This window comes from Rhodopila globiformis, from assembly GCF_002937115.1.
Taxonomy (GTDB): Bacteria; Pseudomonadota; Alphaproteobacteria; order Acetobacterales; family Acetobacteraceae; genus Rhodopila; species Rhodopila globiformis.
Map to the genome: position 1 here is coordinate 1 of NZ_NHRY01000076.1, position 57,671 is coordinate 57,671.

Below are 57,671 nucleotides of genomic sequence, written 5' to 3' on the forward strand. Positions count from 1 at the left end.
ATCGGGGCGGCAGTCAGACGGGGCATGAAGGCTCCGGTGAATCAGGGCGAGGCGTGAGCCTGTGGCCTGCCATATTCAGGCCGCTCCTGACTCGCCAGAACGGCTCCTGACGGCGGCTGGTCACGGCGATTGCCGCCAGACTGTGGCAAACCAGACTCACCCGCGCCGGGCCACCCATCAACGGAGTCGCCACTTCCGGCGAGGTGTACTAGCTGCATTCGTGACGGTTGCCATACCCGTCATGAATGCACCAGAGCCCTTATGTGTCTTGAGGCCAAATTCTTGCGAAGGCTGAACTGGCCGCCCCCTCCCGGAGGCGGCGCCACCCGTCCCCTACTTCAACCCCTCCGCCAGATACCGCTCCTTACTCCGCCCCTCCTGCACCTTAAACTGCCCAAACCGCGGCAAAAACTTATCCCAGTCAATCAGATGCGCATCGATCTCCGGCCCGTCGATGCACGCATGCTTCCGCACCATCTTCCCATCGATCACCACCGGCACCATGCACGCCCCGCACATCCCCGTGGCGTCCACCATGATCGAGTTCAAGCTCGCCACCGTCTTCACGCCATACGGCCGGGTCAAATCCGCCACCGCCCGCATCATCAGCGGCGGGCCGATCGTCACCACCTCGGCGATCCTGCGGCCCTTGCTGGTCTTGTTCGCCTCCAGCATCTCCTGCAGCGGATGCGTCACGAACCCCTTGACGCCGAACGTGCCGTCATTGCTGGTGTAGATCACGTCCAGCAGCGTCGGGAACTCCCGCCGCAACTGCTCGACGCACTCGTCCTCGCCGACCCAGAACACCAGGGACGCGGACCGGAAGCCGGCGATCAGCGTCACATGGTTCCCCATGCGCAGGTGCTCGCGCATGATCGGGTAAACCGGCGGCAGCCCCAGGCCGCCGGCGGTGAACACTACCGTCTCGTCCGGGCCGTACCGATGCAGCTCGCTCGGCAGCCCCAGCGGCCCGGCGATGCCGGCGAACGCCTGGCCGATCTTCATGGCGTTGATCGCCAGGGAGCTGGTGCCCATCGCCTGCACCACCAGGGTGATCGTCCCGGCTTTCGTGTCCCAGTCCGCCAGCGTCAGCGGGATCAGCTCGCCCTTCTCCCACGCCAGCACGCGCACGAACTGCCCCGCCTTGGAAGCCGCGGCGATCAGCGGCGCGTTCACCACGAACTCCTCGATGCCCTCGCCCAGGTGCACCTTCTTCACGATCGCCTGTGGCGCCTGGCCCAGCCGGGTGTACTTCTCCGCCTTGGCCACCAGTTCCCGGATCTCGGCCGGCGTGAAATTGTTCTCCCCGACGATCTCCCGCGCCGCCGCCTGGCCGTCACCCGCCGCGCGGATCGCGGTCGAGCCGCCGCGCGCCGCGTCGCCGCCCGAGAACACGCCCTCGATCGAGGTCTGCTGCGACCCGCGCTGCACGTCGATCGTGCCCCACTTGGTCGTCTTCAGCTCGGGCTCGGCGTCCTTGACGATCGGGTTCGGCGTGTTGCCCAGCGCCATGATCACCAGGTCGATCGGCATGTGCTCTTTCTTGCCGGTCACCACCGGGCTGCGGCGGCCGGAGGCATCCGGCGCGCCCAGCTCGATCACGTCCAGGATCGCCGCCGTCACCTGGTGGTCATCGTTGCCGATGAACTCGCATGGCGCGCGCAGCACCTTCAGGGCGATGCCTTCCTCCAGCGCGTGGTGCAGTTCCTCGACGCGCACCGGCATTTCCGCCTGGGTGCGGCGATACACGATGGTCACGTTGCCGCCCAGCCGCTTGGCGGTGCGGGCGGCGTCCATCGCCGTGTTGCCGCCGCCGATGACCATCACATCCTTGCCGCGTGTCATCGGCAGCGGGGTTTCATGGTCCTCCAACTGCCCCTGCATCAGGTTGACGCGGGTCAGGAACTCGTTGGCCGACATCACGTTCAGGAAGTGCTCGCCGGGCACGTTCATGAAGCGCGGCAGGCCGGCGCCGGTGCCGACGAAGATGCGCCAGAACCCGGCCTGCTTCAGCTGCTCCAGCGTCGCCGTCTTGCCGACGACGAAGTTGCGCACGAAGCGCCCGCCCAGCCTGGTGATCTTGCCGACGACGTCGTCGATCAGCTCGTTCGGCAGGCGGAACTCCGGAATGCCGTAGCGCAGCACGCCGCCGAGTTCATGGAACGCCTCGAACACCGTCACCGGGTGGCCTTCCGCGGCCAGCAGATAGGCGTTGATCAGCCCGGCGGGGCCGGAGCCGACAACGGCAATCGGCGGCTTTTCCGCGATCGTCCACGGATCGACCAGATCGGCGAGGGTGTCGTTCGTCAGAGGCAGGCCCAGCGCCTTGGCGCGCTGCGGCAGGAACCACTCGATCTGCCCGATTTCAATCGGCTTGTTGGTGTGGGCGCAGACGCCCTGGCACTGCAGTTCCTGCGGGCAGACGCGGCCGGTGACGTTGGGCAGCGGGTTGCAGCCCTCGATCAGTTCCAGCGCCTCGCGGAATTTGCCCTTACCCAGCAGGTCCAGCATCTCGGGGATGTGGATCTTCACCGGGCAGCCGCCCTTGTTCTCCTTGCCGGCGATCTTCAGGCCGATTTCGCAGGGGCGCTCCTCGCACTGCTTGTCGCGCAGCACTTCCAGCCAGACCAGCAGGTCCACCTCGCGGGCCGAGAAGCCCTGGCCCATGTAGCCCAGGTAGCCCTGGTTCACCAGGCCGAAGTCCTGCGCCCGTTCCTCGGCCGGGCGCATGTACGGCGGGATCATGTTGTTCATCGGCCAGCCGTCCGACAGGCCCTTGAACATCGGGTAGCGGTCCGACAGGTGCTGGTCGATCGCCTTGATGAACTTCCGCTTGTACTTCAGCGGGATCGCCCAGATGAAGCGCAGCAGGATGGTGCTCATGTCGTCGTCGCGGACCAGCAGGTCCCACAGCGTCCGGGTGAACCGGCCGCCGAGTTCCTCCTGCTGGAACTCCCACGCCACCGCCTGCATGCCGTCGGTGATGAACATCTGGCGGAACGCATTCGGTTCCGCCAGCAGCCGCCGGCGCAGCAGTTCGAGCTGTTTCTGGAACAGCTCGACCTCGTCGGTCTGCGACAGGGTTTCCAGTTCGCTGCGGGTCGCCTCGAACTGGTTGCTGGCGTGCATGAAGCGCTCCAGCTGTCCGTTACCGGAGACGTGCGTGCTCAATGGATGATCTCCGCGTCACAGTTGGCCGATACTTTGGCGATGCGCGCCTTCAACTCCGGCGTCACCGCCACATGGTCGAGCGCGCCCGGGATCAGCCGCCCGACTTCCTTGGTCTGGCCGTCGACGACGATCTTGGTCTTCTCGAACAGTTCGCCCAGGTCCTGGTAGCAGGTCTTGCAGTTCGTGCACTTGGCCTGGTCTGCCTCGGCCAGGGTCACGACCGCATCGCCCGCCCCGTTCGGCTTCGCCGCCGCAGCCGCAGCCGGCGCCGCCGCCGGAGCCGCCGCGAACATCGTGCCGCCGAAGCCCCCGGACGCCGGCGCGTTGGACGACGCCGCCAGTTCCGACATTGCCTTGGCGATCTGGTCCAGCGAGCCCTCCCGGTCGCGCATGGCTTCCGTGTAGCGCTGCTGCATCTCCGCCAGCACCGCCTTGTGCTCGGCTTCGCTCTGCTGCACCGGCAGGCCGGCCAGGTGCTGCAAGGTCCGCCAGTACTTCCGCCGTTCCTCCACCAGGTGGATGATCGGCGTATCGACCTCCAGCTTCACCAGCCGCGCCTTCTGGTCGGTGGACAGCACATACGCCACCTTGCCTTCCCGCGCGGCGGGCGGCAGCGTGACGTATTCATGCACCGGCACGCCGTCGGCGTCGGCCGGCAGCTTGCGGAAGTGCTTCTTGAACCGCGCCTCGCCCAGGGCGAAGTCGGCCGGCGTGAACGGCACGGTCAGCAGCTTGGTCAGGCCGTCGCCGTCGACATACTCCATCGACTGCGTCGTCCAGTCCTTGTCCTGGTCGGGGTTGCCCTCCAGCGAGAACCACTGGCTCAGCCTGTCGCCCCGCCGCGGATCGTGCACGAACACCGGGTTCATGCGGCTTTCCACCGCCATCCGGGCGTGCTCCGCCGCCTGCGCGTCGCCGATGCCGTGCTCGGCCTGGCACGGCGTATAGACGTCCATCACCGCCGGCGAGTCCGAGTAGTTCAGGAACGCCAGCATGTTCTTCATGAAGTGGCCCTGCAGCGCCGTCGCCGTCTGCACCACGAACACGTTCGGGTGGAACGCCGCGATCAGCGCCAGTTCCTTGCGGTCCTCCTGCTTGCCGGCCTGCGCCGCGCCGAACCGGGTCAGGTCGGAGTCCTGCGCCGAGAAGCTCGCCGTGGACGCCTGCCCACCCGTGTTCGAGTAAACCCCCGAGTTCAGCACCACCATTTTGATCGGCGAGTCCTGCACCAGCACCCGCGACACCGCGCCGAAGCCGATGTCGTAGGTCGCCCCGTCACCGCCGATGGTGAGAACCGTCGGCAGCAGCGCCAGCTCGTCCTTGGTGAACTGGCTCCACCGGAAGAACTTGAAGTAGGCGTCGTGCGTCACCGGGTCATAGGCGTCCTGGATCTCCAGCCGCGCCGTCCGCAGCGCCCGGAAATCGGTCGCCGCCTCGGCGCTCAGCCCCTCGAAGATGCCCTTCGCGACCGGCGCCGAATCCTGGAACAGGCTGTTCACCCACGGGTCGTTGTACGGGTTGAACGGGAAGGTCGAGGCGAACACGCTGCTGCAACCCGTGGCGTTGGCGATCACTGCGTTCGCCGGGCCGTTGCCGCTCGGGCCGCTTTCGTACAGGTACAGCCGCTTCTCCAGCGTGCCGATGACGTTGCGGATACGCTCCGCCCGCGCCGTATCGGTCACGGTGGGAAGCTTGTCCGTCAGCCGCTCGATCAGGCTTTCCAGCTCGCGCATATGCGCCTTCCGCCGCGGCTCATGCAGCGCGCGGTTGGCCGCGACCACCAGGCGGATCGCCGTCACCTCGCCGCAGCCGCGGCAGGCGCCGTGGCCGCCGGTCATGGCATAGTAGTTGTCGCGGTCCAGCAGCATCCGCTTGGCATCGCCGTCGCTGCCCACCGCGCCCTCGATGAAGCGGGACGGCGAGTTCGGCGTGCGGCTGAGGAACTCGAAGCGGGTCTGCAAGGTGTCCAGCAGTTCCGCATCCTGCTGCCGCTCGACCAGAGCGCCGGGGCCGCAGACCTCGATGCACTCCAGGCAGCCGCTGCACTTCCACGGATCGACCGCGGCCGAGAACAGCCCGCCGCTGCCGGCGGTCGCCTTCTCCATGGCGTCGAAGAACGGACGGGTGCGCGCCACCGGGAACGAAGCCAGCGCCTCGGCCACGCGGCCCAGGTTGCGCTTCAGCACGGCGTTGTCGATTTCCATCGTCTCGACCGCCTTGGCCACCAGCGTGTGCAGCGCCGGCGTGTCCTTGGTCTGGCGATAGGCTTCGCGGACGGACTCGGCCAGGGCGAACACCTTGTCGCGCATCGCCGCCCGCTGCGCCTCGGCCACGTCCATGTGCTTGATCGCGGTCAGCAGCAGGTCGTGGATCTCATGCACGGTGTTCGGGATCGCCGCGTCCGGGCAGACCACGGCGCATTCCATGCACCCGGTGCACTTGGATGCGTCGAACTCCGGAACGTTCAGCCGGAACAGGCCCTTGTCCTTCCACGCCGCGCTGCCCGCCGGCATGAACAGGCCAGTGCCCGGCAGCACCGCCGCCTCCGCAACCGTGCCGTCGCGGAAGTGGCTGGCCACGACGTCGTCGTAGTACTCGGCGTCGAGGAACGCCGTCGCCGAGGCCGGCATCAGCGCCTTGCACATCGAGGCCGAGATCGACACGTTGCGCGTCGGCTTGTTCGCCACCGTCTGCTCGGCTTCGAGGAACTCCGGCGCGGTGTAATCGACATGCGTGGTGGCCTCCAGGCCCTCGCGCATCACCGCCATGTTGCTCTCGACGATCGCGCCGCCCTTGGCGCCGAACTTCTTGCTGATCTGCTGGCGGATCTTCTCCAGCATCGCCTCCTGCGAGGCATCCGCGACGATACGGTCCACATGCCCGCACACCGCGCCGATGAAGGCGATGCCCATCATGCGGGTCTGCAGGTCCGCCGTCGGCGCATGCTTGCGCGCCACCGCGAACGCGTCGATCACGTAGAAGCGGATCTTCTTGTCACGGATGGTCTGCCGCGCATGCGGCGGCAACTCGCGCCACACCTCCAGCGGCGGCAGGTTGCTCTGCAGGATGAAGCTGCCGCCCTCGGTCAGCCCGCGCAGCGGGTTGGTGTGGGCGAACACCTTGTGGTCGGGGGAGACGACGATCTCGATCTCCTCCAGCTCGGCGTTGGCGATCTTCACCGTCTCCGGGCTGAGGGTGATGTAGTAGTTCGTCGGCGCGCCGCTCTTTTCCGAGCCGTACTTCGGCGCCGCCTGCGAATGCATGTCCAGCGCGCCGGCCAGGATGTCGGTCAGCAGCTTGCCGGTGGCGATGGTGCCGTAGCCGCCCACCGAGTGGAAGCGGATGCGGAACGCGCTGGCCGGCAGCAGATGCGGGTTCGGTTCCGTCGGCAGCCCCATCATCTCCGTTTCCGGATAGGCGGCCTTCATCTTCTCCTGCAGCGCCTGGATGCGCGGCGACTTCGTCTCGGTGAAGAACTGCGAGCCCAGGTACACCAGCGGCGCGCTGTCCACACGCTCCATGTTCTTGAACGCCGCGACCATGTGGCGCGGCTGCAAATCATGCGCACCGAGGCCGAAGATCGCCGTGGTCAGGCGCGGCAGCTTGTCGATCGCCGGGATGCCGGCATGGCGGACGCCATCAGCATTCTCCCGCGCGCGGAACAGCGCCTGGGTGACGAAGCCGGTCAGCGCCGTGACGTCGGAGCGTTCCAGCACCGTCACGGCGGTCTTGCCGCGCAGCGCCTCGATCAGCTCGGCCTCGGGGAACGGCTGCAGCAACTTGACAGAAATGACGCCGACTTTCTTGCCCTGCTTGCGCAGGTGCTCGGCCACCGCCTGGGCGTCGTCGGTGACCGAGCCCAGGCCGATCACCACATGCTCGGCGTCGTCGCACATGTACGTATGGATGGGCTTGTAGACGCGGCCGGTCAGCGCGGCGTATTCGTCCATCGCCTGGCGCACGAAGCCCGGCACCGCGGCGACGAAGTGGGTGCGATGGTCCGCGGCGCCTGCCTGGAAGTCCGGCTGGTTCTGCACGCCGCCGGTCAGGCCCGGGTTGTGCACGTCGACCAGCGCCGGCACACGCGGACGGGTGCCCTTCTGGAAGGCGTTGACCCATTGGCGCTTCCACTGGCTGTGCAGCTCTTCCGGCACCCAGCCCAGGGTATTGGCGACCAGCTTGCCGTCATTGTCAGCCTCGACGTCGGCCGCGTTCGCCGTCAGGTAGGCGCGCAGCTCGCCCAGGTCGGTCGGCACGAAGTCGCCTTCGTGGCGGGCCAGGTACTGGCGCAGCTGGAACACGCGCCCCTTGGCGCCGAACAGCATGTCCTGCGCCACGGTGGGGCAGGGGATGCGCCCGGCCGGGTCACCGAGGTATTCCCGCAGCAGCTCCGGCTCCGGCAACTGCGCCTCGCACAGCATGTGGCTGGTGGCGAAGCCGTCCATCGCGTTGGCCACCGGGATCAGCGACAGCGCGCTGGCCTTGTAGGAGATCGCCGCCAGGTCCGCCGCTTCCTGGGGATTGCTGCCGAACAGGATGGTGTAGCCGGAGGACAGCAGCGCATACACGTCGTCATGGCCCGCCATGACGTTCAGCGAATGCTTGGAGACGACACGCGCCGCCACCTGCAGCACGAAGCCGCCGACCTTCTTGCCGACGGTGACGTAGTGCGATTCGAGCCCGTACAGGATGCCCTGGCTGGACGAGGCATTGGAAACGTACTTGCCGCCGGTCAGCGCCGCGCCGAGCGCGCCGCTCTGGGCGGAATGCTCGCCCTCGGGTTGGACGAAAAACGGATGCTGGCCCCACACGTTAACGCCGCCGCCGGCGCGAAAGGCTTCATAGAGCTCGGAAATTTCTGTCGAGGGCGTGATCGGATAGCCAATAACCCCGCCGCAGACCTGCTGCATGACATGGGCGACGGCTCCGTTGCCATGAATGACGACCGGAGTACCAGGGTACTTGAAACTCATCGACTATATGCCCCGTTATCTGTCTGAGCCGCATCGTACACGCGTGGACGGCCCGCAGCATTGCGCAAGATCAAAGGCATTACCCGGGTCCGGGGAAGGTCGGCCAGACGATTCAATGCCAGAATTGTGCATGGCTGCCTCCCATCTGTTGCGGATCGTTCTTCCTGTGGCCGATTTGCGCAATTAACGGAAAGTCTGAAAATCTTGTAAATCTATGTAAAGACATGACACAAATATTGGGGTCGTCAGCAATGAAATGACGGCATCATTTACTGGCACGTTATGGTCTGGACACGGGGTCCACCGCTAAGAGCCTGTTTGAGTCAGTTATTTCAATAACTTGAGCCACAACTGTAGTATCCATCCTGCCGTCGTTGGTGGTTCTGAGCCGGAAGGTGCCGGTTTGGCGCTCGCCCAATGGTTGCTTGCACAGGGGCGATGGGCCCCTCCCAACCGGCCTTTGGCCTTTCGGCCTTTCCTGCCAACCCGTTGAAATTGCTTACTCAATCAGGCTCTAATTTGACTGTGTCAAAAACTGAGAGATAGTCAATATTATCAATGGGTTACGGGGGCACCTAGTTTGCGAGAAAACGTCGTAATTTCAATGTGTTAGGCGGAAACTGGCACAGTCAAACTAAGGGCCCGCCCGGGAATAACCGAGCGGATTGAGGGGGATTCCTGCTCGGACGCTGAAGTTGTAGTGTTCCGTGATGATCGACCAAGAGCAGATCCATGGGCGTTTCACGGCGATAGCACCGCATCTCGACGAGCGATCCCGCCGCTTGTTGGCAGCAACCGAAGCGCGTGCGGCGGGCTACGGTGGCATCACCGCGGTATCGCAGGCCACCGGGGTTGCGCCGAGCACGATTGTGCGCGGCCTGCGGGACCTGACGGTGGAGCCCCCGCTGGCGCCAGGCCGGGTGCGCCGGCGAGGCGGCGGGCGCAAGCCGCTGGCGGACAACGATCCGACGCTGCGGGCTGATCTGCTGAAGCTGGTGGAGCCCGAGGCGCGCGGCGATCCGATGTCGCCGTTGCGCTGGACCTGCAAGAGCCTGCGCCGGCTGGCGGACGAACTGACGGAGCTTGGCCACCAGGTCAGCCGCACCGTCATCGGCACGATACTGAAGGCGGAGAAGTTCAGCCTGCAAGGCAACCGCAAGACCCGCGAGGGGGCAAGCATCCCGACCACGATGCGCAATTTGGCCACGTCAACACCAGCGTGACGACGGCGCTGGCCGCGGGCCAGCCGGTGATCTCGGTGGACACCAAGAAGAAGGAGTTGGTTGGCGATTTCAAGAATGCGGGCCGGACATGGCGGCCACGGGGCGATCCCGAGGAGGTGCAGGTCTACGACTTCCTCAACGACGCGCTCGGTCGGGCGATCCCGTATGGCATTTACGATCTGGCGGCGAACACAGGTTGGGTCAGCGTCGGCATCAACGACGACACCGCCGCCTTTGCGGTGCAGACGATCCGCCGCTGGTGGCAGGACGTCGGCCGCCAGCGCTATCCGAAGGCGCATCGCCTGGTGATCACTGCCGATGGCGGTGGCAGCAACGGCGTGCGCGTGCGGCTGTGGAAACGCGAACTGCAACGCCTGGTCAACGAACTGGGCATTGCCATTGAAGTCCATCACCTGCCACCCGGCACCAGCAAGTGGAACAAGATCGAGCATCGCCTGTTCTCCTCCATCAGCATGAACTGGCGCGCCACGCCACTGGTCAGCTACCGCGTCATCATCGATCTGATCAGCGCCACCACCACCAAGACCGGGCTGAGCGTGCGCTGCGAACCCGATCCGGCTGACTATCCGCGGGGCACTGCGGTTTCGGAGGAGGAGATGGATGCCCTCAACATCGTCCGCGACAGCTTCCATGGCGAGTGGAACTACACGATACGGCCGCAGACCGTATCAGATCGCGCGGTTATTCCCTGACAGGCCCTAAGGCCCGCATTGGCGTTACCAAGGAGACGGCCATCCCCGATCGTCATGCCGGGCGAAGCAGGCTGCTCCTTCCCGTCATGGCGGCTACCCGGGACAAGCCTGGGCACAGGCTCCGGGCCGCCATCCACGCCTTTCTGCCGCTTCAACACCGACAGGCGTGGATGCCGGGCCTGCGGCCGCCATGACGGGATAGCAACGACAGCCGCTATTTTAACGCCTATCGGGCGGAGGCCCACCATCCACGTCTTCTGGTGATATTCGGCACCGCCAGGCGTGGATGGTCCGCCTTCATGGACCATGACGCGGAGCGGCCGGTGCTCCGCGCCCAGTGACGCGGTGATCCCATCACGGACCGCAAGGCTCCGCATCATCCCGTTCGACGTCCGCGTCCTGGCGTTCCTTGCCCCGGCGTTCCTTGGGGCGTCGTGCCGCCGCAATCGCGCGGCGGCTTTCGTTTCGTCGTCAGCGCGTGAAAACCCCGGCGCGCCTCAACGCTTGTGGAAGTCCATGGTGTCGCCTTCCGAGGTCAGCTTCAGCACCCGGCCGTTGGCGGCGAGTTCGTACTGGTCGGTTTCCGGTTTCACGGTTCCGGTCTTGACCTTGGACTGCGTCGGCGTGAACACAATTGTTCCGGTGCCGTGTTCAGCGGGCGTCTGCGTATAGGTGCCCTTCATCTCCCGCACCACCTTGTTGTGTTGCAGCGTCCGGCTGCTCCAGGCGCCGTCCGGCGAGACCGTCATGTCGATCGTTACGCCGCTGCCGAGCGTGGCGTGCCAGCGACCCGCCACGCTGGCGTCGGCCAGCACGGCGGTGGTCATTGCGATTGAAAACAGAGCGGCAAGAACCGGTATGCGCATCGTATCCTCCTGAATGAACGTAATTGGCGCGCGGGCAGCGGGACCTCGGCGAGGACCGGGCAGGGGAACGCGGCCTGTTCCGTCCGGTTGCCTGTCCGGACCGGCCGGCCGGAACCCGGACGGACGGTGAGAAGTTGGTGATGCCGGCCGCAAGGGGATTACAGCCGGCATTCAGCCGTTACAGTAATCCGGGCCACCACGGAAGGGCGCGGCGACGGCCGTGCCGCAAAACAGCAAAAGGTTGAAAAGGATGAACATGCGTCTTCCGTTCGTGCTGCTGACCGTCGCCGGCCTCGGCGTCGGCTATACCGCCCCCGCCAATGCCATCGGCTGCATCAGCGGCGGCGTCGCCGGCGCCGTGGCCGGCCACATGGCCCATCACGGAGTCTTGGGCGCCATCGGCGGTTGCGTCGCCGGACACGAGTACCACAAGCACCACAAGCAGGCCGCCCAGCAGCAGAACGTTCAGCAGCAGAACACGACGGGCGCCCCGGAATCCGCCAGCCAGGGCACCCAGCCGGAGCGAACCCAGTAGCGCCATGGCGCACCATGGACCCGACCGGATCACACGGTGATCCGGCCGGGCCGACCGGGCCCTAACCGCCCGGCAGGGCGTTCAACGCCGACCTGACCATCTGCGTGTTGTCGCCATCCGCCGGCAGCTTGCCCAGCAAGCGGCTCCAGTAGCGCCTGGCCTCCTCCGGCCGGCCGTCATGGGCCGCGACCATGCCCAGGTACCATAGCACCTCAGGCTCGTCCGGAGCGACCTGCTCGACCTGCTTCAGCAGGGCGACAGCGCGCGGCGGCAGCGCGTCGGCCGGCTTCAGACCGCTCAGCAGGCCCTCGATCGCCTGCAGGCGCAGCGCCAGGCCGTCCGGCTTCAGCGCCAGCGCACGATCGTACGCCTCCGCCGCCCGCTCGCGGTCATGCATCACCACGTAGGCATAGCCGAGGCGCATCCAGCCGTCGGCGTCATCCGGCTCGATCTCCAGCCGGGCTGCCAGCTTGGCGGCCATGGCGGCCACCATGGTCTTCTGTTCACTTTCCGGCACGATCGCGACGGCATCCGTGCTGTCGGCCTCGGCTACGGCCGTGGCGGGCGGCAATCCCCGGGCGAGCACCGGCAACGGCACGCCGGCGGCCTTCGCGGCCTGGGCGATGCGCTTGGCAATCTCCTCGCGCAGCGGTGAATCGTCCGGGATATCGGCCAGCAGGGCCTGCATCTGCCGGATGGTGCCGGCCGGCTCGCCGGCCTGTCCGGCGGCCAGCGCCAGGTAGTAGCGGGCGACCTCGTTCCGCGGATCGTCTTCCAGCGCCGCGGTGAAGGCGTCGTGCGCCGCCGGCGTCACGATCCCGTCCGCCTGCATCACCAGCATCTCGCCAAGGCCCACCTGGACGTCGGGACTGACCAGGTTCAGCGCCAGGGCATGGCGATAGGCGTCCACCGCGATGGTCCAGCGGCGCAGGCTGCCGGAGGCCCGGGCATACAGCACCCAGCGCTCGGCGTCGTCCGGATCGGCCTCCAGCTTCGCCGCCAGGCGGGCCGCGGTGCGCGCCAGCTCGGCGTGCTCCAGCACCGGCGTCGGCATGTCCCCGGCGAGCGGCGGGCGTGCGACGAACACGATGCCCGGCGGCTCGGGCGCGCCGAGCAGCGCATACAGGCCGACGGTGCCGCCGACGAGGAACACCGCCACCAGCGTCGCCATGATCGGGCTGCGGTCGTGCCATCCCGGCGCCGGGCGCAGCGGGATCGTATCGGTGGTAAGCACGCGGCGCTGGATTTCCACCCGCGCCTCGGCGACGTCCGCCTCGCTCAGCAGGCCGCGCGCCACGTCGCGGTCCAGCTCTCGCAACTGGTCGCGGTACACCATGCGATCGTAATAGCCACGCCCCCGCACGGTTTCCGGTTGCCGCAGCATCGGCAGCACCAGCGGCAGCAGCGCGACCAGCAGCAGGAGGGTGAAGAGCAGCGACAGAAACATCCGTTTTCCCCCGGAGGAGCCGCCTGCCACGGTTGACGCGTCACCGCCTGAGGTTGGTCCCCCGGTGCTGTTCTGCTCACCCCGGCCGGCCGCTTCATTGACCTGGATCAAGGCGGGGCCTGACCGCCGCCGTAACCTTTACGGCGGCAAGGGGGTCTCGTTTTGACAGTCCACCGCGCACCGACAGCGTCCCGCGCAGCAAGCCGGCCCGCCGGCCCGGGCCGATCGGCCCGCCGATGATTATACCGGTCAGGCTGCTGCGCGACAGGCCGTTGCAGCAGCAGCTGTATGAGCAGGTGCGGGCCTTGATCCTGTCCTCCCGGCTGCCCGCCGGCATGCGCATGCCCTCCACCCGCATGCTGGCCGGGCAGTGCGCGGTGTCACGGATCACCGTGCTGCTGGTGTATGAGCGGCTGATCGCCGAGGGCTACCTGCGGACGGTCCCCGCCAAGGGCACCTTCGTGCACGGCCTCGGCACCGATGGCCAGGCCGCCGCGCCGGACGATGCCGCGCATCCGGCCGGCGCGGCCGAGGCGCCTGTGGGCCGATCGGATGGGCGGTTGTTCCCGGCGGCGCGGTGGCGCGCGCTGGTGCGCGGGGCGCTGGATCACCTGGACCGGCTGGCGGACGGCGCGGACCGGGGCGAGCCGGTGCTGCGCCGGGCGATCGCGCGCTGGCTGTCGAACGCGCGCGGGATGGCGGTCGAGGCCGAGCAGGTCGTCCTGGCGCATGGCCGCCGGCACGCGCTGCATATCGCCGCGCACCTGCTGCTGCGGCCCGGCAGCCGGGCGGTGGTCGAAACCCCGGGCGACGCGGACGCCGCGCTGCTGCTGGCCGGCACCGGCGCCACGCTGGTGGCGGTGCCGGTGGACGCGGACGGCTTGCGGACCGGCCAACTGCCCGCCGGGCCGGTTGCCCTGGCGCTGCTCACCCCCGAGCACCAGCAGCCCCTGGGCGCGGTCATGAGCCTGGATCGGCGGCAGGCCCTGCTGGCCTGGGCCACGACCGCCGGCGCCGTGGTGGTTGCCGACGAGTGCGCCGCCGAACTGCGCTACCAGGAGGCGGATGTGCCGCCGCTGATGCAGCTCGACCGGGACGGGGTAGTGATCCAGGTGGGCGATTTCGCGGCCTCGCTCGGGCCGGCGGTGACTCTGGGCTACCTGGTGGTGCCGCCGCGCCTGGCCAGTGTTGCCCATGAAGCCAGCCGGGTTATGGGACCCTATGAGGGGCGGCTGGAGGCGGCGGCGCTGGCGGGCCTGCTGGACAGCGGGTTCTACGCCCGGCACCTGCATCAGGTGCGGCAGATCTACCTGCGCCGGCGCGACGCGCTGGTCCGCGCGCTGCGGCGGCAGTTCGGCGAGGACACCGGCATCGCCGGCCTGGCGGCAGGGCTGCACCTGGCCTGGACGCCGCCGTCGGCGCTGGGTGGCGCGGATGCGGTCGCCGCCGCGGCCCGGCGGACAGGGCTGGACGCGGGCTGCGTCGAGGACCGGGTGGTGCTGCTTGGATTCGGCGCCGGGTCTGAGCGGCAGCTGGAGGCCAGTGTCGAGGCGATGGCGGGCATCCTGGCCGCGCCAGGGACGCAGGTATGCGGCGGGCTCGCGGCGCCGGATCGCCGCCCGGGGGATCGTCCGCCGGCGGATGGCGGTATGATGTCGTAACGGACCGGGACAGGGATGTGGCGGGAGGCTCTGGTTGCTGTGCCTGGTCGTCGTGCCGCTGGTTGCGTCCGCCTGCATGGCGCCTGCGGCCTGGCGGCTGTGCTTCGTCGTCAATGGTCCACCCGGGGCGTATTGAGGGGGGATGATGTCGCAATCGTCGCCGTCGCGCAGCCGGTGGGCGTGGCTGACCCGGAGCAGTTGGTAGCGGACCGCCCTGCGGCCGCCATAACGGGCTCAGGCGTCCGGAAGCGCATTTTCATGAAAGAGGACGAGGAATCCGCGGGCCACGAAGATGTCCGAGGACAGAGCGTAGCTTGCCTGACGCGCAAGACGAAGCGGTTTGCCGACGAAACGAGAAGGCCGGTTGCCGGCCCCGAACCGCCTCCCGGCCGGTAGCCCGGGGTCGGCCAGCCGTCTTCTACATCGCCAGGAATCCGCCATCGACATAAAGTTCCGCGCCCGTGACGTACGACGCCTCGTCGGAGGCCAGGAACAGCACGGCGTTGGCGACCTCGTCCACCTCGCCGGCACGGCCGAGCGGCACCGCCTTCAGCATCCGCGCGCGCACCTCCGGATCCGCCGTGGCGCCGGATGTGCGCATCGGCGGCATCAGTCCGGGATGCACGGAATTGCAACGAATCCGGTCCTTGCCGAACTGCACCGCGGTCGATTTCGTCATCGTCCGCACCGCGCCTTTCGAGGCATTGTAGCTCATGTGCACGAAAGCCTGGCCGACGACGCCGGAGATCGATGACAGGTTGACGATGGAGCCGCCGCCGTTCTTCTGCATCTGCGGCACCACCGCGGCGATGCCCAGGAACACGCCGGTGGCGTTCACCGCCATCACCCGCTCCCAAAGCCCGGAATCCAGCATGTCGTTGGTGGCGCTGCCGCTGATGCCGGCGTTGTTGACCAGGATGTCCAGCCGCCCGAAGGCGCGGACCGTTTCCGCAACAATCCGCTTCCAGCCGGCTTCATCGGTGACGTTCAGCGCCATGAACAGCGCCTTGCCTCCGCCGGCGTTGATGCCATCGGCCACGGCGCGGCCTTCGTCCTCCAGCATGTCGGCGACGACGACGGCGGCGCCCTCCTTGCCGAAGCGGCGGGCGGTCGCCGCGCCCATGCCGGACGCCGCGCCGGTGATGATGGCGACCTTGTTCGCGAGCCTCATGACCGTTCCCCTTCTTGCTTGTGGAGGGGACTGTGCCACCGGCAGTTCGGCTTGGCTACCGGTTGGTACCGTGACGTGATGAGCGCCCGTTCAGGACCGATGGCCGTCCGCTTCGCTATGGCTCACCGCAGGCCTGCTCCCCGGGCGTGACGCGCATCAGGTTTTGTGCTGCCTCCGGAATATCGGCCTGCGGCGACCGCGCGGCCAGCAGGTGCAGCATGCAGAGATCGTTGTAGTATTCCGTCTGGGCATCCTGGATCTGCTGCCGCGTCCCGCCGGGCACATGCAGCGCCTTGCCGGCCTCGGCCAACCGCTCGGCCAGCGCAACGGCCTCGCCGGCATGGCGATCGACGAACGCGCCGACAACGATGGTATGGACCGGCGGCGAGGAAGCCGGCTGGGTAGCGGCGACCGGGGCAAATTCCGTCCGGACGTGTCCCTCGGCGGCCAGTTGCCGCATCCCCAGGCCGAAGACAATGAAGATTCCGGTGCAGAACAGGAAACAGAGAAGGCTTTGCAGGGGGCGCACGATCGCTCCTTCAGGTTCGAGAGCCCGTTTCCTGCCTGTCACACTATTGTCTGGATGAACCCATTGCCTGGGTTGCGCTCCATTACCACAGCAACGGAAGAAACGAAACCAAATTCGTCACCACAGGCGCAGGTTCCATGGCGTGCCGCGGCCTGACCCTGGGCATCTGCCTCACCCGTTCCGTCGCCCGGGTGAGGGCAGACGCTTCAAAATCCAGGGCAGTGGGCCTGCTCACAGATCGGGGCGGCGCGCGGGGCTAGGGTCCGCAGGCGAACCCGCACCCGAGAGGAACGATTCGATGCAGATCGACTTGAAGTTCCACAGGATACCGAGACGGGCAAGTCCCGGAGGCGATCAGGTCCAGGCCCGGCCGGCCGCCAGCTTGCCCCACGCTCATGTCGCCGCCGGGCGCCCACCGATCGGCGTCCCATCCGTTACGGGACGGCGCGCCGGCCCGGTGCGACTGCCTTGGGTTCGCCGGGGATTGCGGCCGATCGTCGTCGTGGCGGTCCTGGGCGCTCTCGGCGCGTGCGGCAACCATGCGACGCACGATGCAGGCACCGCGTGCTATCGGGCCCACGAGTATGCGCCCCCTGGTCCACCCGGTGATCCGTGGGGGCCCTATGTTCGCGAGGCGTCCGCTCGTTTCGGGGTGCCCGAGCCATTGATCCGGCAGGTCATACGGAAGGAGTCGGGCGGCCAGGCGACCGTCGTTTCCCGCGCCGGCGCTGGCGGCCTGATGCAACTGATGCCTGCCACCTACGATGCGTTGCGGGCACGCTACAGCCTGGGCTGCGACCGGTTTGATCCGCATGACAACATCCTGGCCGGGACCGCATACCTGCGCGAAATGAAGGACCGCTTCGGCGAGGCGAATTTCCTTGCCGCCTACAACGCCGGTCCCAATCGCCTGGACCAGCACCTGAAGTCCGGCGCTGCGCTGCCCGACGAGACGGATCGCTACACCGCGTCGAACGCTCTGCCGCTGCATCCCGCTGCATCGTTGCCGCGCCCGGTTCCCCTGCCAACAGGGTCCCGGCCAGGGCCGGATGACGGGCGCCCGGGACAACCCGCGGCGGACCGCCGCCCACCGCGCAAGGCTCCGGCCCTGGAAGACATCTAGCTATTACCTGACAGAACTGAAAACGCCAGGTACCGGTCGCCTGCGGCACGTCGCCGCTGCCGTGCGCAGGTCTCGATGCCCCTGCCGCTTGCCAAACGGCAGGGTCGCGACGATCCTGCGTGCATCCAGGCGCGCGAGACAGGACAGCCCCGTCCGGCGCACATCTGCCTCCGCCCTGGCGCAGGCCGACGTGTGCCGTTTCCCGTGCCGCCTGCCGTGAAACGAAGGGGGAACCATGTTGACCATCTACGGCGTCTACCGCTCCCGCGCTTCCCGCCCGGTCTGGCTGGCGTACGAGATCGGCCTGCCGTTCCAGCACGTGCCGGTGATCCAGGCCTACCGGCTGAGCGCGCCGGATGCGGCGGATGCGCCGCTGAACACCCGCTCGCCGGCGTTCCTGCGGGTCAACCCCAACGGCCACATCCCGACGATCGACGACGACGGCCTGGTGCTGCATGAATCCCTGGCGATCAACCTGTACCTGGCGAAGCGCTACGGCGGGGCGCTGGGGCCGGCCAGCGTCGCAGAGGATGGCCAGATGGGCATGTGGGCGCTGTGGGCCGCGACCGAGGTCGAGCCGCATTCGCTGCAGATCCAGTATCACCGCATGAGCTATCCGCCCGCCGAGCGGGACCCGAAGGTCGCCGAGGCCGCTGTGGCGGCGCTGCGCAAGCCGTTCGCCGTGCTGGACCAGAAGCTGGCCGGGTCCGGCTTCCTCGTCGGTGGGCGTTTCACCGTGGCCGACATCAACGTCGCCGAGGTGGTGCGTTACGCAATCGCCGCACCGGAACTGTTCAAGCCCACGCCGGCACTGCGCGGATGGCTGGAGGCCTGCCATGCCCGCCCGGCCTACAAGCGGATGATGACCGAGCGGGAGCGCGAGCCGGCATAGGCACGCCGGTATCGCTGACGTCCGCCCGCTGCCGTGCCGGCTCCGACGGGGCCGGCCGATGGGCTTGCGGGCATCGGGCGCTGTGCAGGGGGCGCAGCGACTGCAACGCGCCGCCACGCTGCAGCGGACCACAAGCAGGTTGCGGGCGTCGCTCCGGGAGGCTGGCCGCCCGGATCGTCATGGCCGGGACAAGCCGGGCGATGACGGGAAGAAGACGAAGGTCGGGTACCGCGTCACCCGGCCGGTTGTAAGCCAGCCGGGTCCACGTTACGCCAGGGTCAGGCGGCCTGGCGCAGCCCCTGGATCTGCGGCGCCTGGGGGGCGCCGATTGGCAGGATGGTGCGGCCATGCGTCTCGTTGATCACCTCGGCCGACGCCAGGTAGAACGCCAGCACTGCAGTGATCAGGCCGCCATAGCCGCCGTACATCTTCAGGTTGGCCATGCCGAACAGATCGCTGGCGGCCAGCAGGAAGAAGGTGATCCACAGCGCGAGGAACACCATCTGCAGCACGCGGTTGGCGGCCATGCTGCCGAACCACATCATCAAGCTGAACACGCCCCACGCGGCCAGCCACCAGCCGACGAACTGCGCCGGCACGCCGGTGTGGAAGAACTGCACGAACAGCGCGAAGGCCCACCAGAACGCGCCGTAAGCGCAGAACGCGACGAAGCCGAAGGTGTTGCCGCGCGGCATTTCCATCAGGCCCGCGGCAAACTGTGCGGTGCCGCCGAAGGCGAACGCGGTGGCCAGCACCATCGGCACGGCTGCACCGCCGAACCAGCCGGCATTGACCATGCTGAGCATCCAGGTGGTCAACGCGAACCCGGTCAGGCCGAGTGGCGCGGGATTGGCTAGTTTCATCCCGAAGGGTCTCCTCAATCTTGAGTTGTAGGTGTCTACCGAGCTTACCACAGCATTGCCAACTCATGACAATGTTTCGTCCGGTCTGTCTTTGATTCAGATCATTGACGACTTCGGCGTTTTCCGCCTGTCGCCATTCCAGCTTGATGTTTGGCAAATACACTGCGGATGCGCCGGCGAAATCGCCACCGCCGACAGGCGCCACCGTCACACCGGCCCGGTGCCACAAAACGCCCGTCGCAGGACCCCGCCCGGCTCCGGTCAACGATCCCAGCGGCCCCGCCGAACGAAAACGCCTGGCGGCAGGCCGGGACGACGCGCGCCCAACACGTGAAAGAAACGAACCGGCCGCGTCCCGCCGAACCCAGCGGGACGCGGTCCGTTCCGCTACGCCTTCAAAATCTTCGCCACCCGGTTCGGCCGCAGCCGGAACGCATCCGGCAGCCCCTTGCCCAGCAGCGGACGCAGGTACAGCCGAAAGGCGTCGGTCACGTCGGTGCCGTTCGGCGCAATGAACTCATCCGGCATCGTCCGCGTCTTGCCGGCCACCGACTCCAGCGGCACCAGCTTGTAGTCGACTGAGTAATAGCCGGTCCGCTCGATCGTGACCGAGCCGTTGGAGTCGCCATACATCGCGTACTGCACCGCCTTCTCGCCGACTTCCCGCGCCTCGCGCTGGTCGACGTCGGAAACGCAGCCGATGAACGAGCGCTGCAGGTAGCCGAAGGTGTCGCCGCGCACGCGGCTGATGCCCAGCTTGGTCTTGACCGCGTCGGTCAGCAGTTCCGCCAGCGCGCCGGTGCCGGAAAGCTGCACGTTGCCATGCGCGTCGCGCTCGATCTCCTTCGCCAGCCTGGTGACAACCGGCTGGCCGGATTCGTCGTGGATGCCTTCCGACACGGCGACGACGCAACGGCCGTACCGATCCATGGCGTTCTTGACGTCGGAGAGGAAGCTTTCCACCCGGAAGGTGCGCTCCGGCAGGTAGATCATGTGCGGCCCGTCGTCGGGGAACTTCTTGCCCAGCGCCGCGGCGGCGGTCAGGAACCCGGCGTGGCGGCCCATGACGACGCCGATATAGACTCCGGGCAGCGAGCGGTTGTCCAGGTTGGCCCCCAGCACCGCCTGCACCACGAACCGCGCCGCCGAGGGGAAGCCCGGCGTATGGTCGTTCAGCACCACGTCGTTGTCGATCGTCTTCGGGATATGCACCACCCGGATCGGGTGATCGGCCTTTCGCGCCTCCTCGGCGACGATGCGCACGGTGTCCGACGAATCATTGCCGCCGATATAGAAGAAATACCGGATGTCGTGCGCCTTCAGGACCTTGAAGATCTCCTGGCAATACTTCAGGTCCGGCTTGTCGCGGGTCGAGCCCAGCGCCGAGGACGGGGTGTCGCCCACCATCTCCAGGTTGTGGGTGGTCTCCTGCGTCAGGTCGACGAAGTCCTCGTCGACGATGCCGCGCACGCCGTGCAGCGCGCCGTAGACCAGGTTGACGTTTCGATGCTTGCGCCCTTCCAGCACGACGCCGACGAGCGACTGGTTGATGACCGCGGTGGGGCCACCGCCTTGAGCCACCAGAACTTTTCCTTGCAGCACAGCATTTGCTCCGCTGATGAGAGGACGTGAAATCGGTTCGGTTCCGCACGGCACTATGCGCACCAACGGTGCAGTCCGTAAAGCCGTCAATGCAACCGCCGGACAGGAAGATCTCAGTCCAGCAATGATTGCCGGGCCGACAGGAACTCCTCCACCGCTGCGACCAGCGCATCGCACGCGGCATCGTCGATGGGCAGCGACAGGGTCATCATGCCCCGGCGCGCCAGCCAGATGCCCTGCGCCAGCATGTCGAAGAAGAACAGTTCCTTCAGTTTCGGATTCGCCGCCGCCGCGGCCTCGGGCGTGGTGACCGGGTCGGGCGTGGCGTGCACCGCCAGCATCGAGCCCAGGCCGGTGAACTGCAGCGGCGCATCGGCGGCGCGGCAGGCGGCGTTCAGCCGGTCCCGCAGCGCGTCGCCGCTTGCGTTCAGCGCCAGGGCCGCCTCTGGCGTATAGACCTCGGTCAGGCCCGCCAGCCCCGCCGCCATGGTCAGCACGTTGTTGTTGAACGTCCCGGCATGCGGCAGCGCGTCACGGCGCCTGGGGTCGAAGCGGTCCATGATCTCGCCGCGGCCGCCGAACGCGCCGAACGACATCCCGCCGCCGACATATTTCCCCAGTGTCGTCAGGTCGGGCTTCACCCCCACGGCCGATTGCAGCCCGCCGGGAGCGAGGCGGGACGTCATCACCTCGTCGAACACCAGCAGCGCGCCGACGCGGGCGGTTTCCTGCCGCAGCATCGCCAGGAAGTCCGGCCGCGCGGGGATGCAGCCGCCGCTGCCGATCATCGGTTCGACGATCACCAGGGCGAGGTCTTCGGTGATCAGGGCGCGGGTCCGCTCACTCTCATTATAGGGTGCCAGCACCGTCTCGATCGGCAGGTTCATCGGCGATCCGCCGCCGGCGAAGCCGAACACCGCGCCGTGGTAGGCGCCGTTGAACGCCATCACCTTGCTTCGGCGGGTGAAAATCCGCCCGAGCGAGATCGCCAGCAGGTTCGCCTCGGTGCCGGAGTTGGTGAAGCGCACCCGCTGCAGGCCGAACCGCTCGCAGACCGCGCGGGCGAAGCGGGCTTCATCCATATTGGAGGCGCCCAGGCTGATGCCCCCCTCCAGCGCCCGGTCGATCGCGGCGCGGATCACCGGATGCGCGTGGCCGTACAGACCGGCGGTGTAGTCGCCCAGGAAATCGACATACTCGTGCCCGTCGGCGTCCCATAGCCGGCAGCCCTCGGCACGCGCCATCGCCAGCGGGAAGGGGGCGTAGTGCAGCACAGTGCGGGTGTTGCCGCCCGGCATGACCGTGACCGCCTCCAGCCAGCGGGCCAGGCTGAGCGGGTTGCGGGCGAGGTAGCGTTCCCTGGCCTCGTCCAGGGCCGCGTCGATCGCGGCGTTGCGCAGACGGGGGTCGCTCATGGCTTCCAGTCTGCTGAATCGGCGGTCCTGTGGCAACCAGGGGCTGGCGAGGCGGCAAGGCCCGCTTTATAGGGTGCGCCGCACTGACTGAAGGACCCGGGCTGATGGACCTGAAAGACCATATCCGCGGGATTCCGGATTTTCCCAAGCCCGGCATCCTGTTCTACGACATCTCCACGCTGCTGCGGGAGGCTGATGCCTGGCAGGTGGCGATGGGCCGCATGGCCCGGGCGGTGCGGGCCTACATGCCGGATTTAGTGGCGGGGATGGAAAGCCGCGGCTTCCTGGTCGCCGCGCCGCTGGCGCTGAAGCTGGGCTGCGGCTTCATCATGATCCGCAAGCGCGGCAAGCTGCCGGGCGACACCATCGGCTACAACTACGCCCTGGAATACGGCGAGGACCGTGTCGAAATCCAGGCCGACGCGGTGCAGCCCGGGCAGCGCGTGGTGGTGGTGGACGACCTGCTGGCGACCGGCGGCACCATGGCGGCCGGCATTGCGCTGCTGCGCCAGGTGGGCGCGGTGGTGCCCGCCGCCGCGACGCTGATCGAGCTGGCGGCGCTGAACGGCCGCGCCAAGCTGGACGTGCCCTGCGAGGCGCTGGTCACCTACGCCGACTAATCCGCGGGACCGCCCCCATCGGCCGGCATTGCCGCCGGCCGTTGCTTCCGCGCCTCCGCCGGGCGCGCGGGACGGCCTGGGTTGGCGGCATCGTTGCAATATCGATCGCACCCCGCGGAAACGCATCGCGACGATCACCGTGCGCGGTCGGCGGAGATTGCGCCGGCCGCGAGCGCTATGCCAATACTGGTGCGGGTTCGAGGCAACCGATCCAGGCCGCCGCCGCGCCGTTTGCCCGCAGCGGCCACAAACAGGGATGACAGACATGGCCAATGACAAGATGCTGGCGCAGATGTCCACCAAGGGCGGCTTCATCGCCGCACTGGACCAGAGCGGCGGCTCGACGCCGGGCGCGCTGCGCCTCTACGGCATACAGGACAGCGCCTACAGCGGCGACGCCGAGATGTTCCGGCTGATGCACGAAATGCGGGTGCGCATCGTCTCCGCCCCCGCCTTCACCGGCGAGAAGGTCATCGGCGCGATCCTGTTCGAACGCACGATGGACGGGGAGGCGCATGGCAAGCAGGTGCCAACGTTCCTCTGGGAAGATCGTGGCGTCGTGCCGTTCCTGAAGGTGGACAAGGGGCTGGAGGCCGAGACCGACGGCGTCAGCCTGATGAAGCCGATTTCCGGCCTGGACGCGCTGCTGGAGCGGGCGGTGAAGCTGGGCGTGTTCGGCACCAAGATGCGCTCGGTCATCAACCTGCCGTCGAAATCGGGCATCGCCGCCATCGTGAAACAGCAGTTCGAGATCGCCGAGCAGATCGGCCGCCACGGGCTGGTGCCGATCATCGAGCCGGAGGTGTCAATCAAGAGCCCGGACAAGAAGGGGGCCGAGGCGATCCTGAAGGACCAGCTGACCCGGCACCTGGACGCCCTGCCGGACAGCCGCAAGGTGATGCTGAAGCTGACGATTCCGACGGAGACCGACCTCTATCTCGGGCTGACGAAACATCCGCGCGTGGTGCGGGTCGTTGCGCTGTCGGGCGGCTATTCACGGGCCGAGGCCTGCAGGCTGCTGGCAAGCAACCACCGCATGATCGCGAGCTTCTCGCGGGCGCTGACCGAGGGGCTGAAGGTGTCGATGAGCGACGCGGAATTCGATGCCGCGCTTGGCGAGTCGATCGACGAGATCTACCGGGCCTCCATCAACAAGGTCTGAGGCGCGGCCGTGACCGCATGAGCCCGGCGCCTGCCGGGCCGTGCGCGGCCGTGACAGGAAGGGCGCGGCGCCGTCGTGGCGGCGCGCCTGATTTCATTCTGGTTTTTTACATGTCCGAGGTTTCGTTTCGTATCAGACCGGCTCGGTCGATTGCTGACATTGAAGCGGCGGTGCGCCTGTTCGAGGCTTATGCCGCCTCACTGGGGATCGATCTCGGTTATCAGGATTTCACCGCTGAGCTGGCGAGCCTGCCCGGGAAATACACCCCGCCGGCCGGCGAGCTTCTGCTGGCGCGGGACCATCATGGCAAGCCGCTGGGATGCGTTGGGCTGCGGCCGCTGGCGCCGGCGGGATGCTGCGAGATGAAGCGGCTCTACGTCGCGCCCCATGCCCGCGGCCATGGCCTGGGCCAGGCGCTGGTTGACGCGATCGTCGCGGCGGCGCTGCGCATCGGCTATCGCGAGATGCGGCTGGATACGCTGCCCACCATGACCGAGGCGATCGCGCTTTACCGCAAGGCGGGGTTTGCGCCGATCGAGCCGTATTACGACACGCCAGTGGCGGGCACGGTGTTCCTGGCGCGGCCGCTCGCCGGCTGAGCGGAGGCTGTGCCGCGGCTTGCTGCTGCGCATTTCCGCGAACCCTTGCCGTTACCCGCGCTCCGCCGCGCCCGGTTGCCGGCCGGGTCACGGCCACGCGGGTTCGTGACGCAGCAACGGCCAGTCAGGCCGATGCCGGAACAGCGCAAAAACTTCGTGTCCCGGGAACGAATACAGTGGGCACACGTTGCCCTCGCACGCTTGCCTGGCAGCCAACAGCATAGGAAATGACAATGGTAACGACTGTAGGAACTGAAACGACTTACCAGGATCTGGTGGAAAACCTTCTGCTGCTCGAGCACGATGCGATCGCCGCCTATGACCAGACGATCGAGCGGCTGACAAACGCGGCCTACAAGCAGAAGGTCGTGTCCTTCAAGGCTGATCACGACCGCCACGTGCAGGAACTGACGCAGCTTGCCACGGCCGCCGGGGCGACAGCGCACCGGGAAGGCGATGTTAAGCAGTTGTTGACGACGGGCAAGGTCGCGCTGGCCAGCATCATGGGCGACGGCGCCATCCTGACTGCCATGCGCACCAACGAAGAGGATACCGTGACGGCGTACGAACGGGCCTCTCGCCACGCAGAAGCACCGCAGGATGCGCGGCGGATTTTTGAGCGGGCGCATGCCGACGAACTGCGCCACCGCGAGTGGATGTCGAACCCGGCATAGGCATCCCGGCGCAACCTGCCGTAGTCCGGCGGGCCCGGCCCCAGCCAGGCCGCCGCGATCGGATTTTATGATGGGGGCAACGACTGGTTCGGTGTCAGCTGGTTCCGGCTGGGTGACCCGTTCATCGTCCGGGACTGCCGAAGGAAGCCATCGGGATGTAACCGGACAATAAACGCTGCGGCACGGCCCTGCCGGTCCGAACTGCGTGCATCTATGCTGCGACGTGCAACGCCTGTTCGCTGAGGAAACGGACTGGCACACGTCGCGTGTCCTGCTGCCCGCGCTGCGCATGGCCTGCGCGCACCCGGCGCAGACGATCTGTACCCGGTTCATCCCGGCCGCCCGCGCTGGTGAGGGCCACGGCAGCTGGCGCCGCCGGCCGAGGTGATCGACAAGTACGTCTACTCGCCCTGGGTCGAGACCACATTGCAGGATCGGCTTCGGCAGCGGGGCACCTTGTCGGCGCCGCGATGGTGGCGCCGGGTGCCGATCACATGGCGCATCTGCTTGCCTGGGCGATCGAGCAGGGACAGACGGCGCGCGACCTGTTGCGCCTGCCGTTCTATCACCCGACGCCGGAGGAGGGACTGAAACCGGCGCTGCGCGACATCTGCCGCCAGGTTCATGCCGAGACTCCGGCTGACCAGGGCGAAGGATTTCCGCCCGGCGCGTGACACCCGCGCGGGCGGATGGAGCTGTCCGTTCCGAATTCAATATTATGGCCGGCGTTGCCGAAACGGCATAGTGCGCCGCCGCGTTCGCTTCGATCATCCGGCCATGCGAGGAACCAGTACAGCATGATGCCGCGCCCGCTTCCGGCCGCCCCCGCCAGCGCCGTCCGGCGGCCTGCGCGCCGGGCCTCCGTCGCCCTGGCGATCCTGCTGCTGGCCGGATGCAGCGGGCCCGTTCGCATCGTCAAACTGGACCAGCAGGACGCTTATAACTGGCTGAACCGCAGCGCGCTGACCGGCGACCGCTTGAGCGAGACGACGCGGACCGTGCTGCGGCGGCACAACCTGTCGCAGAGTTATGCCTATTACCCATCAGAAACCATCGCCGTGCTGCACGCCGAAGTCGTTGGCCATCCGGACGCCTGGAGCGACCTGTTCGCGCTGGCTGAACTCAGCTACGCGACCGCGGAGAAGGAGCAGTCGCCGGCACGCTATCTGGCCGCGGCGATCTATGCCTATGCGTTTCTGTTCCCTGAACCCGGCGGCGAACGGCCGAATCCGTACGATCCCCGGTTCCGCCAGGCCTGCGACCTGTACAACATGGCACTGACGATGGCGCTGTCGCCTCCGGGCGGCGGCGAGGTGTCCGCCCGGCCGGGGGGTTACCACCTGCCGTTCGGAACGATCGACATCGCCATGGACCAGGACAGGCTGGAATGGGGCGGACGGAAACTGGGTGGTTTCATACCGACCGGAACGACCAAGGTGATCGGCCTGCGGAACCAGTATCACAGGCCCGGCATCGGCGCCGCGGTGGCCGCGCAGGTCATTCGCTCCGATTCAGCGGTGCGCGGCATGCAGGTCGCGCCCCGGCTGCGGATTCCGGCAAGCTTCGTGCTGACGATTCCCGCGCCGCGCCGGCAGCTTGCGAGCGGGTCATTGCACGGGACGCTGGCGGTCTATGACATTTTCGATTCCGCTTCCGTTGCGATCGACAACCAGCCGGTGCCGATCGAGTATGACCAGACCGCGGCCCGGGTGATCAGCCTGGGCCAGACGCCGATCCTGCGCAACGAAATCAACGCCTTCCTTTACGGCGACCTGCTGAACACCAGCCCGCGGCTGGTCGGCCTGGAGCCGCACCGCAAGGGCCGCATGCCGGTTGTCCTGATCCACGGCACCGCCTCCAGCAACGTGCGGTGGGCGGACATGATCAATGATCTGCTGGAGGATCCGCAGATCCGCGCGCATTACGAGTTCTGGGCGTTCACCTATGCCAGCGGCGCGCCGATCCCGTATTCGGCGCTGACGCTGCGCGACACTTTGCGGCAGGCGCTGGCGGCGCTGGGCGGCAAGGCCAGCGATCCGGCGCTCGGGCACATGGTGCTGATCGGGCATAGCCAGGGCGGGCTGCTGGCGAAGATGCTGGTCATCGATCCCGGAGACGCATTGTTCCGCAAACTCAGCAAGCGTCCGCTCGACCAGTTGAAGCTGGACGAGGAGTCCCGGACGCTGCTGCGGCGCGGACTGTTCCCGACGCCGATGCCGGAAGTCGAGCGGGTGATTTTCATCGCGACACCGCAACGGGGAAGCTACGTGGCCGCGTTTTCGGCGGCGCGTCTGGTGGCGCGGCTGGTGACGCTGCCGCTGGCGGTGACCAAGGCGGGCGCCAGCATCGTAACCGGCAACGCCGACGCGCTGACATTCGATCCATCCAGGTTCCGCGTCGGCAGCATCTACGGGATGTCGCCGGGCAACCCGTTCATCAAGGCGCTGGCGGATACGCCGGTGGCGCCCGGGATACATGCCCACTCGATCATTGCGGTCCAGGGCAACGGGCCGGCGGAGTCCGGCGACGACGGCGTGGTGAAGTACAAGAGCGCCCATATCGGCGGGGTGGATTCCGAGCTGGTCGTCCGCTCGGGGCATTCCACTCAGTCGAATCCGGTCACGATCGCCGAGGTGCGGCGGATTCTGCTGGTGCAACTGGCGGCTGACTGCCCGGCGCTGGGGTGCGCCGGTGCCGTGACTGTGGCGCAATGAAGCGGCCGATGCGGCGTGGGTTGAACGCGGTCCTTGCCGCGCTGGCCGTCGCCGGGGGGGTGTGGGGCGCGTTGGCGCTGTATTTCGGGTTGCGCGCCCCGCCGCCGGTCCCGGACGTGCTGGCCGCCGGATTCGCGCTGACCATGGCGGCGTGCCTGCTGGGCCTGCCGGGCTGGCGCCGGTGGGCCGCCGCCGCGGGCCTGTTCGCCCTTGTGCTGGCATGGTGGGCCAGCCTGACGCCATCGAACGACCGCGTTTGGGAGCCGGAATACAGCCGGACCGCGTCGGCGAGCCGCGACGGCGATACGATCCGGCTCCATAACATCAGGAACGCGGCGTGGTTGCCGGACGGCACGCTCCGGCCGCACTATCATGACGCGGATTTCCGGTTGAGCCAGCTGAATGAGGTCGATCTGGTCTGTTCCTACTGGGCCGGCGACGCCATCGCCCACGTCTTCCTGTCGTTTGGCTTCCGCGATGGCCAACATCTGGCGGTTTCGGTCGAAACCAGGCGCGAGCGTGGCAAGCCCTGGTCCGCCCTGGCCGGCTTCTTCCGTCGCTACGAGCTGATCTACGTCGTCGCCGATGAGCGGGACCTGATCGGCGCGCGCACCGACGCCAGGCGCGAGCGGGTGTACCTGTACCGCCTGCGGGCCACGCCGGCCGAACAGCGCGCCCTGTTCCTGAGCTACGTCGACCGCATCCATACGCTCGCGGAAAGGCCCGAATTCTACAACACGTTGCTGAACAACTGCACGACCAACGTGGTGGACCGCGCCAACGCAGCGGCGCGGGTCATCCCGTATAGCTGGATGCTCCTGTTCAGCGGCCATGCAGACCGTTACGCTTACGACTTGGGGCGGATGGACAGCGATCTGCCATTCGATGCCCTGAAACGCGCCAGCCTGATCCATCGCCCGGACGATGCGGTGCAGGACGCCGATTTCTCCCGCGAAATCCGCCGCGGATTGCCATGAGCGGATCGTGTCTTCTGCCCGATAGTTGAACCGATCGCGAGGCGTGGCGGCCAAACCACGCGCGCCGCGCCGCGTTCCGCCTGCGAGCGAAAGGCGGGCGCAATGAAACGCGTGGAAGGAACAGTGCTGTTCACCCAGGAAAGCCGGTTCATGCTGGAGACGGACGCCGGCGAGCGGCATCTGTTCATCCTGTCGCACAAGGCCTCGGCCGAGGCGCAGCAACTGCCGCCGTTGCAGCATCGGCAGGCGCGCGTGCGCGTCACTTATGACAACGATCCGGCCATCATCGGCTACGCCGCCCATGCCATCGATGTGCTGCCGGAACAGCGTCGCGGCCAGGGGGCGCGGCAATGGGCGCGGCAATGATCGCCGGCCTGCCGCTGAGCAACCGGGTCCGGGACTATCCGGAATCGGAATTCCGCCATCCGCTGCCGCATGAAGCGGAACTGACCGCCGGCGTTCGTATCGAGCCCGGAAGGTCGTACGGGTTCTTCACCGACACCACGGTCTGCATCGGCTGCAAGGCCTGCGAGGTGGCCTGCAAGGAATGGAACAACCTGCCCGCCGACAACCTGGGACTGACCGGCGACAGCTACGACAACACCGGCCATCTTTCGGCCAACACCTGGCGTCACGTCGCGTTCATCGAGCAGATGGCCGACAGGCCGACGGAGATGCGCCCGTTCCAGAGCAACTGGTTGATGATGAGCGATGTTTGCAAGCATTGCCACAACCCGCCCTGCATGGAGGCATGCCCGACCGGCGCGCTGTTCAAGACCGAATTCGATACGGTGGTCGTGCAGCAGGATATCTGCAACGGCTGCGGCTATTGCGTGCCGGCGTGTCCGTTCGGGGTGGTGGACCTCAATCCACTCGACGGCAAGGCGCATAAATGCACGTTGTGCTACGATCGCCTGAAGGGCGGCCTGGAGCCGGCTTGTGCCAAGTCCTGTCCCACCGATTCGATTCAGTTCGGTGAGGTCGCGGATCTGCAGCAGCGCGCGGCGAAACGCCTGGAGCATCTGCATGCGGTAGGCGTTCCGTCAGCGTATCTGTATGGCGCGCCGGACGGACCGGGCGCGACAGGCGGGCTGAAGTATCTCAACGCCTTCTTCCTGCTGACCGACCGGCCGGAGGTTTACAACTTGCCGGAAGCGCCAACGCGTCCGTCGGACCGCGTCGCGCCGAGCCTTTTGAGCGGCCTTGCCGCCGTTGCAGGCCTGGCTGTTGCCGCTGTAGCGCTGTTTTCCCGACGCGATTGAGCCCTGGGGAGCGAGACCCGCATGAACTTCATTCCCTTGCCTTCGCCTAGCGCTGCCCGGCCGGTGTCGGACGCCTATGACGGCACGACGTATTACGGACGGCCGGCCCTGAAGCCGGCGCCGTTCGAGAATTCAGTGGTGGGAAGCTACATTTTTCTTGCCGGGTTGTGCGGCGTGGCGCAGGTGATTGCAACCGTTGCCGATGTGGCCAGGGCGCCGCGGCGCGAGGGGCTGGTGCGCCGTGGACGCTTGCTGTCGATGCTGGCGCCGACGCTTGGCTCGGTCCTGTTGGTCTATGACCTGCACACGCCAAAACGTTTCTACAACATGCTGCGGATCGCCAGGCCGACGTCGCCGATGTCGATCGGTACGTGGATTCTGATGGGATTTTCCATCTTCAGCGGTGCAACCGCCGCAGCGCAGGTCGCGGCCGATTGGGTGAGGCCGGGCTGGGCGCGGCTGCTGCATGGGATCGCCCGGACTACCCAGGTTCCTGCCGCGGTGGCCGGCGCGGGACTGGGCACCTATACCGCTTCGCTGCTGTCGTCCACCAGCACGCCGCTTTGGGCGGCCGCGCCGAAATCCCTGGCCGTGCAGTTCGGCAGTTCATCCATGGCATCCGGTGCCGCCGCGCTGGCGATGGCGGAACGGCACGCCGGCAGCAGGAGCCTGGCGCGCAAGCTGGATACGCTGGCACTGGCGGCGCTGGCGGTGGAACTGGGCGCGTCGGTGGTTTCCGAGGCAACGTACCGGACCCGGGGGATCTCGGCGGCGGAGGATGCCGCGGCGGATACCCGGACGATCGCGCAGATCGGCACGATCGCGCCGTTTGCGCTGCAAATGCTCGCGGGAAAAGGCAAGCGCAGCGCGGGAATATTGAGTGACCTGGCTTCGCTGGCGATCCTCGCCGGCAGCTTCTGCCTGCGCACGGGAGTGATGGAAGCCGGCGACGAATCCGCCCGGCGGCCACAAGACTATTTCCGTTTCGCCAAGCCGGGCAACCTGCCGAAGTAAGTTTGCCGGGATATGGTCTGGGCACCGGCGGGAGGCGATGCCCGCCGCTTGCACTCGCTCAGTCCTCCGCTATCAGCGAGGCGAAACGTTCGCGCGCCTTTTCCAGCGGCTCCCATTTCGGTCCGCCGATGGGATAGTGCGTGCCGTACACGACGCTGATGACACTGTTGAGCTGGTTCATGCGCTCGACGTCCTTCTGTGCAGGCGCGGCATTTCCCGTCTGGTGGAGCAGCGCACCGCGATAGGCGCACAACGCGATCGTAGCGGCTGAGAAATCATGTCCGATGCGATCGGGCTTGTCCGCAAGCAGCTTGTCGATTCGCCGCAGCACCTCCTGTCCCGACGGCGCCTTGACCGGTGGGGTCTTCGGCATGGGCTGACTTGCGGAGCCACCCAGCCGCCCTTTGCGCAGATTGCAGGTCAGCGCCTTGGTGCTGTGGATGCTGGTGTTGGCGTCGCCGAAAATCGCCAGAAGCACGTTGGCGATATCGCCCCGGGCATAGCCTTCCCAGCCGAACACCCAGGGCATGCCGATCTGATAGACCGTGCGGCCATCAATGGTGAACGGGCGCAGGCGGTCAGTGATCATCGCCTTCACCTCGATCTCGCCCCGCAACGTGGACAGCACCACCCAGTCGAGCTGCGCGACCCCTTTTTCCTGCGCCAGTTCCGGCGGAACTTCCACGAAGGCCTCCGGCTGCAGCTCAGCCGTGTGCGGCATTGCCCGCGTGGAGAGGCCGCCGCAATGCAGTTCCGTCAGCCGATAGGTGGTGAACACATAAGGAAACCGAGGGTCCGCCGGTGCATGGTATTCGTTGCCGGGCCGCGGCCACGTCTTCGTTGCCGGATCGACCTGGCGCTTGTACAGCGGATTGGCGATCGGGCTTTCCATCGGCTCGTAATGAACCGGCAGCGGACCGTCTTTCAGGCCCGACGGCACGAAGATCTGTGACCGGCCATGCGGCACCATAATGAACGGATCCGTCCCAGCCAGAGCCTCCATTCCCTGCGGGTTCTTCGACCAGTCCGGCCGGTACCCGGGGGGCTTGGTTTCGACGAAGTCCGGGACATCATTGCCGTCCCACTTGCCCTCGGCGTCGTTCCACCAGACCAGCCGCTTGGCCTCCGACCATGGACGACCTTCGGGATCCGCCGAGGCGCGGTTGTACATCTCCCGCCTGTTCGACGGCCAGGCGAAACCCCAACCCCGGTGGTTCGTTTCCATGCCGATAGCGTCTGGCTGACGTGCCCGCGCCTGGTTATGGTCGGCGCTTGGCGTGATGCCGGCATATAGCCATCCGCCGCAGGCGGTGGACCCGTCGTCCTTCAGTTCCTGAAAGCTGGCGACAAGCTTTTTGTCCGCCCACGTGCAGCCGTTGATTTCCTGCAGCACCTGCAGCGCATCCGGCTCCTGCTGCTTGCCTCTCAGCCGATAATCCCAGGTCAGCGCCTGGATCGGCCTGTCCCTCGCTTCGGTGCTGTCGGCGTACAGCTGTTTCAGCCGGTTGCCCAGATGCACCATGAACCAAAGGTCGGAGCGGTTGTCGCCCACTGGTTCCAGGATCTTGTCGTGCCACTGCACCAGGCGGCCGGTGTTGGTCAGCGTGCCGTCCTTTTCGGCCGGCGCGCAGGCCGGCAGCAGGAATATTTCGGTACTGATGTCCTCTGGACGCAGTTCACCACGCTGCACCAGACGCCCCTTCTTCCAGAAGCTTGCTGTTTCCGTCTCGAAGCTGTCGCGCACGACCAGCCACTCCAGCTTCGCAAGGCCGCGTTCTATCAGGTCGGAATTGACCGAGCCCACCACCGGATTCTGCCCGAACACGAACATGCCGCGCGTGACCCCGTCACAGGTAGCCAGGGAAATCGGCAATTGCGAATGATCGCCTGTCAGTTTCGGTAAGTATGAGAAGCAGAATTCGTTATCCGGCGTGGCATTGTCGCCGTACCAGGCTTTCAGCAGGCTGACGAAGTATTTCGGGAAATTGTGCCACCAGCCGGTCGGAACTGTTTCGGCTTCCAGCAGGTCCTTCAGGCTGTGATGCGGTTTGTGCGCATTCGGCTGTGGCAGATACGTCGGCAGCATGTTGTACAGTGTCGGGATATCCGTGCTGCCCTGGATGCTGCAATGGCCGCGCAGCGCCATGATCCCGCCACCCGGCCGCCCCATGTTGCCCAGCAGGGACTGTATGATGCAGCAGGCGCGGATGATCTGCACGCCGGTTTCATGATGTGTCCAGCCGACAGCGTAACAGAACGAGCTCGTTCTGTCACGGCCTGAATTGCTCGTCAGCGCCTCGCAGACTCGCAGGAATGTATCCCTGGGGCAGCCGGTGATCCGCTCGACGGCCTCGGGCGTGTAGCGCTCATAGTGGCGCTTCAGGATCTGATAGACGCAGTTCGGATCGTGGAGAGTCGGATCCTCCGGCGGTGGATGATGGCTCTTGCGCGCGCCGAACAACGTTTCGGTGGTGCTGGTATGATGCCCGGCATGGTGTTCGGCCAGAGGCGAGGGCTCCGGCTCGCCGGCCGGCTGCCAATTTTCTACGTTGTAGCATCCGTCCTTGTCCCGGAAGCCGGAGAAATAGCCTTCCAGGTCCTCGGGTCCCTTGTACTTGTAAGTGATGACCGCCGCGATGTTGGTGTACGCCATCACCCACTCACGGAACCATAGGTCGTCGGCCAGAATGTACCGTATGATACCACCCAGGAAAGCGATATCAGTCCCCGACCGGATCGGCGCGTAAGTGTCCGATAACGCCGAGGTGCGCGTGAACCGCGGATCGACATGGATAATCGTCGCGCCACGCTGCTTGGCCTGCGTAACGAACCGGAACCCGACCGGATGGTTCTCCGCCATGTTGGAGCCCATGATGACGATGCAGTCCGCATGCGCCAGGCTCCAGAGCTGCATTGTCGCCGCACCGCGTCCAAAGGAGGCACCCAGACTGGGGACCGACGCGGAGTGTCAAATTCGCGCCTGGTTCTCGATCCCCACCATCCCCAGGCCGCCGCCGAAGAATTTCTTGATGAGGTAGTTCTCTTCGTTATCCATCGTGGCACCGCCGATGGAGGCGATGCCCAACGTGTGGTTGACCGCCGAGCCATCGGGCAGAGTATGGGTGAACGTCTCATCGCGCGTCCGCTTCGTGATCTGCGCGATTCGTTCCATCGCCCAGTCGAGCGGCTTCCGTTCCCATTTTGTCGAATGCGGCGCGCGATATTGCACGTAATTCAACCGTAGCGGGCTGGTCAGCAGGCCGAGGGTGCCGGCGCCTTTGGGGCAAAGCGTGCCCTGGTTGATCGGGCTCCGCGGGTCGCCTTCGACGTGAATCGGCCGGCCCTTCTTCGCATAGACAAGCTGGGAACAGCCTACGGCACAGAACGGACAAATGCTGGTGCCGACCGTGTCGGCATCCTCAAGCCGGGGACGCAACGTCTTCGACTGGGTGCTCTGGGCGGCGGTGGAGTAGGGGCTTTCGCCGGCAAACTGCCTCGGCAAGGACCAGTCGTTCATAAAACCCTGGACACGATCGGCAATCTTTCGGCGCATGCGAGGCATCGGCTGGTCTCCTTCGCTTCGCCAACGCCGCGCTGCGCCAGTGGTTTCAGCAGCGCTCGACTATTGAGCGTGTCCGCCAACGAAACTGCGACGTGACCGAATGGCTGAGCGGTTACGGAAAGCTCGGCGTCAAAATCAGCGCCTCGGCATGTCGTTGCAAAACCGGCGGTGGATTTTGTCGCCGCTAGAAGGCGTTGTCATCCCACCACACCGGATTCGCCGCGCCCGTGCGATTAGCCCGCGAATCGTAAGGCGGCTGAACGGGAGCCCAGACCCCGACCGGCAGTTGGCCAATGTTGAACAAGGGCCGCGGAGCGCCGGCTATGGGGGGAGGCGCGGTATATGGCGCCATCAACGACTCACTGGCCGTCGGCGCCGTTTCCCGGGCAGGATTGGATTGGGCCAATGCCGCGGATGACAACACCATGGCCGTGCCGAGCGTCAGTGCGAAGATCGCCTTCATCGTCGTCCTCCGAGTCCTGATCTGTGATGCGTGCGCCACAGCGAAGACCAAAACTGCCGCACTCACCGGCTCTGATATGATATTGTGATGGGGAGCTTTATGACCCAGGTCACCCACGGATCATTTTAATAATATCAACTTAGCTTGAAGGACGGCGATTACAGCGTCACGACCGTCAGATCTGCCCAACTGCGAGAGCCTGTCTGGATGGTTGGCAGGGCGGCCACTGGGATGCGCGGCTATACGTGCAACAAAGCGTATGGTCGGCCGGTCGGCTTTTCAATATGATGTGCAACGTTAAAAACTGGCATCCCGCCTGGGGTCTTGCCCTCGTAACGGCCGCGGTGCGCGTGGCCGTGCAGCACCGCGTTCACCCTGAACCGGTCAATCGTCTTGGCCAGGCGCGAACACCCCAGGAACGGGAAAAATTTCCGGCGGTTCACACCGGATCGTTTCGGAAATTGGTGCGTAATGAAGCACCACGACGGTGCGCTGCGTTGGCGTCCGCCGCATCGCGTTTTCCAGCGACAGCGCTTCCTGCACCGTTTCAGCGACGAACTGCTTGATCGCCGGTTCGCCGAACGAGCCCAGCATGCGCGTGCCGAAGCCACCGGCAAATCCCTTGATGCCGACGAAGCCGACGCCATCAATGATGCAGGATTGGCCTTCCAGCAGGTGCACGCCGGCACGGCGAACGATTGCCCGCACCTCATCGACGTGGCCGCATTCGTAATCATGATTGCCCAGCACCGCCACCACCGGGATGGTGCAGGAACGCAGGCTGTCCGCCAGCAAGCATGCCTCGGCCGGGTCCTTGGTCGGACGCCGAATTCCGGTATAGCAACAAAGCGCATAGGTGCCGCCAACGAGGAACGGCAGGCCGCGTAGAACGCCTCGGCGGCCGGCGGGGCGAGCGGGCCGGCCTGCTGCGCCTCGATCGTCATGTTTCACCGTGGGCATGCATGGCGCCATAACACGGCGCGGCCGGGATGGTTTCGCGCCCGTCGGATTGCGGCCTCCGTTATTGACAACTGAAACGGCTGCGACCAATGGCGGCGTCCGCCGCTGCCAGCATCGCATCGGCCGAAGGAGATGACGCAATGGCCGCCGGGCGCGAAACGGAACCTGTCATCGAACGCATCGAAGCACGGCTTGAGCGGATGGATCTGCCGCTCGAGGCAGCGTTGAAACAGGCTGGGCTGCCAACGGATTTTCTCGACAGGCTGCGCGCTGGCAAAATGCCGATCCCGCGCGGGCGGCGCCTGGTGAAGCTTGCCGAGGCGCTGGGAACATCGGTATCCTATCTTGTCGGCCTGGATCCGGATGTTCCGCCGCCCCAGGAATTGCTGGAGGAGGAGCAGGGTTCGTTCGGCCTTTTGGCCGGTGACGAGGAGGCACTGCTGGGGGCGTATCGCCGCCTGGATGTACCGTCACGTGCTGCCGCGCTGCACGTGCTGCTCAAAATGGCGGGTCCGGAACCGGAGCCTGATGTCAAAAGGACGTCCCGTCGCAAGGACTGAAAAAAGCGGGACGTGCCGGCCATGTCGGATCGCCCGTCATGGGTCATGCTCGTCGCAGTCAGCCTATACCTGCTATAACTGAGTCGATGGAATGTTTGGCGATAAAAGTGTCGAATTGACCAGCAGGCTTGTGCCCAAAGCATTGGTCCATCCAGGATGGGGAGACGTCATGGAAGCTGATTCAGCAACGACCAACTGGATCGGCAACCTGACGCCGATCGGCGCCTCGGACTGGACATATGATCGGGCGCGCCATTTGCTTGATCGCGCCGGCTTCGGCGGCACGCCGGACGATATCACCCGGCTGTACAGGATGGGGCCCGAGGCCGCGGTCGCTTTCCTGGTCGATCTGCCGCCGAACGATGATCCGAAGCTGGCGGCGTTCGACGAGTCGCCGATCTACGATCCAACATTGCGCAATTTTCCGCCAACGCGGCCGACAGCCACGCGGCTGGCGGCGAAGGCCGGCTCGGCAATGGGCGTCAGCGTCAAGCCATCAGGAGATCGGCGTTTGCAGCCGGTGGTTGACCGCTTCTTCTACTGGCTGCGTGCGAGCAGCCTGGAGACGAAGCGGCTGGCGCACTGGTGGGCCGAATGCATGCTGCTGAGCGATCAGCCGCTACGTGAGAAAATGGCGCTGTTCTGGCACGGTCATTTCGCGACCGGCGCGGACAAGGTGCGCGACTATCGCAAGATGAAGGTGCAACTCGCGCTGCTGCGCGCCCAGGGCACCGGCAATTTCCGCACTCTGCTGGTGGGCGTGGCGAAGGATCCGGCGATGCTGGTGTTCCTGGATGCCGGCCGCAACGTCAAAGGCGCGCCCAATGAGAATTTCGGCCGTGAGGTCATGGAGCTGTTCACCATGGGCGTCGGCAACTACACCGAGCAGGATGTGCGCGAGGGCGCGCGTGCTTTCACCGGCTGGATCGACGACGACCTGATCTTCGGCTTCGACGCCAGCAAGCACGACGCCGGCATGAAGACGTTCCTTGGTCATACTGGTCCGTTCGACGGCGTCGCAGTGCTGGATATCATCCTAGAGCAGCCGGTGACGTCGGTTTTCATCGCCAGCAAGATGTATCGTTTCCTGGTGAACGAGGATCCCTCGCCGGATCTGCAGCAGCGGCTCGGCGCGGTGCTGCGCGACGGCAACTATGAGATACGGCCGTTCCTGCGGACGCTGTTCCTGTCGCGGGATTTCTACAGCGTCGCCAGCATGGGCGCGCAGATCAAGGGGCCGGTGGAGCTGATCGTATCGACCTACCGCCAGCTGGGCCTGACGGCGTTGCCGGGCATCCCGGACATCAACAGCGCCAGTGACGCGCTTGGGCAGGTGCTGCTGAATCCGCCGACGGTGGCGGGCTGGGCGCAGGGCCGCGCCTGGATCACGCCGGCGACCCTGATCGAGCGCGGCAATTTCGCGCGGGACGTGCTGTTCCCGGACCAGATCGATTTCACCGACCCGAATCTCGATCCGGGGGCGCAGATCCGCGAGGTCAACGCCCGTATCCTGCGCGGCATGAACGTTGCCGCCGCAACGACCGAGGAAGCGCCTGGCGGCAGCGCGATGATGGGCGAGCGGGCGATGGCCAATGTCGAGGCGAGGCAGGAGGAGTTCAACACCCGCCTGGGCAGCCTGCACGGCTGGCAGCAGGCAGTGCGCAAGGTAAAGCCGATCGTTCGGGCGCCGGCACAGTTCAGCCTGGCCGAGATCGTGTTGCAGGCCGAGGCGCGCACCACCGCCGATGCGGTCGACGTGCTGCTGGTGCGGTTCCTCGGCGTGCCGGTCGACGATGGCGCGCGGGCAACGCTGATTGCGTTCCTTGATGCACAGCTTGGCACCTCGGATATCGCGCAGGCGCAGACCTATCTCGAGGAGCCGCTGCGGCTGACCACGCACCTGATCATGAGCAGGCCGGAGTACCAGCTCGTCTGACGAAACGGGAGAGGAACGGATATGGTTGCACCCCATGAACATCGCGGCGGCCCGGCGCGGCGGGACATCCTGCGCGGCGCTCTGTTCGGCTCCGGCGTGGCGCTACTGGGCAATTCGGCGACCCCGGTGGTGCTGAGTTCCCCCGCGCGGGCCGCAACGCCAGCGGCGAACGAACGGATTCTGGTGGTGGTCGAGCTGTCCGGCGCCAACGACGGGCTGAACACGGTGGTTCCCTATGGCGACGATGCCTACTACCGGGCGCGACCGAAGCTCGGACTGCCGGCCAGGAACCTGCGCAGAATTGACGATCATTTCGGTTTCCAGCCGCGCATGGCCGGGTTCGAGCGCCTGTACAAGGACGGCCAGATGGCGATCGTCCATGGCGTCGGCTACGATCATCCGTCGTTCTCGCATTTCACTTCGATGTCGTACTGGCACACCGGCGCACCGAACAGCGGCGATGCCTATGGCTGGCTCGGTCGGCTGGCGGATGCGATCGATACAACCGGCAACGGTGATTTCCTGGTGGACATCCAGTCGGGCCAGTCGCTGGCGGTGCGGGCGCAGCACCACGTGCCGCTGGTGTTCGACGATCCGGCGCATTTCAGCCGCGGCGCGTTCTACGACGAGCAGGTGGCGATGCGGAGCCTGTCGCCCGGCGGCAAGCCGCGCAATGCGAGCGAGGCATTCCTGTTCCAGGTGGCGCACAGCGCGCAGACGGCCGAGCAGCGGGTGCACGAGGCTTGCAGCGCCTACCGCACGCCGATCGATTACGGCCTGGTGCGGTTCGGGCTGGAGCGCGTCGCAGCTTTGGTTGCCGCCGGCTTCGCGACGCGGATCTACTACGTATCGTATCCGCGCAACGCCTTCGATACGCACGTGTACCAGGCTGACACGCATGCCCGTTTGCTGATGTACGTCTCCGACCACATCGCCGGGTTCATGCAGGACATGCAGCGGCTGGGGCGGGCCGGCGACGTTACGGTGATGGTGTTCAGCGAGTTCGGACGGCGGGTGGCGGAGAACGCCAACCTGGGCACCGACCACGGCACGGCGGCGCCGGTATTCGTCATCGGCGCCCCGGTGCGCGGAGGCCATTACGGAGAAGTTCCGAGCCTGACCGATCTTGACGACGGCAACCTGAAGTTCACCACCGATTTCCGCCGCGTGTACGCGACGATGATTACGCAGTGGATGGGGTGCCCGGACGCGACGGCGGTGTTGCGGCAGGACATGGCGCCGCTCGGCATCATGGGCGCCTAGCGCCTCGGCATGGTCTATTGATGGTTCCAGACCTCTGCGGCCGGCCCACTTCCGGTGGATCGAATACCTGCGGTGCGGCCTCCGTCCACGCGGTGATCGCATTTTTGCACAGGCACGGTAACAAGCCGGCTTGCCTTTCCGGCGTTCGTCCACGTAGCCTGCATCGTCAAAGCAAGGCGCGGGGGCAACGATGGGAAACGGGCGTCTGTGCGCAGTCATCATCAGCATACTTGTTGCTTTATCGTTACTTAATGCCGCATCCCTGAGGGCACAGACCCCCGCTTGGCCGCACACCCTCACCCTCGACGGGGCCAGCGTCGTCGTTTATCAGCCGCAGGCCATCGAATGGCCCAGCCATGAGACGCTGACCACGCGCGAGGCCATCGCCATCACCTTGCCGGGCGAGAAAAGTCCCGTTCTGGGCACGACCGAAATTTCATTCTCTACCCACACCGACGCCGCCACGGACGAGGTCATCCTGACCGACCCGCAGCTGATCGCTTCGCATTTCCCGGCCTTGGACACCGGGCAGGCGGCGCGGCTCGAGGCGCGGATCAGGAATGCCTTGCCGGGCATCCGCGCCCGTCCGGTGTCGCTGCAGACTGTGCTGCTCAGTCTGAAGCAGACGGCGAAACCGGACAATGTCGCCGTCGACAACACGCCGCCCGTCATTTTCTACAGCGCCCGGCCGGCCATCCTGGTGATGTTCGACGGCGAACCGGTGATGGCGCCAATCGGCCAGACGGGCTTGACCTTCGCGGTGAACACAAACTGGGACGTGTTCTCCGAAGGCCGGCATTGGTACCTGCTGGCCCACGGAACCTGGCTGGCTGCGGACGCTTACACCGGGCCCTATGTGCCGGTTACGAAACTGCCAGCGGCATTCTCCACCATTCCGGCGGACGAGAATTTCGCTGCCGTCCGCAAGGCAATTCCACCGCCGCATAACTCCACGATCGCACCGGCGGTGTTCGTCAGCACCAGGCCATCGGAGATCATCATAACCGACGGGCCGCCGCAGTTCGTGCCGGTCTCGGGAACCGGCCTGCAGGTGGTCAGGAACACGCACAACACGCTTTTCTTCCAGCCATCGGACGGCAAATTCTTCCTGCTGACGTCCGGCCGCTGGTTCGCCTCGCACGGCCTGGACGGACCCTGGCGTTTCGCCAGCAACGACTTGCCGCCGGATTTCGGGCTGATCCCGCCAAACGGACCACAGGGAGCGGTGCTGGCCTCGGTGCCGGGCACCAGCCAGGCGCAGCTTGCGGTGCTGCAGGCGCAGGTGCCGCGCCAAGCCACGCTGAAGAAGGACAGCGCGAAGCTGAACGTGGTCTATGCCGGGCCGCCACAATTCAAGCCAATTCCTGGCGCACCGATGACCTATGCCGTCAACACGTCGTATGAGGTGATCGGGACCGCCGGGGCATATTACGTCTGTTACCAGGGCGCCTGGTTCACCGGCCCGTCGCCAATGGGTCCCTGGGTGCTGGCGACCAGCGTGCCGCCGGTGATCTATACTGTTCCACCCAGCAGCCCGCTGTACAACGTGACCTATGTCAAAGTCTATGGCGCGACGCCCGCGGCCGTCACCTATGGCTACACCGCCGGCTACCTGATGGGCTTCGTTTCGGCAGGCGTCATGGTCTATGGTACCGGCTATTATTATCCACCGGTGGTACTGCCCGGCCGGGTACCAATCTATTACTCATACCCAATGTCCTATGTGGGGAACCTGGCTTACAACCCGGCGACAGGGACGTGGGCGCGTGGCGGCACCGTCTATGGACGTTACGGCAGCGTCGCGACCGGCGGCGCATACTATAACCCTGGCACCGGGGCCTATGGCCGTGCCGGAACGGCGTATGGCCCCTATGGCGAGGCGCGCGGATTTTCCTACTACAACCCGTCAACCGGCGGCTATGCGCGCGGCGGCACCACCTGGAACGCCGGCGGCGGCTATGCGCAGGGCAGCTACTACAATCCGCGCACCGGCGTCAGCGGATCAACCACCCAGAACGCCAATCCTTATGCCCGGTGGGGCTCCAGCACCTTTGCGGGACCGAACCAGACGGTGCGTACCGAAAGCGGCAGCAACGCTCGCGGCTCGGCCGGCGCCTTTACCTCCACCACCGGCGCCGAGGGCGCGGCCTACCGCGGCGCGGGCGGCAACAGCGGCGGTGCGATACGGACCCAGAACGGTGACGTTTATGCCGGCCATGACGGCAATGCTTACCAGCACACGTCCAATGGTTGGTCGAAATGGAGCAATGGCGGCTGGCAGCCCGTGACGCCGCCCGCGGGCACGTCGTCCGCGACGCGGCAACAGGCGCCAGGCGGCACCGCCGGGCAGGCGCAGAACCGGACGGCGCCGGGCCAGCGCGCGGGGCGCCAGTCGATCGACAGTTCCTCGTATCAGCAACTCGAGCGCGATCGCCAGGCTCGTTTCGCCGGCAACCAGCAGCGCCTTGGCGAAACAGGTATGGGCGGCCGGTTCGGCGGGCGTGAGGGCGGCGGCTTTCGCTTCAGGCGTTGAGCCGGCCCAGGCCGCGCCGGAACAGGAGGGAAACGCATGTCGTTACTTGACCGCTTAGCTGCCGCAGGGCCGGGCCGTTTCGTCGCCGTCGTGCTTTGCTGTGTGGCCGGACAGGCAGCCGCGCAGCAACCAACACAGGCCCAACGCGACGCCATAAAGGAGTCCTGTCGCTCGGATTACCAGGCGTATTGTGCCAGTGTCCCGTCAGGCGGCGAGGCATCGTTGCAATGCCTGCAACAGCACCTGACCGGCCTGTCGCCATCTTGCCAGTCGGCGGTAAGCGCCGTCAGTACGCAACATGCGCCCACGGCCATGCAGGCACCACCGCCAGCGATGTCACGACGGCAGCAGGCCACGATGATGCGCCGGGCCTGCGGGCGCGACTTCGCAAAGTATTGCAGCGAAGTCAAGCCCGGCGAGGGCCGGGCGCTGGCCTGCCTGGAGGGAAATCAGTCACGCTTGTCCCCAGCCTGCAAGAGCGCCCTTGCCGAGTTGCACGGCGCCCGATGAAGGCACCGCCGCGGTCCGTCCGGACCCCGAACGGTTCCGCGCGCGGCGGGACGGCCGGCGTCACGCGCGATTGGCTTTCTCGGCGGCGTAGCGCTGATTGGCCGCCTCGACGGCCCTGGCGTGGATTTCGGCCAGTTCCGGCCGCGCGGCACTGGCGATCCGTGCCGCCTCGGCCGTGCTTTGCGCCTGGCCCTGGAAGCGCGGCATCACGTGGCGCGCGATCAGTTCATAGCTCTTCTGCGTCGCCTGCCAGTTCGCCCAGTTGTGGCCGAGCAGAAGATAGCAGCCGAAACCACCGTTCGACTGCCTGATCAGGCGGTCGATCTGCGCCGCGCACTCATCCGGCGTGCCAATGACGCCGATGCCGGACTCATTGATGAATGAAATCATCTCCTGGACCGTGTTCCCTGTCACCGTCATCTGCGGAAACGCTGCAACGGTCTGCAGATAGCGGAACCAGTGCTCGATGCCATACTCAACGTCGCGCAGCGCCTGTTCTTTCGTTTCGGCGCAATGCATCGGGCCGACCAGACGCCATTTCGAGCGATCAACGGTCTTGCCGTGGGCCTTCGCCTCTTCCTCGATGATGGTCCAATGGTGCGCGAGCGCGTCGAAGCCGGACGCAAGCGTCGCGCCCACCGACAGCAGGCCGACCCCATGTCGTCCCGCCAGCTTGGCCCCGGTCGGCGAGGCCACCGCGGCGACGCCGATGTCGAACAGCGGGTTGGAATAGGGACGGATGTGCAGCCGCGCGTCGCGCAGGTCCCAGCGGTCGTTGCGGAACGTCACAGGCTCGTCGCTCGTCAGCAGGCGCATGATGACGCCTAGGCTGTCTTCGAGCAATCCGCGGGTCTGCGCCTGCGACAATCCGATCATGGCGCCGTCGGTGGGCAGTGATCCGGGGCCGGCGCCGAACATCATGCGGCCGCGGGTAAGGTGGTCGAGCAGGACGATGCGCTGTGCCACCCACAGCGGATTGTGGTAGGATAGGCTGATGACCCCGGTTCCCAGCCTGATGTGCCGCGTGCGCTCGGCTGCGACCGCGATCATGATCTCCGGTGACGCGCTGATCTCGGACCCGGCGGAATGGTGCTCGCCGAACCACGCCTCGTCATAGCCGCAGCGGTCGAGCAGGCCGATCAGGTCAAGGTCGTTCTGCAACGCGAGCGTCGGGTTGACGCCGGGCTTGTGGAACGGAGCGAGGAAGACGCCAAAGCGCAGCCGGGATGTCACGGACGTTCTCCTTTGGGTCATGGGCCGCTCCGCCGGCGGGCGGAGGAGCAAGGGGGGCAGCTTGGCCCTTGCGCTCCGGCCGATCAACCGTTGTTCAGGATGTTGTGTTCCGGTCTATGGCTTTTACCTGCGTCGAAGGCCACGATGTTTGCTTTCGTCAATCGGAAATGCTACGCCGGCAGTGACTGGCGTGACCGATGCCGCGGCCTTCTGGATGGGTGCAGGAAGAACCTCGCACGCACGAACGCCGATCGGCAGGCGCCGGCGGCGCGTCCGTCTGCTATCTTTGCGCAACGAAACTGCCGGAATGGCCAGCGAACCCGGTGCCGCCGGGACTCATAATAAAAGCCCATGGAGAAAAGCCAATGAATGCACCTGTCGACGTCGATCACAAAGCCCGAGCCTGGTCTTTGCCGCTCGATCGGCTGGATGTCAGTGACCCACAGCTTTATTACGATGACGTCTGGCCGCCGTATTTCGAGCGGCTCCGCCGCGAGGACCCGGTGCATTTCACGCCGGAAAGTCCGTACGGCCCTTACTGGGCCGTGACGAAATATCGCGACATCGTCCAGGTGGAGGTGAACCACAAGGCGTTCTCCTCGTCCGATGACGTCGGCGGCGTCATGATCAACGACGCGCCGAAGGGCCTGGAGCGTACCAGTTTCATTCGCATGGACCCGCCCGAGCACGACGACCAGCGCAAGGAAGTCAGCTCGACGGTCAATCCGATCACGCTGGCGAAAATGGAAAGCCTGATCCGCGAGCGCACCAACATGGTGCTGGACAGCCTGCCGCGCGGGGAACCCTTCAACTGGGTCGAGCGGGTTTCAATCGAGCTGACCTCGATGATGCTGGCGACGCTGTTCGACTATCCGATCGAGGACAAGGCACGGTTGATCCGCTGGTCGGACACTTTCATCTGCGACATCAACGCGCCGGACGCGCCGGTGCGGTCCGAGGAAGCGCGCTTCGCCGAGCAAATGCGTTTCGCTGAACATATGAACGAGCTGTGGGAAGAGCGCGCGCGGAAGCCGAAAAGTTTCGACGTGATCTCGATCATGGCGCATGGCGACGCAACCAGTAAAATGACGCTGCGCCAGCGCATGGGAATCCTGATACTGTTCCTCGTCGGCGGCAACGACACCACGCGGAACTCGATGTCCGGCGGGTTGCTTGGGCTGAGCCGGTTCCCCGGGCAGTTCCAGAAGCTGCGGCAGAACCCGGAACTGGTGACCAGCGCGGTGCCGGAAATCGTGCGCTGGCAGACGCCGGTCATCCATATGCGCCGCACAGCGCTGGAGGACGCCGAAATCGGTGGCAAGCAGATCAAGGCCGGTGACAAGGTGGTGATCTGGTACATCTCCGGCAATCGCGACGAAACGGTTATCGATCGGCCGGACGAACTGATCGTCGATCGCAAGCGCCCGCGCGAGCACATGTCGTTCGGATTCGGTATCCACCGCTGCCTGGGCAACCGTCTGGCGGAACTGCAATTGCGCATCCTGTGGGAGGAAATCCTGCGTCGCGACCTGAAGATTGAGCTGCTGGACAGGCCGGTCTACGCCTGGTCGAACTTCCTGCATGCCATCCGGAATCTGCCTGTGCGTATCAGCGCCTGAGGGCTCGGCACTGGCTGTAGCGAAGCCGCAACGGAACCTACGGCAACGTCTGGTACCGCCGTGCCCAGTCCGCCCGCCAGCCTGGAAGGTCCGGGCCTGGCATCGGGCGGCCGATGAGATAGCCCTGGATCATGTCGCAGTCGGTGCCGCGCACGTACAGCCAGTCGTCCGGATCCTCCACGCCCTCGGCAACCGTCTTCAGGCCCAGTTGCCGCGCAATGCCCAGGCTGGCATCGAACATCGCCTGCAACGCCGGGTCGCCGGCCGCGCCGTGCACGAAGCCGCGGTCGATCTTCAGCTCGCTGAACGGCACGTCGCGCAGTTGCGCCAGCGACGAATGACCGGTACCGAAATCATCAATCGACAGGCCAACGCGCTTCAGCCGCAGCCGCGTCAGGATGTCCAGCGAGGTCACCCGGTCGCGCATCAGCTGGCTCTCGGTAACCTCCAGCACCAGTCGTTCCGGTGCCATACCGGCGGCCGCCAGCCGATCGGCGACAAGGTTCGGGAAATCCAGCGCCAGCAGGTTGGCCATCGAAACGTTGACGGCGACATCAAGCCGCAGGTCCGTATCCTGCCAGGCACGGGCCTGGTGAAGCGCTTGCTCCAGCACCGCCTGTGTCAGGTCGTCGATCAGTCCAGACCGTTCCGCAAGGGGCACGAACTGGTCCGGGAACACCAGCCCGTCCGCCGGATGCTGCCAGCGTACCAGGCACTCGACTCCAGTCAGCGCCCCGTCTGCGCGGCCGACCTTGGGCTGGAAGTGACAGACCAGTTCTCCGTCCGCAATGCCGCGGCGCAGATCCTCCGGCCGATAGATCCTGCCGGGTGCCGCGCGCGCGGGGTGGCTTGTCGGGATAAGGGTCTCCCACCGGTGCAATAAATCCCGCAGGCGATCCAGCGCAACCGGTTTCTGCAGGGCACCCAGAACGTTCAGGCAGTGCGCGGCGGCCAGTCGTTCCGCGGTCTGCAGGATGCGCCGGTCCTCGCCGCTGACCAGCGCCAGCGCGCCGTTGTAGCCCAGTTGCCCCAGTTGGCGGATCAGTTCGATGCCGTCCATTTCCGGCATCTGCAGGTCGCACAGGATCAGGCAATCGTTGCAGCCATGCGCCTGCAGCGCGGCCAGTGCATCCTGCGCGCGCTCGAAACAATGGACGTCGATGACCCCAAGGCGGCCGAGTTGGCGCGACAGCAGGCTGCGGGCGAAGGCATCGTCGTCGATGATCAGAGCTGTCATGATGTCCCGCTTGTGGCGCCGCGCGGCCGGTGCTCCAGTTGGTCGCCAATACGCTCCTGCACCGCGGCCATGGCGGCGGAGAATGTTGGCAGACACGCCGGGACCGCGTTTAGATCGCCGGCATTTCCGGCCTGCTCCAGGACTGCGCAGATCTCGCCCAGAAGCAGCGCCCCGACCGCGCGCGACGATGATTTCAGTCTGTGGGCGACGGCGCCGACGCGCGCGGCATCGCCGTCCGCGGCCGCCTGTGCCAACTCGCCCGCCAGGCGTTCCGCCGATCGGCTGTAGTCGGCGAGGATCGCGGCGATCACGTCGGGATCATCGCCCACGATCGCGGCCAGCGTATGACTGTCGAATGCCGCCGGCGCGGCGGCGGGCGCCGCCACGTCACCGCCGGTGGCCGCCTGTGGCGAAGGCGCGCCCGACAGCACGTCCTGCAGCGCCGCGTGCAGGTCGCGCAGCAGCGTCGGCTTGGTCAGGTATGCATCGATACCAATTGCGCGGGCCCGCTCGGCTTCGCCGCGCAGAGCGTTGGCGCTGAGTATCACGACGGGAGTCCGCCGCGCGCCGGCCTCTTCCTGCCGGATCGCCGTGGTCAGCTGGTAGCCGTCCATGTCCGGCATGGAGACATCGGTCAGCACCAGGGCGTAGTGCCCGCCTCGCCATTTTTCCAGCGCCTCGCGCCCGTTGCTGGCCGTTTCGGCAGCGTATCCCAGCAGGTTGAGCTGGCGCAGGATCACCGTCCGGTTGATTTCGTCGTCCTCGGCCAGCAGGATCAGTCGTCCCTGGGCGCGGGCCTCGGCCACCGTCGGCGGTGGCGCCGCCGGCAGCAGCGCGCCGATTGGCTTTGCCGCGGCCAGGGCGCTGCGGGGCAGGCGTCCGGCTGCGGCGGCCACCGCGCGCAACAGCGCTTCGTGCCGCATCCATCCCAGGTCGAGCCCGGTCTCGTCGCCAGGGTCCAGCCAGGCCCGCCAACGCTGCGCGCGGCGCAGCAGAAGCCAGTGGACATGGGCCGGCGCGGCGGCATCGTTGCGTGTCCGTCCGGCATCGTGGATCACCACCACCGTGCCGCCCAGCGTCCGCGCCAGGGCCATCGCCGCCGCCGGGTCGGCCGCCGCGTGCACATACGCTCCGCCGGCGGAGAGATAACGTTTCATGTCGGCCGCATCGGGGCTGTCGGCGCTCCAGGCCAGGACGCAATCGATGCCCGACAGGTCCGGCATGGCCGCCACCGGCCGATCGGCGATTTCGAACGGAAGAGTAATGGTGAAGGTGCTGCCTGCCCCCGGCGCGCTGGCCACCGCGATGCCGCCCTGCATCAGGTCGATCAGGCGCCGGGTGATGGCAAGCCCCAGCCCGGTGCCGCCATAGCGGCGCGTGGTCGAGGTTTCGGCCTGGGTGAACGGCGTGAACAGCCGACCCTGCGTTTCTGCCGACATGCCGATGCCGTTGTCGACAACGCAGATACGGATCCGCAATGGCGTTGCCTGCGCCACGTCCACCCGGATCGTTACGCGGCCTTGGATCGCGGGCCGTCCGGCGCTGAACTTGATGGCGTTGCCTGCGACGTTGAACAGCACCTGGCGCAGCCGCGTGGGATCGGCCAGCAGCCAGCGTGGACATTCCGGTGCAATAACGGCAGACAGATCGACGCGCTTGTCCAGGGCGATCGGCGCCAGAGAATTGCAGACGTCCTCGACGAGTTCCGCCAACGCGACCGGCGCGCGGTCCAGGTCCAGCCGCGCGGCCTCGATCTTGGAAAAGTCGAGGATGTCGTCGATCAGCATCATCAGGTTGATCGCCGAATCGCGGATGATCCCCACCGCCTCGGCCTGGCGCGGCTGCAAGTGGTCCAGCGCCAGCACCTCGGCCATGCCGATGACGCCGTTCAGCGGGGTGCGAATCTCGTGGCTCATCATGGCCAGGAAAGAGGACTTCGCGCGATTGGCTGCTTCCGCCGCGTCCCTGGCCTCACGCAGTTGCGCCTCGGCCAGCTTGCGGCTGGTTAGGTCGCTGTGCGTGCCGACGATACGGGCCGGCATGCCGGCCGCATCGCGTTCCACCACCTTGGCGCGGCTCAGAATCCAGCGGTAGCTGCCGTCACGGCTGCGCACGCGAAACTCCGCTTCGCAGGTGCCATTCGTTGCAAAACGCCGCAGGTTGTCGCGCACAATCGCGTCCCGATCCTCGGGATGCAGCAGCGCGAGCCAGGCATCTACATGCGGAACGAAGCCTTCCGGCATGTAGCCCAGCATGCTCAACCAGGACGGGCTGAAAGTAATTGCGCCCGTTGTGACGTCCCAGTCCCAGATGCCGTCGCTGCTTGCCTCGGCCGCGTGGGCATAGCGTTCCTCGCTGACCCGTAGCCGTCGATTGGCCTCTTCGAGCGCGCTGGTCCGTTCCCGTACGAGGCGTTCCAGATGCGTGCGGTACAGCGCCAGTTCCTGTTCAGCTTTCTTACGATCGCTGACGTCGCGCATGCTGCAATACAGCAGCCGGCCGCCCGGCAAATCGGCCACGCGGTTCATGACTTCGGCGTCGAACAGCGTGCCGTCGCGCCGGCGGATCCGGGTCTGCACCAGCGGCGAGTGCGCCATTGATGCGCGCAGCCGGCGCCATGCGACCTGGTCGTCGAAGTTCACGTCCCAGTCCCAGACATGCGAGCCCAGGACTTCGCTGCCCGACGCCCGCAACATGGCCATGAGGCGGGAATTGGCATCGATCAGGCACCCGTCGTCCGTAACGACTGCGATACCATCGGCGGCGCGGTCGAACAGGGTGCGGTGCTTCTCCGCCTCGGCTGCCAGCAGCGCGGTCTGCTCGGCAACGCGCTGTTCGGTTCGCCGCCGTTCCGTCAGGTCGGTCATGCCGCCAATCAGCCGTACCGGCTTGCCGAAGGCGTCGCGGATTACCTGTACGCGGTGCAGGACATAGGCATATTCGCCGTCCCACCGCAGGAAACGATATTCGGCCGACCACGATGTTGCATCTCCATCCATCGCCCGGTGGATGCCGGCGACGATGCCGGCGCGGTCGTCGGGATGGATCCGGTGCCGCCAAGCGTCGGTCGTCGGGCTGTCATGCTCGCGGCTGAGCCCGGTCAGGGTTTCGAAACTGTCGCTCCACCACATTGTGCCGGCGTTGCGATCCCAGTCCAGGATGGCGTCGTTGGTTGCGTTCGACAACAGCCGGAAACGCTCCTCGCTGGCACGTAGCGCCTGCTCCGCCAGTTTGCGGCGCGTAATGTCGATGTGCATCACCACCGCGCCCTCGGCGTCGCCGTTGCCGAGCGGGGTGACGATCAGGTGGAACCAGCGCTGCTCGTCCGGGGCGTGGCAGGGATATTCGTTGTCGAAACGCGGAGCTTTCCGGCCGATGACGGCGCGGATGCCGGCCGCGACAGCCGCCGCCTCGGCGGCGCAGTCGCCGGTCGCCCGGTCGCAGACGTCGAGATAGTTCTCGCCGGCACCAAACTCCGGCGAGGGGTAGCTGTTTGCAATCGCAAAGCAGCGCCAGGTCTCGTTGACGACGACGATGTGGCCTTGCGCATCCAGCAGCGCGATGTGGGCGGGCAGGGCGTTCAGGATCGAAGCTCGTTCGGTGGCGAAACGGCGCTGCTCGTGCTCGCTGTGGCGCAGATGCGCCTGGGATGCAGGCAGCAGATAGGTGGCGCCGGAGTCGGCATCCAGCACGGCATCGACACTGCCGCCGGTCAGCGCCTGGATGCGCTGCTGCGTTTCGTGCAGGACATGGACGAGGCGGGTCAGTTCTTGTGGCGGGGCATCGAACATGCGACTGGTTCCGATCAGACCGCGTCGGGCGCGATGCCGAGCGCATCGAGCACGGCCGACGGTTCCGTCAGGTCACCGGCGATGGCCAGGATCGGCGCTTCGGCGGCGACGACGAGATACGGCGTCATCAGCACGCCGTCGGCGAGCGCCCGCTTCGGGTTTTCGAACACGTCGACTATTTCTATACAGGAACAGTCCGCCAGGTGCCGGCGGCAGAGCGCCGTCAGGTTGCCGATGGCGCGTTGGGAATTGGGCGCCTGGCCGGCGACGTACAGCCTGAACGTGAACGGACGGACTGCGTCATGCATCACAGGCTGCTCCCGCATCGGGCTTCTGTGGCGTGTCGGCGGTCCGCAGCGCCCGCAGTTCGGCTTCGGCGCGGGCGATGTCGGTGGTGCGCTCGGTCTCCGCCTCGGAAAGCGTCTGGCGTTCGTTGACGTTGGCGGCAATTTCGCGCTGCAATGTCCTGAGCCGCACCTCGAGCTCGGCAGCCTGGGATTCGAGGACGAGGCGGCGCTGCGCGGCGGCGGCCGAGCGCTCGGCGTTGGCCAGACGCTCGGCGCGTTCCCTGGCCCACCGCTGGGCGCCCATCAGCACCTCGCCGCCGGCGGTATAGACATCGGTCAGCGTGACGCCGGCGCTGCTCAGCAGCAGTTCGCGCACCTGGTTGGAATGGCCGGTGCCGCGGGCCTTGACGATGGAAATGCCGCGGTTTCGCTCGCCGGCCTGGATCACGTAGCTGAGGTGGATCCAGGTGTCGGCGACGGTCGAGATCTGCAACGGTGTTCCGTCCGAATCCGGAATGGCGCGGTCCAGCAGGCTGGTGCACACCAGTGTTATACCCTCGGCCTTGGCCCAGTCCACCAAGCGTTCCGCGACGCTGTGCGCGGTGGTGCGGTTGCCGGATTTCGACAATGCGGAAAGCGGATCAATCACGACGCAGCGCGCGCCGTGCGCACGCGCCATGGTCGTTATTTGCATGAGATGGATTTCCGCGCTGCCGCTACTGCCGCGCGCCGAGGCCATGCGCAGCAGGCCGCAATCGACGGCACCGCCCAGGTGAACGCCGACCGAGGAGAGGTTGCGGATCAGCTCGTCGGAGCGGGAATCGAAGCTGACGAACAGGGATTTTTCGCCCCGCCGGCACGCGGCCTCGACGAAGGCGCCGCACAGCGTGGTCTTCGCTGTGCCCGGCGCGCCGGTCAGCAGCACGCTGGCGCCGCGGAAATAACCGCCGCCGAGCATGGTATCCAGACGCTCGACGCCGCTGGAAACGCGTTCGTGGCTGGCGGGACAGTCGGTTTCCAGGCTGGAGGTGTAGGCGACGTCGATGCCGCCGGGGCCGATGAGGTACGGCACCTCGTTTTCCTCGAAGCCGGAGCCGCGGTACTTGACGATCCGCATGGTACGCTGCGACGTCCCGTCCATCAGTTCGTGGCCGAGGACGATCGAGCAGTCCACCATGAACTGCATGAAGTCGAGCACCTTGGGCGTGCTGTCTTCCCAGTCGTGGGAGTACACCTTGGCGGTGACCAGCGCGGTCAGGCCGCGGCGCAGCAGCCAGTCGTGCAGGCGGTAAAGCTCCTGGCGGATCTGCGCGGCGTCGCGCATCAGCACGAGAATGACGTCGATGGCGTCGAAGACGATCCGCTTCGCGCACAGTTCCTCGGTCTTGGCCTGCAGCATGGCGAGCATGCCGCCGAGATCGAAAGCGCCGGACAGGATCATGTCGTGGTTGGGCTGGGCGTCGAAGAAGAACAGCTGCCCGGGTTCCAGCGACGCCACCTGCCAGTCGAATTTCCCCGCGTTGGCGAGGATGCGGCGGGAGTTTTCCTCGAACGCAACGAATATGCCGGGCTCGCCGTCGCGCGCGCCGTTGATCAGGGTCTGCAGCGCGAACACCGTCTTGCCGGATCCGGCGTTGCCGGCCAGCAGTGTGGCGCGGCCCCGCGGCAGGCCGCCGCCGGACAGCGCGTCGAAGCCGCGGATTCCGGTCGGGGTCTTGATCAGCGTTTCGGTTGTCATGGATGATCCCAAAGCCTGTTGCGTCGGCGCATCGGGGCGCGCGGCCGCGCCGGTTCGCCCCGGGCGGGCAGGTTTCTACTGGACATCGGGCCCAGGGAACCAGCGGCGAAACGGCAGGCCAGGAACGGAGTGATCCCGCGCGAACATGGGCGACGAAGCACAGCGAACACGCCCGCCGCAACGAGATCCGTACCAATGATCCCGTTGAAACGGGCGTGATGCTTCAGCGCGCCCGACCTCCGGCGCGAAGGTTGCATGGCATTACGGACCTACATTGCGAAACTGTAGGTTTCCTAGTCCCTGCCGGTATAGTTAGCAACCAAAATGAGCCGTGCGAAACGACAACGACCGGCGATGTCAAACGATTACGAGGCATTGCTGGCCGTGACCGGGCAGAAACGTTTCATGCGAAAGACTCCGTCATCGCCGAATAGACCAGCGTGCGCAGGTCGCGGCGCAGCGTCAGCCTGGCGTCAGAGCCGATGACCTGGGTCATGAACACCACGGCGAGTTCTTCCTTCGGATCGATCCAGAACGCGGTCGAGGCGGCGCCGCCCCAGAAATATTCGCCCAGCGTGCCCGGCAGGCGGGTCCTGGCAACGTCGATGTTGACGCCGCAACCGATGGAAAAACCGACGCCGGCATAGGACGCCTCGCTGAACATGCCCGGCGGCGCCATCTCGGCGACTTCCCGGTTGCCGGGCAGGTGGTTCAGGCTGAACAGCGCGACGGTCTTGGGGCTGAGGATCTGCACGCCGTCCAGCGTGCCGCCATTCAGCATCATCCGGCAGAACCGCATGTAGTCGTGCGCGGTGGAAACCAGCCCGCCGCCGCCGGATTCCAGGGCCGGGGGCGCGGCAAAGAAGCTGTTGCCGGCGTCGTCCTGGACCTTCAACCCACCACCGTTCCCCGGCATGTAGCAGGAGCCGAGGCGGCCGAGCTTTTCCGGCGGGCAGCAGAAGGCGGTGTCGGTCATGCCCAGCGGCTCGAACAGGCGGTTGCGCAGGAATTCGCCGAAGCGCATGCCGCTGAGCTTCTGCACGAGATAGCCGATCACATCGATGGAAACGGAATAATTCCAGGCAGTGCCGGGGGAGAATTCCAGCGGCAGCGTCGCCAGCTGCTCGATCATGGCATCCAGCCCGCCCTCGGCGTTGAAATCGGCGACATGGGCGCGGCGATAGGCGTCGTCCACGGCGGTGCGGTTCAGGAACCCGTAGGTCAGGCCGGAAGTGTGGGTTGCCAGGTCGATGACCTTCATCGGGCGCTCGACCGGGGTCGTCATGTAGGCCGGGCCCGCGACCGGCACGATGCTGGGCATGCCGGTGGCGTAGACGCCAAGATTCTTCCACGACGGAATATAGGTGGCGACGTCGTCGTCAAGGCCGATCTGGCCTTCCTCGACCAGCATCATCAGGGCGACGGCGGTGATCGGCTTGGACATGGAGTAGATGCGGAAGATCGCGTCCTCACGCATCGGCTTGTCGCGCTCGATGTCGATGGAGCCGGCCATGCCGAGGTGGGCGAGCGCGCCGCGGCGGTAGATCATGGTCAGGATGCCCGGCAGCTTGCCGGTGTCGACGTAGCGCTGCCGCATCACCGCGTCGAGGCGGGCGAGGCGCGGGGCTGAGAAGCCAATCGAGGCTGGGTTCACCGATAGTCCTCCGCTGGAAGTACCAGGGGTGTATTAACCCGCGGAACGGGGGTATGTTGTCAAATGACCGGGCGGCCCGGCGGCTTTGATCGCTTGCGCTGCGGCGGGATGTGGACGGAGCCGCAACGAAACTCCCGGGCGATTGACAGCCGGCGCGCGGCGGCGATACGTTTCGATTCGCTATATCCGTCCTGACATAACGACGTGCTACGTTCAAAACAAAAGAATGGGGGAAGGAATGCGGCATCTCGAACAGACATCCCTGTCCGTTCTACGCAAGACGGGTTTCGCCGCCGGCATCCTGGGGTTCCTGTGCGCGGCGCAGGGCGCTGCCGCCCGGGAGGTCATCGTTCCGGGCACGACCGATTTTCCCGAAAGCCTGGCGTCGGACCAGGCCGGCAACCTGTATTTCAGCGGCATCGCCGGCGGGCGCGTCTTCAAGGCCACGCCTGGCGAGAACGAGGCGAAGGAATGGATCAAGCCCGGCAGCAACGGGCTGTCGTCGGCCCTGGGCGTGTTGGCGGATGACCGGTCCAACACCCTGTTCGTGTGCTCGACGGACATGAGCTGGGCGGGAATCCATGCACCCGCCGGCAACACGCCCACGGCCCTGAAGACCTACGACCTGCAGACCGGCAAGCCGATCGGCAGCATGGCCCTGCCGGCTTCGACGCTGCTGAAGCAATCGAACCTGTGCAACGACATCGCCGTGGCGTCCGATGGAACCGTCTACGTCACCGACAGCCTGTCCGGCCACATCCTGCGGCGCAAGCCGGGCGGGACCGAACTGGAAGTCTGGGCGCACGACAAGCGGTGGGACGTCAAGGGCCCGCAGCTTGACGGCATCGCCATCCTGGCCGACGGCGCCGTCTATGCGAACATTTTCCAGGGTGACGGCCTGTATCGCGTCGCGGTGAACAAGGATGGCAGCGCCGGAACGATCACCAAGCTGAAGACGTCGAGGCCGCTGTATCACTCCGACGGCATGCGCCCCGCCGGGCCGAACACGCTGCTGATGGTCGAGGGCGAGGGCAAGGGAAACCTCGACCTGATCACGATCAAGGGCGACACCGCCAACGTCGAAACGATCAAGGGCGGCTTCGAAGGGCCGGTCGGCGTGGCGAAGGTCGGCGATACGGCCTATGTGCTGGACGCGCCGCTGAAATACCTGTTCGACCCGGAGATGAAGTCGAAGAAGCCGCCGCCGTTCAAGGCGGTGTCTGTCGAGTTGCCGAAGTAGATCGTTCCGCCTTCAGCGAGGCAATCCCGCAGGCGCCGTCCGGGGATTGCTTCGCGCGCCCGCGAGTCTGATCTTCCGCGCCTCATGGCCTGCCAGGGTTGCCGCAGGGGCGCGACTGCCGCTATGCCTTGGGGCGAGCAGGCGGTCACAGGCATAAACAGCACGCAGAAATCATTCAGCCGCCTGACTCCCGGTTTTCCGATCGAGGAATGACAAGAAGGGGTTGCGGCCATGCCTCACGACGCCCTGCGCGGTATCCTGTCGATCGCCGGCCTGCACGCCGGCAGCGTCACCTTCACCGGCGGCAGCGACCCGGTGCTGCCGACGCCGTTCCGCATCGGCACCGCCGGCGCGGCCACGCTGGCGGCGACCGGGATCGCCGCGGCGGAGCTGTGGGACTTGCGCACCGGGCAGCGGCAGGACGTCGCCGTCGACGTGCGCCAGGCCGCGGCGTCGTTGCGCAGCAGTCACTACCTGACGGTCGCCAACGCCGAGGTCTCCGCCGCGCGCAATTCTATCATGGGCGTCTATCCGGCGAAAAACGGCCGCTGGAGCTACATCCATACCAACTTCCCCAACCACCGCGCCGCCGCCTTGCAGGTGCTGGGCGTCGCCGACGACCGCGACGCCGTGGCACGCGCGATCGCGAACCGGGATGCCGCGGCGCTTGAGGAAGCGATCATCGCCGCCGAGGGCGCGGGCGGCATGGTGCGTTCGGCAGCGGAATGGTCCGCGCATCCGCAGGCCGCCGCGATCGCCGCGCTGCCGCTGCTGGAGATCGTGCGCATCGGCGACAGCCCGCCCGAACCGCTGCCGCCTGGCAACCGCCCGCTGTCGGGTATCCGCGTGCTCGACGTGACCCGCGTTCTGGCAGGCCCGACCTGTGCCCGCACCCTGGCCGAGCATGGCGCGGACGTGCTGAAAATCACCGCGGCGCATCTGCCGAGTCTCGGCTACCAGGAGTACGACACCGGGCACGGCAAGCTCTCCGCCGAGCTCGATCTGCGCACGCAACGGGACCGCGCGGCGCTGCTCGGGCTGATCCGCCAGGCCGACGTGTTTTCCCAGGGCTACCGTCCCGGCAGCCTGGCCGCCCGCGGCCTGTCGCCCGAGGCGCTGGCGGCGATCCGGCCCGGATTGATCTACGTGTCGCTCAGCGCGTTCGGCCACGCCGGACCGTGGGCATCGCGGCGCGGCTTCGACACCGTGGTGCAGACCGTCAGCGGCATCACCACGCGGCAGGCCGAGGTCATTCCGGGAAAAACGCCGGGACCACAGTTCTACCCGGTGTCGGCGATCGATTATTGCACCGGATACCTGATGGCGTTCGGCGCGATGGTCGCGCTCGGCCGCCGCGCCCGCGAGGGCGGCAGCTGGCTGGTGCGCATTTCCCTGGCGCAGGTCGGCCGGTGGATCGTCGGCCTGGGCGAGGTTCCGGCCACGGCCGCCCGGGACGCGCCGGCGGAATTCACGGCGCAGGAACTGGATCGCTGGTCGATGGTCAGCGAAACGCCGGCCGGCCCGCTGCGGCACCTCAGGCCGGTGGTGCAGATGGCGGAAACGCCGCCCCATTGGGCGCGCCCGTCCGTTCCGCTGGGTTATCATCAGCCGGTGTGGCCGGATCGGTGAGCGGGCCGGGCGCCTACGACCGCCGGCTCTGCGCGCCCCAGTTCTGCTCCAGGTTGCGGATCAGTGCCGCGCTGAAATGGCAGGCCGCCTGTTCCCGTGCGTAAACGGCGCAGTAGCGGCGGAACAGGTCCAGCGGCTCGACCCCGACGCGGAAGGCGCGGCGATTGCCGATGGCGCCGACCGATCCGGCGCTGGTCAGCATTGTTACGGTGCGGTCGATCGCGGCATCCATCTCGGAAGGTGAAACGAT

Annotated in this window: 41 protein-coding genes and 1 pseudogene (1 of these 42 running past the window's edge); 23 read left to right on the top strand and 19 right to left on the bottom strand. The window is 66.5% G+C overall.

The features are described from left to right. Positions 1 to 333 precede the first annotated feature (333 nt). Together CCS01_RS08360 and CCS01_RS08365 are read right to left on the bottom strand one after the other, a co-directional pair. Positions 334 to 3,171: a sulfide/dihydroorotate dehydrogenase-like FAD/NAD-binding protein gene (locus tag CCS01_RS08360; protein WP_104518373.1), complete on the bottom strand. Its 2,838-nt coding sequence runs from the start codon at positions 3,169 to 3,171 to the stop codon at positions 334 to 336. Then, on the bottom strand, positions 3,168 to 8,144 hold the full coding sequence (locus CCS01_RS08365; protein WP_104518374.1) for a 2-oxoacid:acceptor oxidoreductase family protein: 4,977 nt from the start codon (positions 8,142 to 8,144) through the stop codon (positions 3,168 to 3,170). The genes CCS01_RS08360 and CCS01_RS08365 overlap by 4 nt, the downstream gene beginning before the upstream one ends. A gap of 710 nt (positions 8,145 to 8,854) precedes the next feature. On the opposite strand from CCS01_RS08365, the gene CCS01_RS08370 reads away from it, so the two are divergent. After that, positions 8,855 to 10,080 (top strand): ISAzo13 family transposase gene (locus CCS01_RS08370; RefSeq protein ID WP_104518375.1). Its coding sequence is split into 2 segments (ribosomal slippage): positions 8,855 to 9,311 and positions 9,311 to 10,080, totalling 1,227 coding nucleotides; the frame shifts between segments, so codons are not numbered across the junction. 497 nt (positions 10,081 to 10,577) lie between these two features. Here the strand turns inward: CCS01_RS08370 and CCS01_RS08375 are convergent. Further along, positions 10,578 to 10,946, bottom strand: a complete 369-nt coding sequence (locus tag CCS01_RS08375; protein ID WP_104518376.1) for a hypothetical protein — start codon at positions 10,944 to 10,946, stop codon at positions 10,578 to 10,580. 250 nt (positions 10,947 to 11,196) lie between these two features. Between CCS01_RS08375 and CCS01_RS08380 the strand changes: the two genes are divergently transcribed. Then, positions 11,197 to 11,481, top strand: coding sequence for a hypothetical protein (locus CCS01_RS08380; protein WP_239992057.1), 285 nt, complete (start codon positions 11,197 to 11,199; stop codon positions 11,479 to 11,481). A gap of 61 nt (positions 11,482 to 11,542) precedes the next feature. Here the strand turns inward: CCS01_RS08380 and ccmI are convergent, their stop codons facing one another. Next, entirely contained in the window at positions 11,543 to 12,928 is a 1,386-nt protein-coding gene (gene ccmI, locus CCS01_RS08385; protein ID WP_104518377.1) for a c-type cytochrome biogenesis protein CcmI, read from the bottom strand. 236 nt (positions 12,929 to 13,164) lie between these two features. On the opposite strand from ccmI, the gene CCS01_RS08390 reads away from it, so the two are divergent. Next, entirely contained in the window at positions 13,165 to 14,589 is a 1,425-nt protein-coding gene (locus CCS01_RS08390; protein ID WP_104518378.1) for an aminotransferase-like domain-containing protein, read from the top strand. Positions 14,590 to 15,007: 418 nt separating this feature from the next. On the opposite strand, the gene CCS01_RS08395 is transcribed toward CCS01_RS08390, so the two are convergent. After that, positions 15,008 to 15,760: an SDR family NAD(P)-dependent oxidoreductase gene (locus CCS01_RS08395; protein ID WP_104518379.1), complete on the bottom strand. Its 753-nt coding sequence runs from the start codon at positions 15,758 to 15,760 to the stop codon at positions 15,008 to 15,010. Between the two features lie 115 nt (positions 15,761 to 15,875). Next, entirely contained in the window at positions 15,876 to 16,289 is a 414-nt protein-coding gene (locus CCS01_RS08400) for a hypothetical protein (RefSeq protein ID WP_104518380.1), read from the bottom strand. A gap of 298 nt (positions 16,290 to 16,587) precedes the next feature. Between CCS01_RS08400 and CCS01_RS35870 the strand changes: the two genes are divergently transcribed. Both CCS01_RS35870 and CCS01_RS08410 read left to right on the top strand, forming a co-directional pair. Then, positions 16,588 to 17,412, top strand: coding sequence for a lytic transglycosylase domain-containing protein (locus tag CCS01_RS35870; protein WP_104518381.1), 825 nt, complete (start codon positions 16,588 to 16,590; stop codon positions 17,410 to 17,412). A gap of 235 nt (positions 17,413 to 17,647) precedes the next feature. After that, the gene (locus tag CCS01_RS08410) at positions 17,648 to 18,304 is read left to right on the top strand and encodes a glutathione S-transferase family protein (protein WP_104518382.1); all 657 of its coding nucleotides are present in this window, start codon (positions 17,648 to 17,650) and stop codon (positions 18,302 to 18,304) included. A gap of 278 nt (positions 18,305 to 18,582) precedes the next feature. Here CCS01_RS08410 and CCS01_RS08415 read toward each other — a convergent pair whose 3' ends face one another. The 3 genes from CCS01_RS08415 to CCS01_RS08425 all read right to left on the bottom strand — a co-directional run bounded on the left by CCS01_RS08415 (position 18,583) and on the right by CCS01_RS08425 (position 22,184). Then, a complete protein-coding gene (locus CCS01_RS08415) occupies positions 18,583 to 19,218 on the bottom strand; it encodes an acetate uptake transporter (protein ID WP_275112900.1) in 636 nt (211 codons plus the stop codon). A gap of 336 nt (positions 19,219 to 19,554) precedes the next feature. Further along, on the bottom strand, positions 19,555 to 20,946 hold the full coding sequence (locus CCS01_RS08420) for a 6-phosphofructokinase (protein WP_456307594.1): 1,392 nt from the start codon (positions 20,944 to 20,946) through the stop codon (positions 19,555 to 19,557). Next, positions 20,883 to 22,184, bottom strand: a complete 1,302-nt coding sequence (locus tag CCS01_RS08425; RefSeq protein ID WP_104518385.1) for an aspartate aminotransferase family protein — start codon at positions 22,182 to 22,184, stop codon at positions 20,883 to 20,885. Before CCS01_RS08425 ends, CCS01_RS08420 begins: the two co-directional genes overlap by 64 nt. A gap of 104 nt (positions 22,185 to 22,288) precedes the next feature. Between CCS01_RS08425 and CCS01_RS08430 the strand changes: the two genes are divergently transcribed. The 10 genes from CCS01_RS08430 (at position 22,289) to nrfD (ending at position 31,206) form a co-directional block, all read left to right on the top strand. Beyond that, positions 22,289 to 22,804: an adenine phosphoribosyltransferase gene (locus tag CCS01_RS08430; protein ID WP_104518386.1), complete on the top strand. Its 516-nt coding sequence runs from the start codon at positions 22,289 to 22,291 to the stop codon at positions 22,802 to 22,804. A gap of 265 nt (positions 22,805 to 23,069) precedes the next feature. Next, positions 23,070 to 23,966, top strand: a complete 897-nt coding sequence (locus CCS01_RS08435; RefSeq protein ID WP_104518387.1) for a fructose bisphosphate aldolase — start codon at positions 23,070 to 23,072, stop codon at positions 23,964 to 23,966. 110 nt (positions 23,967 to 24,076) lie between these two features. Then, positions 24,077 to 24,565, top strand: coding sequence for a GNAT family N-acetyltransferase (locus CCS01_RS08440; protein ID WP_104518388.1), 489 nt, complete (start codon positions 24,077 to 24,079; stop codon positions 24,563 to 24,565). Between the two features lie 233 nt (positions 24,566 to 24,798). Then, on the top strand, positions 24,799 to 25,239 hold the full coding sequence (locus tag CCS01_RS08445; protein ID WP_104518389.1) for a DUF2383 domain-containing protein: 441 nt from the start codon (positions 24,799 to 24,801) through the stop codon (positions 25,237 to 25,239). A gap of 350 nt (positions 25,240 to 25,589) precedes the next feature. Further along, on the top strand, positions 25,590 to 25,913 hold the full coding sequence (locus CCS01_RS36010; RefSeq protein ID WP_408887479.1) for a hypothetical protein: 324 nt from the start codon (positions 25,590 to 25,592) through the stop codon (positions 25,911 to 25,913). A 123-nt stretch (positions 25,914 to 26,036) separates the two neighbouring features. Then, positions 26,037 to 27,953 carry an esterase/lipase family protein gene (locus CCS01_RS08455; protein ID WP_239992059.1) on the top strand — a complete coding sequence of 639 codons (1,917 nt, stop codon included), beginning with the start codon at positions 26,037 to 26,039 and terminating at the stop codon, positions 27,951 to 27,953. Positions 27,954 to 27,961: 8 nt separating this feature from the next. Further along, positions 27,962 to 28,930, top strand: coding sequence for an Lnb N-terminal periplasmic domain-containing protein (locus CCS01_RS08460; protein ID WP_146101618.1), 969 nt, complete (start codon positions 27,962 to 27,964; stop codon positions 28,928 to 28,930). 102 nt (positions 28,931 to 29,032) lie between these two features. After that, positions 29,033 to 29,296, top strand: a complete 264-nt coding sequence (locus CCS01_RS08465; RefSeq protein ID WP_104518392.1) for a hypothetical protein — start codon at positions 29,033 to 29,035, stop codon at positions 29,294 to 29,296. After that, complete coding sequence (locus CCS01_RS08470) at positions 29,281 to 30,192, top strand: 4Fe-4S dicluster domain-containing protein (protein WP_239992060.1); 912 nt, start codon at positions 29,281 to 29,283, stop codon at positions 30,190 to 30,192. The genes CCS01_RS08465 and CCS01_RS08470 overlap by 16 nt, the downstream gene beginning before the upstream one ends. Positions 30,193 to 30,213: 21 nt before the next feature. Continuing rightward, a complete protein-coding gene (gene nrfD, locus CCS01_RS08475; RefSeq protein WP_104518393.1) occupies positions 30,214 to 31,206 on the top strand; it encodes an NrfD/PsrC family molybdoenzyme membrane anchor subunit in 993 nt (330 codons plus the stop codon). A 394-nt stretch (positions 31,207 to 31,600) separates the two neighbouring features. Here nrfD and fdh read toward each other — a convergent pair. The 3 genes and pseudogenes from fdh to CCS01_RS08495 all read right to left on the bottom strand — a co-directional run. After that, positions 31,601 to 34,723 (bottom strand): annotated as a pseudogene (fdh, locus tag CCS01_RS08480) (formate dehydrogenase); the annotation flags it as partial. A 229-nt stretch (positions 34,724 to 34,952) separates the two neighbouring features. Then, the gene (locus tag CCS01_RS32605) at positions 34,953 to 35,231 is read right to left on the bottom strand and encodes a hypothetical protein (RefSeq protein WP_146101620.1); all 279 of its coding nucleotides are present in this window, start codon (positions 35,229 to 35,231) and stop codon (positions 34,953 to 34,955) included. Positions 35,232 to 35,615: 384 nt separating this feature from the next. Then, the gene (locus CCS01_RS08495; protein ID WP_193540117.1) at positions 35,616 to 35,990 is read right to left on the bottom strand and encodes a metallophosphoesterase family protein; all 375 of its coding nucleotides are present in this window, start codon (positions 35,988 to 35,990) and stop codon (positions 35,616 to 35,618) included. 341 nt (positions 35,991 to 36,331) lie between these two features. Between CCS01_RS08495 and CCS01_RS08500 the strand changes: the two genes are divergently transcribed. The 5 genes from CCS01_RS08500 (at position 36,332) to CCS01_RS36015 (ending at position 42,993) form a co-directional block, all read left to right on the top strand. After that, on the top strand, positions 36,332 to 36,751 hold the full coding sequence (locus CCS01_RS08500; protein WP_104518423.1) for a helix-turn-helix domain-containing protein: 420 nt from the start codon (positions 36,332 to 36,334) through the stop codon (positions 36,749 to 36,751). A gap of 169 nt (positions 36,752 to 36,920) precedes the next feature. Beyond that, on the top strand, positions 36,921 to 38,687 hold the full coding sequence (locus tag CCS01_RS08505; protein ID WP_104518396.1) for a DUF1800 domain-containing protein: 1,767 nt from the start codon (positions 36,921 to 36,923) through the stop codon (positions 38,685 to 38,687). A gap of 21 nt (positions 38,688 to 38,708) precedes the next feature. Continuing rightward, entirely contained in the window at positions 38,709 to 39,950 is a 1,242-nt protein-coding gene (locus tag CCS01_RS08510; protein ID WP_104518397.1) for a DUF1501 domain-containing protein, read from the top strand. Positions 39,951 to 40,140: 190 nt separating this feature from the next. Beyond that, on the top strand, positions 40,141 to 42,483 hold the full coding sequence (locus CCS01_RS08515) for a hypothetical protein (RefSeq protein ID WP_146101621.1): 2,343 nt from the start codon (positions 40,141 to 40,143) through the stop codon (positions 42,481 to 42,483). A gap of 36 nt (positions 42,484 to 42,519) precedes the next feature. Further along, entirely contained in the window at positions 42,520 to 42,993 is a 474-nt protein-coding gene (locus tag CCS01_RS36015; RefSeq protein WP_104518399.1) for a cysteine rich repeat-containing protein, read from the top strand. 60 nt (positions 42,994 to 43,053) lie between these two features. On the opposite strand, the gene CCS01_RS08525 is transcribed toward CCS01_RS36015, so the two are convergent. Next, positions 43,054 to 44,226, bottom strand: coding sequence for an LLM class flavin-dependent oxidoreductase (locus CCS01_RS08525; RefSeq protein WP_104518400.1), 1,173 nt, complete (start codon positions 44,224 to 44,226; stop codon positions 43,054 to 43,056). Positions 44,227 to 44,591: 365 nt separating this feature from the next. Between CCS01_RS08525 and CCS01_RS08530 the strand changes: the two genes are divergently transcribed. Continuing rightward, positions 44,592 to 45,845, top strand: a complete 1,254-nt coding sequence (locus CCS01_RS08530; protein ID WP_104518401.1) for a cytochrome P450 — start codon at positions 44,592 to 44,594, stop codon at positions 45,843 to 45,845. A 37-nt stretch (positions 45,846 to 45,882) separates the two neighbouring features. Here CCS01_RS08530 and CCS01_RS08535 read toward each other — a convergent pair whose 3' ends face one another. The 5 genes from CCS01_RS08535 to CCS01_RS08555 all read right to left on the bottom strand — a co-directional run bounded on the left by CCS01_RS08535 (position 45,883) and on the right by CCS01_RS08555 (position 54,552). Further along, a complete protein-coding gene (locus tag CCS01_RS08535) occupies positions 45,883 to 47,082 on the bottom strand; it encodes an EAL domain-containing response regulator (RefSeq protein WP_104518402.1) in 1,200 nt (399 codons plus the stop codon). Further along, positions 47,079 to 50,873 carry a PAS domain S-box protein gene (locus tag CCS01_RS08540; protein WP_104518403.1) on the bottom strand — a complete coding sequence of 1,265 codons (3,795 nt, stop codon included), beginning with the start codon at positions 50,871 to 50,873 and terminating at the stop codon, positions 47,079 to 47,081. Before CCS01_RS08540 ends, CCS01_RS08535 begins: the two co-directional genes overlap by 4 nt. Positions 50,874 to 50,887: 14 nt before the next feature. After that, the gene (locus CCS01_RS08545) at positions 50,888 to 51,181 is read right to left on the bottom strand and encodes a circadian clock KaiB family protein (protein WP_204848187.1); all 294 of its coding nucleotides are present in this window, start codon (positions 51,179 to 51,181) and stop codon (positions 50,888 to 50,890) included. Then, positions 51,174 to 52,898 (bottom strand): circadian clock protein KaiC, encoded by a 1,725-nt coding sequence (kaiC, locus tag CCS01_RS08550; RefSeq protein WP_104518405.1) that lies wholly within the window; start codon positions 52,896 to 52,898, stop codon positions 51,174 to 51,176. The genes CCS01_RS08545 and kaiC overlap by 8 nt, the downstream gene beginning before the upstream one ends. A gap of 403 nt (positions 52,899 to 53,301) precedes the next feature. Next, a complete protein-coding gene (locus CCS01_RS08555) occupies positions 53,302 to 54,552 on the bottom strand; it encodes a serine hydrolase domain-containing protein (protein WP_204848188.1) in 1,251 nt (416 codons plus the stop codon). Between the two features lie 238 nt (positions 54,553 to 54,790). On the opposite strand from CCS01_RS08555, the gene CCS01_RS08560 reads away from it, so the two are divergent. Then, positions 54,791 to 55,792, top strand: a complete 1,002-nt coding sequence (locus CCS01_RS08560; protein ID WP_104518406.1) for an SMP-30/gluconolactonase/LRE family protein — start codon at positions 54,791 to 54,793, stop codon at positions 55,790 to 55,792. A 231-nt stretch (positions 55,793 to 56,023) separates the two neighbouring features. After that, positions 56,024 to 57,421, top strand: coding sequence for a CoA transferase (locus CCS01_RS08565; RefSeq protein WP_104518407.1), 1,398 nt, complete (start codon positions 56,024 to 56,026; stop codon positions 57,419 to 57,421). A gap of 13 nt (positions 57,422 to 57,434) precedes the next feature. Here CCS01_RS08565 and CCS01_RS08570 read toward each other — a convergent pair whose 3' ends face one another. After that, positions 57,435 to 57,671, bottom strand: the 3' portion of a protein-coding gene (locus CCS01_RS08570; RefSeq protein ID WP_104518408.1) for an enoyl-CoA hydratase/isomerase family protein. 1,077 nt of this gene lie beyond the right edge of the window; 237 of the gene's 1,314 nt are visible here — the last part of the coding sequence; its start codon lies off the right edge, out of view; it ends in the stop codon at positions 57,435 to 57,437.

Bases quoted from the DNA above. Each gene is read 5' to 3' on its own strand.
- CCS01_RS08365 (WP_104518374.1), bottom strand. From the start codon at position 8,144: ATGAGTTTCAAGTACCCTGGTACTCCGGTCGTCATTCATGGCAACGGA.
- CCS01_RS08375 (WP_104518376.1), bottom strand. From the start codon at position 10,946: ATGCGCATACCGGTTCTTGCCGCTCTGTTTTCAATCGCAATGACCACC.
- CCS01_RS08380 (WP_239992057.1), top strand. From the start codon at position 11,197: ATGAACATGCGTCTTCCGTTCGTGCTGCTGACCGTCGCCGGCCTCGGC.
- ccmI (WP_104518377.1), bottom strand. From the start codon at position 12,928: ATGTTTCTGTCGCTGCTCTTCACCCTCCTGCTGCTGGTCGCGCTGCTG.
- CCS01_RS08390 (WP_104518378.1), top strand. From the start codon at position 13,165: ATGATTATACCGGTCAGGCTGCTGCGCGACAGGCCGTTGCAGCAGCAG.
- CCS01_RS08395 (WP_104518379.1), bottom strand. From the start codon at position 15,760: ATGAGGCTCGCGAACAAGGTCGCCATCATCACCGGCGCGGCGTCCGGC.
- CCS01_RS35870 (WP_104518381.1), top strand. From the start codon at position 16,588: ATGCAGATCGACTTGAAGTTCCACAGGATACCGAGACGGGCAAGTCCC.
- CCS01_RS08410 (WP_104518382.1), top strand. From the start codon at position 17,648: ATGTTGACCATCTACGGCGTCTACCGCTCCCGCGCTTCCCGCCCGGTC.
- CCS01_RS08425 (WP_104518385.1), bottom strand. From the start codon at position 22,184: ATGAGCGACCCCCGTCTGCGCAACGCCGCGATCGACGCGGCCCTGGAC.
- CCS01_RS08430 (WP_104518386.1), top strand. From the start codon at position 22,289: ATGGACCTGAAAGACCATATCCGCGGGATTCCGGATTTTCCCAAGCCC.
- CCS01_RS08435 (WP_104518387.1), top strand. From the start codon at position 23,070: ATGGCCAATGACAAGATGCTGGCGCAGATGTCCACCAAGGGCGGCTTC.
- CCS01_RS08440 (WP_104518388.1), top strand. From the start codon at position 24,077: ATGTCCGAGGTTTCGTTTCGTATCAGACCGGCTCGGTCGATTGCTGAC.
- CCS01_RS08445 (WP_104518389.1), top strand. From the start codon at position 24,799: ATGGTAACGACTGTAGGAACTGAAACGACTTACCAGGATCTGGTGGAA.
- CCS01_RS08455 (WP_239992059.1), top strand. From the start codon at position 26,037: ATGATGCCGCGCCCGCTTCCGGCCGCCCCCGCCAGCGCCGTCCGGCGG.
- CCS01_RS08460 (WP_146101618.1), top strand. From the start codon at position 27,962: ATGCGGCGTGGGTTGAACGCGGTCCTTGCCGCGCTGGCCGTCGCCGGG.
- CCS01_RS08465 (WP_104518392.1), top strand. From the start codon at position 29,033: ATGAAACGCGTGGAAGGAACAGTGCTGTTCACCCAGGAAAGCCGGTTC.
- CCS01_RS08470 (WP_239992060.1), top strand. From the start codon at position 29,281: ATGGGCGCGGCAATGATCGCCGGCCTGCCGCTGAGCAACCGGGTCCGG.
- nrfD (WP_104518393.1), top strand. From the start codon at position 30,214: ATGAACTTCATTCCCTTGCCTTCGCCTAGCGCTGCCCGGCCGGTGTCG.
- CCS01_RS32605 (WP_146101620.1), bottom strand. From the start codon at position 35,231: ATGAAGGCGATCTTCGCACTGACGCTCGGCACGGCCATGGTGTTGTCA.
- CCS01_RS08500 (WP_104518423.1), top strand. From the start codon at position 36,332: ATGGCCGCCGGGCGCGAAACGGAACCTGTCATCGAACGCATCGAAGCA.
- CCS01_RS08505 (WP_104518396.1), top strand. From the start codon at position 36,921: ATGGAAGCTGATTCAGCAACGACCAACTGGATCGGCAACCTGACGCCG.
- CCS01_RS08510 (WP_104518397.1), top strand. From the start codon at position 38,709: ATGGTTGCACCCCATGAACATCGCGGCGGCCCGGCGCGGCGGGACATC.
- CCS01_RS08515 (WP_146101621.1), top strand. From the start codon at position 40,141: ATGGGAAACGGGCGTCTGTGCGCAGTCATCATCAGCATACTTGTTGCT.
- CCS01_RS36015 (WP_104518399.1), top strand. From the start codon at position 42,520: ATGTCGTTACTTGACCGCTTAGCTGCCGCAGGGCCGGGCCGTTTCGTC.
- CCS01_RS08530 (WP_104518401.1), top strand. From the start codon at position 44,592: ATGAATGCACCTGTCGACGTCGATCACAAAGCCCGAGCCTGGTCTTTG.
- CCS01_RS08535 (WP_104518402.1), bottom strand. From the start codon at position 47,082: ATGACAGCTCTGATCATCGACGACGATGCCTTCGCCCGCAGCCTGCTG.
- CCS01_RS08540 (WP_104518403.1), bottom strand. From the start codon at position 50,873: ATGTTCGATGCCCCGCCACAAGAACTGACCCGCCTCGTCCATGTCCTG.
- CCS01_RS08545 (WP_204848187.1), bottom strand. From the start codon at position 51,181: ATGCATGACGCAGTCCGTCCGTTCACGTTCAGGCTGTACGTCGCCGGC.
- kaiC (WP_104518405.1), bottom strand. From the start codon at position 52,898: ATGACAACCGAAACGCTGATCAAGACCCCGACCGGAATCCGCGGCTTC.
- CCS01_RS08560 (WP_104518406.1), top strand. From the start codon at position 54,791: ATGCGGCATCTCGAACAGACATCCCTGTCCGTTCTACGCAAGACGGGT.
- CCS01_RS08565 (WP_104518407.1), top strand. From the start codon at position 56,024: ATGCCTCACGACGCCCTGCGCGGTATCCTGTCGATCGCCGGCCTGCAC.